41 protein-coding genes, 1 tRNA gene, 1 pseudogene and 1 riboswitch (1 of these 44 running past the window's edge) are annotated in these 57,671 nt (G+C 76.7%); of the genes and pseudogenes, 30 read left to right on the top strand and 13 right to left on the bottom strand.

Features of this window, described 5'->3' with window-relative positions; genetic code table 11:
- Positions 1 to 116: the beginning of a hydrolytic protein gene (locus GTY84_RS11175; protein ID WP_161226014.1), read on the bottom strand. Its footprint begins 1,279 nt before the window's first position; 116 of the gene's 1,395 nt are visible here — the first part of the coding sequence; its start codon is at positions 114 to 116; its stop codon lies beyond the left edge, outside the window.
- 246 nt (positions 117 to 362) lie between these two features.
- Between GTY84_RS11175 and GTY84_RS11170 the strand changes: the two genes are divergently transcribed.
- The 18 genes from GTY84_RS11170 (at position 363) to GTY84_RS11095 (ending at position 24,340) form a co-directional block, all read left to right on the top strand.
- The gene (locus GTY84_RS11170) at positions 363 to 1,154 is read left to right on the top strand and encodes a LuxR C-terminal-related transcriptional regulator (RefSeq protein ID WP_345943402.1); all 792 of its coding nucleotides are present in this window, start codon (positions 363 to 365) and stop codon (positions 1,152 to 1,154) included.
- A 147-nt stretch (positions 1,155 to 1,301) separates the two neighbouring features.
- Positions 1,302 to 4,580 carry a DUF11 domain-containing protein gene (locus GTY84_RS11165; protein ID WP_161226013.1) on the top strand — a complete coding sequence of 1,093 codons (3,279 nt, stop codon included), beginning with the start codon at positions 1,302 to 1,304 and terminating at the stop codon, positions 4,578 to 4,580.
- Positions 4,577 to 5,323 carry a DUF4255 domain-containing protein gene (locus GTY84_RS11160; RefSeq protein WP_161226012.1) on the top strand — a complete coding sequence of 249 codons (747 nt, stop codon included), beginning with the start codon at positions 4,577 to 4,579 and terminating at the stop codon, positions 5,321 to 5,323. The genes GTY84_RS11165 and GTY84_RS11160 overlap by 4 nt, the downstream gene beginning before the upstream one ends.
- Positions 5,324 to 5,613: 290 nt before the next feature.
- Positions 5,614 to 7,653, top strand: a complete 2,040-nt coding sequence (locus GTY84_RS11155; protein ID WP_161226035.1) for an ATP-binding protein — start codon at positions 5,614 to 5,616, stop codon at positions 7,651 to 7,653.
- Between the two features lie 423 nt (positions 7,654 to 8,076).
- Entirely contained in the window at positions 8,077 to 9,636 is a 1,560-nt protein-coding gene (locus GTY84_RS11150) for a phage tail sheath family protein (protein WP_161226011.1), read from the top strand.
- Between the two features lie 33 nt (positions 9,637 to 9,669).
- A complete protein-coding gene (locus tag GTY84_RS11145) occupies positions 9,670 to 10,110 on the top strand; it encodes a phage tail protein (RefSeq protein ID WP_161226010.1) in 441 nt (146 codons plus the stop codon).
- Positions 10,107 to 10,625 carry a zinc-ribbon domain-containing protein gene (locus GTY84_RS11140; protein ID WP_161226009.1) on the top strand — a complete coding sequence of 173 codons (519 nt, stop codon included), beginning with the start codon at positions 10,107 to 10,109 and terminating at the stop codon, positions 10,623 to 10,625. The genes GTY84_RS11145 and GTY84_RS11140 overlap by 4 nt, the downstream gene beginning before the upstream one ends.
- The gene (locus GTY84_RS32940; RefSeq protein ID WP_265292015.1) at positions 10,622 to 10,780 is read left to right on the top strand and encodes a DUF6760 family protein; all 159 of its coding nucleotides are present in this window, start codon (positions 10,622 to 10,624) and stop codon (positions 10,778 to 10,780) included. The genes GTY84_RS11140 and GTY84_RS32940 overlap by 4 nt, the downstream gene beginning before the upstream one ends.
- A gap of 3,645 nt (positions 10,781 to 14,425) precedes the next feature.
- Positions 14,426 to 14,671, top strand: a complete 246-nt coding sequence (locus tag GTY84_RS32935; RefSeq protein ID WP_202550864.1) for a hypothetical protein — start codon at positions 14,426 to 14,428, stop codon at positions 14,669 to 14,671.
- A gap of 234 nt (positions 14,672 to 14,905) precedes the next feature.
- Positions 14,906 to 15,331, top strand: a complete 426-nt coding sequence (locus tag GTY84_RS11135) for a phage tail protein (RefSeq protein WP_161226008.1) — start codon at positions 14,906 to 14,908, stop codon at positions 15,329 to 15,331.
- A 98-nt stretch (positions 15,332 to 15,429) separates the two neighbouring features.
- The gene (locus tag GTY84_RS11130; RefSeq protein WP_161226007.1) at positions 15,430 to 16,152 is read left to right on the top strand and encodes a LysM peptidoglycan-binding domain-containing protein; all 723 of its coding nucleotides are present in this window, start codon (positions 15,430 to 15,432) and stop codon (positions 16,150 to 16,152) included.
- Positions 16,149 to 17,975 (top strand): VgrG-related protein, encoded by a 1,827-nt coding sequence (locus tag GTY84_RS11125; protein WP_161226006.1) that lies wholly within the window; start codon positions 16,149 to 16,151, stop codon positions 17,973 to 17,975. The genes GTY84_RS11130 and GTY84_RS11125 overlap by 4 nt, the downstream gene beginning before the upstream one ends.
- A 310-nt stretch (positions 17,976 to 18,285) precedes the next feature.
- Positions 18,286 to 18,603, top strand: coding sequence for a PAAR domain-containing protein (locus GTY84_RS11120; RefSeq protein ID WP_161226005.1), 318 nt, complete (start codon positions 18,286 to 18,288; stop codon positions 18,601 to 18,603).
- Complete coding sequence (locus tag GTY84_RS11115; RefSeq protein ID WP_161226004.1) at positions 18,603 to 19,022, top strand: GPW/gp25 family protein; 420 nt, start codon at positions 18,603 to 18,605, stop codon at positions 19,020 to 19,022. The genes GTY84_RS11120 and GTY84_RS11115 overlap by 1 nt, the downstream gene beginning before the upstream one ends.
- On the top strand, positions 19,022 to 20,980 hold the full coding sequence (locus tag GTY84_RS11110) for a putative baseplate assembly protein (RefSeq protein ID WP_161226003.1): 1,959 nt from the start codon (positions 19,022 to 19,024) through the stop codon (positions 20,978 to 20,980). The genes GTY84_RS11115 and GTY84_RS11110 overlap by 1 nt, the downstream gene beginning before the upstream one ends.
- The gene (locus GTY84_RS11105) at positions 20,977 to 21,552 is read left to right on the top strand and encodes a phage tail protein (protein WP_161226002.1); all 576 of its coding nucleotides are present in this window, start codon (positions 20,977 to 20,979) and stop codon (positions 21,550 to 21,552) included. The genes GTY84_RS11110 and GTY84_RS11105 overlap by 4 nt, the downstream gene beginning before the upstream one ends.
- A 1,516-nt stretch (positions 21,553 to 23,068) precedes the next feature.
- The gene (locus GTY84_RS11100; protein WP_345943401.1) at positions 23,069 to 23,788 is read left to right on the top strand and encodes a zinc ribbon domain-containing protein; all 720 of its coding nucleotides are present in this window, start codon (positions 23,069 to 23,071) and stop codon (positions 23,786 to 23,788) included.
- Positions 23,789 to 23,965: 177 nt separating this feature from the next.
- A complete protein-coding gene (locus GTY84_RS11095; RefSeq protein WP_161226000.1) occupies positions 23,966 to 24,340 on the top strand; it encodes a hypothetical protein in 375 nt (124 codons plus the stop codon).
- 125 nt (positions 24,341 to 24,465) lie between these two features.
- On the opposite strand, the gene GTY84_RS33665 is transcribed toward GTY84_RS11095, so the two are convergent.
- Genes GTY84_RS33665 through GTY84_RS32925 form a run of 3 tightly spaced genes read right to left on the bottom strand, consistent with a single transcriptional unit; the run spans position 24,466 to position 27,424 of the window.
- Entirely contained in the window at positions 24,466 to 26,499 is a 2,034-nt protein-coding gene (locus GTY84_RS33665) for a M48 family metallopeptidase (RefSeq protein WP_345943400.1), read from the bottom strand.
- On the bottom strand, positions 26,496 to 27,206 hold the full coding sequence (locus GTY84_RS32930) for a sigma-70 family RNA polymerase sigma factor (protein WP_345943399.1): 711 nt from the start codon (positions 27,204 to 27,206) through the stop codon (positions 26,496 to 26,498). The genes GTY84_RS33665 and GTY84_RS32930 overlap by 4 nt, the downstream gene beginning before the upstream one ends.
- Positions 27,203 to 27,424 (bottom strand): hypothetical protein, encoded by a 222-nt coding sequence (locus GTY84_RS32925; RefSeq protein ID WP_202550863.1) that lies wholly within the window; start codon positions 27,422 to 27,424, stop codon positions 27,203 to 27,205. The genes GTY84_RS32930 and GTY84_RS32925 overlap by 4 nt, the downstream gene beginning before the upstream one ends.
- Before the next feature lie 347 nt (positions 27,425 to 27,771).
- Here GTY84_RS32925 and GTY84_RS11080 point away from each other — a divergent pair, with 347 nt between their 5' ends.
- Positions 27,772 to 29,028, top strand: a complete 1,257-nt coding sequence (locus tag GTY84_RS11080) for a hypothetical protein (RefSeq protein ID WP_202550862.1) — start codon at positions 27,772 to 27,774, stop codon at positions 29,026 to 29,028.
- A 722-nt stretch (positions 29,029 to 29,750) separates the two neighbouring features.
- Positions 29,751 to 30,284 carry a hypothetical protein gene (locus GTY84_RS11075; RefSeq protein ID WP_161225998.1) on the top strand — a complete coding sequence of 178 codons (534 nt, stop codon included), beginning with the start codon at positions 29,751 to 29,753 and terminating at the stop codon, positions 30,282 to 30,284.
- A 95-nt stretch (positions 30,285 to 30,379) separates the two neighbouring features.
- Here GTY84_RS11075 and GTY84_RS34895 read toward each other — a convergent pair whose 3' ends face one another.
- Positions 30,380 to 32,611 carry a tetratricopeptide repeat protein gene (locus GTY84_RS34895; RefSeq protein WP_345943398.1) on the bottom strand — a complete coding sequence of 744 codons (2,232 nt, stop codon included), beginning with the start codon at positions 32,609 to 32,611 and terminating at the stop codon, positions 30,380 to 30,382.
- Positions 32,612 to 33,570: 959 nt separating this feature from the next.
- Between GTY84_RS34895 and GTY84_RS11065 the strand changes: the two genes are divergently transcribed.
- The 6 genes and pseudogenes from GTY84_RS11065 (at position 33,571) to GTY84_RS11045 (ending at position 41,534) form a co-directional block, all read left to right on the top strand.
- Positions 33,571 to 36,636, top strand: a complete 3,066-nt coding sequence (locus tag GTY84_RS11065; RefSeq protein ID WP_161225997.1) for a tetratricopeptide repeat protein — start codon at positions 33,571 to 33,573, stop codon at positions 36,634 to 36,636.
- A 463-nt stretch (positions 36,637 to 37,099) separates the two neighbouring features.
- A complete protein-coding gene (locus GTY84_RS11060) occupies positions 37,100 to 37,504 on the top strand; it encodes a hypothetical protein (protein ID WP_161225996.1) in 405 nt (134 codons plus the stop codon).
- A 246-nt stretch (positions 37,505 to 37,750) separates the two neighbouring features.
- Positions 37,751 to 38,536 (top strand): alpha/beta fold hydrolase, encoded by a 786-nt coding sequence (locus GTY84_RS11055; protein WP_237532184.1) that lies wholly within the window; start codon positions 37,751 to 37,753, stop codon positions 38,534 to 38,536.
- 1,184 nt (positions 38,537 to 39,720) lie between these two features.
- Positions 39,721 to 40,350 (top strand): annotated as a pseudogene (locus GTY84_RS34890) (TrmH family RNA methyltransferase); the annotation flags it as partial.
- 124 nt (positions 40,351 to 40,474) lie between these two features.
- Positions 40,475 to 40,615, top strand: a complete 141-nt coding sequence (locus tag GTY84_RS34575; protein ID WP_272919180.1) for a TrmH family RNA methyltransferase — start codon at positions 40,475 to 40,477, stop codon at positions 40,613 to 40,615.
- Between the two features lie 109 nt (positions 40,616 to 40,724).
- Positions 40,725 to 41,534 (top strand): TrmH family RNA methyltransferase, encoded by an 810-nt coding sequence (locus tag GTY84_RS11045; RefSeq protein ID WP_161225995.1) that lies wholly within the window; start codon positions 40,725 to 40,727, stop codon positions 41,532 to 41,534.
- Between the two features lie 350 nt (positions 41,535 to 41,884).
- Here the strand turns inward: GTY84_RS11045 and GTY84_RS11040 are convergent, their stop codons facing one another.
- From GTY84_RS11040 to GTY84_RS11020, 5 genes are all read right to left on the bottom strand, one after another.
- Positions 41,885 to 44,935, bottom strand: coding sequence for an FG-GAP-like repeat-containing protein (locus tag GTY84_RS11040; RefSeq protein WP_161225994.1), 3,051 nt, complete (start codon positions 44,933 to 44,935; stop codon positions 41,885 to 41,887).
- Positions 44,936 to 45,249: 314 nt separating this feature from the next.
- Entirely contained in the window at positions 45,250 to 46,038 is a 789-nt protein-coding gene (locus GTY84_RS11035; protein WP_161225993.1) for an ABC transporter ATP-binding protein, read from the bottom strand.
- On the bottom strand, positions 46,035 to 47,054 hold the full coding sequence (locus GTY84_RS11030) for an iron ABC transporter permease (protein WP_161226031.1): 1,020 nt from the start codon (positions 47,052 to 47,054) through the stop codon (positions 46,035 to 46,037). Before GTY84_RS11030 ends, GTY84_RS11035 begins: the two co-directional genes overlap by 4 nt.
- A gap of 413 nt (positions 47,055 to 47,467) precedes the next feature.
- Complete coding sequence (locus tag GTY84_RS11025; protein WP_161225992.1) at positions 47,468 to 48,511, bottom strand: ABC transporter substrate-binding protein; 1,044 nt, start codon at positions 48,509 to 48,511, stop codon at positions 47,468 to 47,470.
- 50 nt (positions 48,512 to 48,561) lie between these two features.
- Positions 48,562 to 48,671: riboswitch (cobalamin riboswitch) on the bottom strand.
- Between the two features lie 762 nt (positions 48,672 to 49,433).
- Positions 49,434 to 49,595: a hypothetical protein gene (locus GTY84_RS11020; RefSeq protein ID WP_161225991.1), complete on the bottom strand. Its 162-nt coding sequence runs from the start codon at positions 49,593 to 49,595 to the stop codon at positions 49,434 to 49,436.
- A gap of 213 nt (positions 49,596 to 49,808) precedes the next feature.
- Here GTY84_RS11020 and GTY84_RS11015 point away from each other — a divergent pair, with 213 nt between their 5' ends.
- Positions 49,809 to 52,163, top strand: coding sequence for a hypothetical protein (locus GTY84_RS11015; RefSeq protein WP_161225990.1), 2,355 nt, complete (start codon positions 49,809 to 49,811; stop codon positions 52,161 to 52,163).
- Between the two features lie 122 nt (positions 52,164 to 52,285).
- Entirely contained in the window at positions 52,286 to 53,620 is a 1,335-nt protein-coding gene (locus GTY84_RS33650; RefSeq protein WP_161225989.1) for a DUF4241 domain-containing protein, read from the top strand.
- A 240-nt stretch (positions 53,621 to 53,860) separates the two neighbouring features.
- Here the strand turns inward: GTY84_RS33650 and GTY84_RS11005 are convergent.
- Positions 53,861 to 53,934: transfer RNA gene (locus GTY84_RS11005), tRNA-Gly, on the bottom strand.
- Between the two features lie 533 nt (positions 53,935 to 54,467).
- Here GTY84_RS11005 and dcd point away from each other — a divergent pair.
- Both dcd and GTY84_RS10995 read left to right on the top strand, forming a co-directional pair.
- On the top strand, positions 54,468 to 55,043 hold the full coding sequence (dcd, locus tag GTY84_RS11000) for a dCTP deaminase (RefSeq protein WP_161225988.1): 576 nt from the start codon (positions 54,468 to 54,470) through the stop codon (positions 55,041 to 55,043).
- A 30-nt stretch (positions 55,044 to 55,073) separates the two neighbouring features.
- Positions 55,074 to 55,571 carry a phosphoribosyltransferase gene (locus GTY84_RS10995; protein ID WP_161225987.1) on the top strand — a complete coding sequence of 166 codons (498 nt, stop codon included), beginning with the start codon at positions 55,074 to 55,076 and terminating at the stop codon, positions 55,569 to 55,571.
- A gap of 312 nt (positions 55,572 to 55,883) precedes the next feature.
- On the opposite strand, the gene GTY84_RS10990 is transcribed toward GTY84_RS10995, so the two are convergent.
- Entirely contained in the window at positions 55,884 to 56,969 is a 1,086-nt protein-coding gene (locus GTY84_RS10990; protein ID WP_161225986.1) for a Yip1 family protein, read from the bottom strand.
- 266 nt (positions 56,970 to 57,235) lie between these two features.
- A partial coding sequence (locus tag GTY84_RS10985; protein WP_161225985.1) for a (Fe-S)-binding protein occupies positions 57,236 to 57,671 on the bottom strand: 436 nt, incomplete at its 5' end.

The raw sequence follows: 57,671 nt of genomic DNA, 5'->3' as shown, positions 1-57,671 counted from the left end.
TCGCTGTCGTTGCGGACGGTCACGCTGGTCGCGGCGGTGCCGCCCGGGGCCACGGTCACCGCCGGGAGGTCGAGACCTGGAGCACCGGGGCCGGAAGAGGCTGCAGAAGGCGTCACACGGCCACGGTAGGGGGGTGCCCGAGGGCTCGACGAGGAGCGCGAGGGCAACACCGGGGCAGGCATGATGCCCGGGAAGCGACGGAGGCGCCCGCACCGGAGCGGGGGCCGGACAGAGCCGTCCCCAGTGGATGCGGCGCGCACGGGGGGGCCGTGCCGTTCCCGCGTCACCCACGGAAACCACAGGACAGGTAACACATGCCACGCTCTCAGAGCTTTCCGGGCTCTCAGGACGCCGCTCCGGCCGTGTCCGCCGCCGTTCCCCACGTCACCGTTCCCCACGTTCCGGTCCAGGCCGGCTCCGCACCCCGGACAGGCGGTTCCGCGCCGGCCGGCCAGGACCGCGCCCGCGCGGAGCACCACCGCGCCGACCGCCCCCGTGCCGACCGCTCCCGCTCCGAACACCCCCGCGCCGACCGGCCGGAACGGGTGACCGTCGCGGTGTACGCCGCCGACCCGGTGCTGCGGGTCGGCGTCGTCCAGCAGTTACGGTCCCGCCCCGAGGTCGACCTGCTCGCCGACGCCGACGCCGAGCGCGCCCACGCCTCCCTCGTCGTGGTGGACGGCGTGGACGACGACGTCGCCGCCCTGCTCGACCAGTTGCGGTACAACACCGCCACCCGCACCGGCCTGGTGGTCGGCACCCTCGGCCCCGGCGCGCTGCAGCGCGTCATCGAGTGCGGGGTGGTGGCGGTGCTGCGCCGCGCCGAGGCCGACCAGGACCGGCTGCTCCACCTGGTGCTGGCGATGGCCAACGGCGAGGGCGTCCTCCCCGGCGACCTGCTCGGCAAGCTCCTCACCCATGTCGGCGGGCTCCAGCGCTCGGCGCTCGACCCGCGCGGACTGTCCCTGCTCACCAGCCGCGAGGCGGACATGCTGCGCCTGGTGTCGGAGGGCATGGACACCGCCGAGATCGCCCGCACGACCGCGTACTCCGAACGGACCGTCAAGAACGTGCTCCACGAGGTGATGACCCGGCTGCAACTGCGCAACCGGGCCCATGCCGTGGGCTACGCGCTGCGCAACGGGCTGATCTGACGGCCCCCCGGGAAGCGGGCACTGCCCGAACGCACACCGCGCGCTTCCCCGGACACGGCCCCCGGTGCCCTGCCGCCCCCGCACCCGGGCGGGCAGGGTGGCCGGGGGCACCCTCCGGTGCCGCACCGGACAGCGAGGGGAACTGTGATGGGAACCGCTGGCCCTGGCGGGCGGCGCCGCCCGGGCGGGTTCGGCGCCGCACTGCTGCTCCTGGTCCCGCTGCTCGGGGTGTCGGCGTCCGGGCAGAGCAGTGCCGGTCCCGGGCCCGCGCCGGGTGCCGCCGCGGTGGCCGCCCCGGACATCCGCATCGCCTTCGCCGGCACCCGGCACCGCAGCCTCGGCCGGGTCGCCGACGACACCCGCAGCGATCCGTTCTTCGGCGGGGGACCGGCCCACTTCGACACCCAGCCGTCCGCCCTCGGCGACACCCTGGTCTTCACCAGCCGCCGCGACGAGCGGACCGCCCAGGTCTATCTGCGCGCCCCCGACGGCTCCGTCCGCCGCCTCACCAGCGGCCGTACCGCCGCGCACCCCCGGCTGACGCCCGACGGCGCGGCCGTGGTCTTCGACTCGGACGAACCCGGCGGGCCCGGCGGCGGCCGCCAGCGCGACCTCTGGCTGGTGCGCACCGACGGCACCGGGCTGACCCGGCTCACCGACACCCCCGGTGACGAGGAGCACCCCACCGTCTCCCCCGACGGGGGCCGCCTCGCGTACTCCGGGGACGACGGAACGTACGCCGGGCGGCAGATCCTGGTCCGCCCGCTGGCCGGGGGCGCGGCCGTGCGGGTCAGCGACCCGGCGGCCGGCGCGGCCACCGAGCCGGTCTGGAACCCCGTCGACGACCCCGCGCACCGCGGCCTGATCGCCTACACCGCCACCGCTCCCGGGCAGCGGACCTCCCGGCTGCGGGTGACCGACGGGACCACCGACCAGCCGCTGCTCGCGGGCGCGCAGGCCGGCTGGGACACCCACGGGGCGGCCTGGATGCCCGACGGGAACCAGTTGCTGTTCCTCAGCCCCGACCGGACCTGCGACTGCGAGGGCGACTGGAGGCACGTGTTCCGGACGACCGCGCACTCCGCGGACACCCCGGAGGTGGTGCTCAGCGAGGACCGCGAGATCACCTCCCCCACCTGGCTCGGCCCCCTCTACGGCGGCGGCACCGTCGTCGAGCGGACCACGGCCGCCGGTCCCGACGGCCCGCACGTGGCGACCCTCCAGGACGTCCGGGGCGACGGCTCCGACCCCCGCGACCTGGGGCTGACCATCCTCACCGAGGACCCGGCCGCCGACACCAACCTCGACCCGCGGAAGAACCCGCTGTTCCTGCCCGCGCCCGGCTACGACCCCTGGCACGAGCGGCAGAGCTACACCCCCGACGGGCGCCGGATCGTGGTGACCCGCTTCGAGACCGTCGACGGCAAGCGGGTCGAGCGGATCTGGCTGGTGGACGCCGACGGCGCCAATCCGGCCCCCGTGCCGCTCGCCGGGCGCGGCCCCGAGGACTGGGACACCGACCCCGCGTTCTCCCCGGACGGCAGGTTCCTCGCCTTCACCCGGACCTCGCCCGGCCGCTCCGACGACACCGCGGGACCCCGCCGGGTGCTGGTGGCGGACGCCGCCACCGGGGAGCTGCTCGGGGAGGTCGTCCCCCCGGCCGGACAGTTCGCCGGGGACGACGCCCAGCCCGCCTGGTCTCCCGACGGCACGGTGCTCGCCTTCACCCGGCGGCAGGTGATCAACGGGAACGGCGGCAACAAGCACATCTGGACCGCGCCGGTGGACGACCTGACCCGGCAGCGCGACCTGAGCGCCGCCGTCTGCCCGGGGGAGTGCGAGGTCATCGACGACAGCCCGGCGTTCTCCCCGGACGGCCGCGGCATCGCCTTCAACCGCAAGAACGGCGCCGGGCTGTTCGACGAGCGCAACGGCATCCTGCTGGTCTCCCCGGAGGGCGACGGCTGCCGGGTCCTGCTGCCCGTCGCGGCCCGCGGCACCGACGACGGCTGCCGCCGCGAACTGCCCGAGGCCACCGGGCCCTACCAGCCCCGGGACGCGGCCTGGACGGCCGACGGCACCGGACTGGTGATCAGCGCCCGGCCCGAGCCGGAGCCCAACTCCCCCGAGGACCTGAAGCTGCTGGACATCGAGTCCGGCGCGCTGACCCGGATCACCAGCGGGCTGCCGGGACGGCAGAAGGAGCCGAGCGTCCAGCAGTGGGTGGACCTCGCGGTCCGTGCCCCCGCCACCACCGGCGAGGTCATCGTCGGGGAGACCACCACGGTCCGCGTCGAGATCGTCAACCAGGGCCCGGCCGCCTCGCCCGGCACCCGGCTGACCGTCGCCCCGCCGCCCGGGGCCCGCGTCACCGGGCTGACCCCGCCGGACGGCGTCTGCGACCCGGAGTCCCTCCAGTGCGACGTGGGCGTGGTGCCGCCGGGCGCGGCCGTGCCGGTGGACGTGACCCTGACGGGGGTCACCCCGGGGGACGCGCCCGTCGACTGGTCGGTCACCGGCGCGGTGCTCGACCCCCGGCCGGAGGACAACGCCGGGCGGACGGTGGTGCCCGTACGGGAGGCTCCGGAGCCCACCCCGACGCCGACGGACACCCCGACGCCGACCGACACCCCGACTCCGACCGACACCCCGACCCCGACCCCCGAGCCCACCCCGACGCCCACCCCGACGTCCTCGGTCCCGGTGCCGCCCGCGCCGCCCGCGCCGCCCGCGCCCCCCGTGCCCCCCGTGCCCGTGCCGCCACCGCCGCCCGCGCCCCGGGCCGGACCGGGCGTGCGCGTCACGGCCCAGCCGAACCCCGGCTACGTCGGCGGACGCGTCGTGGTCACCTACACCGTGCGCAACGGGCGCGACGCGCTCGCCACCGGGCTCCGGCTGCGCATCGGCCTGCCCCCGGGCGTGCCCGGCAACGGGCCGCCGCCCGGCTGCGACGCCTCCTGGGTGTGCGCCCTGCCCGACCTGCGGCCCGGCGGGAGCGCCGTGCTGACGGTGGTGCTCAGTCCCCGCAGGGCGTTCACCGGCGAGGCCACCGCGGTCCTCACCACCACCGGCACGGACGCCGACCCGCGCGACAACACCGCCCGGCAGCGGCTGCGCGTCCTCCAGCCGCGCATCGTGGCCGTGCCCGCCATCGGCAAGCCCGGCTTCGTCACCTCGGTGCGCGGGCGGGACTTCCCGCCGGGGGTGCCGGTCCGGTTCGCCTGGAAGCCGGGGATCACCGCGGCGGCGGCGCCCACCGTGCCGCTGGCCGACGGGACCTTCATCGGCCAGCTCCTGATCCTGGCCAAGGACCGGACGGGGCCGCGGACCATCACCGCCCGGGGCCCCGGGTTCTCACCGGTGACCACGGACTTCCTGGTGGTCAGCGGCACCGTCCAGCCGCCGGACGAGGTGAACCGCCGGTGATCCACGAGGTGGACGAGGCGCTGCGGCGCCTGCTCACGGAGTCCGGCCTGGAGGCCTCCGGCGTCGATGTCGTCTTCGACGCCCCCACCCGGGACTGGGCGGCGCGCCGCACCGCCCCCACGGTCTGCGTCTTCCTCTACGACCTGCGCGAGGACGCGGTCCGGCGCGGCAGCGGCACCGAGGAGGTGTACGACGAGGAGGGGCACCTCGTGGCGCGGCGCTCCCCGCCGCGCTGGTTCCACCTGACGTACCTGGTCACGGCGTGGGCGGGCCGCCCGCAGGACGAGCACCGGCTGCTGTCCCAGGTGCTCGCCGGCCTCGCCGCCGCCGACACCCTGCCCGCCCGGCTGCTCACCGGCTCCCTCGCGGAGCTGGGTCTGACCGTGGCGCTGGACACCGCCGGGACCGGGCTGGACGCGCCGGAGGCCGCCGACGTGTGGTCGGCGCTCGGCGGTGAGCTGAAGGCGTCGCTCGGCGTGCGGGTGCGGGCACCGCTCGCGGGCGTCACCCGGGCCGTCGCGCCGCCGGTCACCGAGGGACTGGTGGTCCGCTCCGCCCAGCGCGTCGACGGCTCCGCCCAGCGCGTCGACGGCTCCGCCCGGGACGGCGAGGGCGGCGGCACGGCACCGGGGCGGCGGCTGCGCTACACGGAGACCGGTGACCCGGGCGCGGAGGGCTTCGCCGCCCCCAGGGACCGGGGCCCCGCCCCCGCCCGCCGTCGCCGGGGGGAGCGCCGGCCGTGACGCACATCGTGCTGCCGGGGGGCCGCGCGCGGGACCGCGCGGAGGACCGGGACGCCCGCTCCGGTACGGAGGGCACCGCCGGCGCCCCGGACACCGACGGTGCCGCGGGTGCCCCGGACGTCCCGTTCCCGCCGGGGTCCGTCGCTGACGGCGCGGCCGGTGTCCCGGGCACGGCCGGTGCCCCGGACCCTCCGTCCCCGCCGGGGGCCGTCGCTGACGGCGCCGCCGTCGGTGGGGATGCTGACGGCGCCGCCGTCGGCGGTCCCGGGGCCGCGTACCTCTGGGAGCGGCTGGCGGCCGTCGAGGAGCGGGTGCGGCAGGCGGTGGCCGCGCGGCGCGCCGCCGACCCCGACCCCGACGACCCCTACCGGGGCCAGTACCTCTCGCCTGCCGCCGTGGCCCGGCTGCTGGACGAGCCGGGCGGGCTCGGCCTGCCCGCCCACGACGCCCCGCACCCGCCGCCCGGTTCCGTGCTCGGCGTCCTCGCCCGGCGGTTCGGCCTCGCCCCGCTCGACCTGGACCTGCTGCTGGTCGCCCTCGCGCCCGACCTGGACGCCCGCTTCGAGCGCCTCTACGGCTACCTCCACGACGACCTGACGCGCCGCCGCCCCACCACCGGGCTGGCCCTGGAACTGTGCGGGCTCTCCGGGGTCTCGCCCGCCCGGTTCCGGCTCGCCCCCGGGTCGCCGCTGGTCGCGGGCGGTCTGCTGGAGGTCGCCGACCCCGGGCTGCCGCCGCTGTCCCGGGTGCTGCGGGTCCCCGACCGGGTCACCGCGCACCTGCTGGGCGACGCCCGGCCCGACGCCCGGCTCGCCGGGGTGCTCGCCGACGTGCCCGGGGACCCCACCGCCGACCCGGCCGCGGCCCGCCGGGTGGCCGACGCGGCCGGCGCGGGCGCCGGGCTGGTCCGGTTGCGCGGCCTGGGCGGCGACGCGGCGGGCCTGGCCGTCGCCGCCCTGCGCGCCGCCGGGCCGCCCCCGCTGGTGCTGGACGCGGCGGCGCTCTCCCGGCGCTCCGCCGACCTGCCGGACCTGGCCCGGGTCGTGGCGCTGGAGGCGCGGCTGACCGGCGCCGGGGTCGTCCTCGGACCGCTGGAGGCGCTGCCCGAGCCGCCCGCCGAACGCGCCCGCGCCCTGGGGACGCTGTGCGCCGCGCTGCGCGGGCGCCCCCTGGTGGTGCACGGGGGCGACGGCTGGGACCCGGCGTGGGCGGCCGACACCCCCGTCGTGCTCTCCGTGCCGGCGCCCGCCCCCGAGCGGCAGGCCGAGCGCTGGCGGCATGCCCTGGAGCGGGCCGCCGACGGCCTCGCGCCCGGTGGTGCCGGGGAGGCGGCCGGTGACGCCGGTGCGCTCGCCCGTGCCGTCGCCGCGCACCGGCTGGACGGGGGCCAGGTGCGCCGCGCCGCCGACGCGGCCGTCCGTACCGCCGCCCTCGCGGGCCGCCCGGTCACCCCGGAGGACCTGCGCACCGCCGTGCGGGCGCAGAACGGCGCCGGGCTCGACCGGCTCGCCCGCCGGGTGGAGCCGGGCGTCGGCTGGGACGACCTGGTCCTGCCCCCGGCGACCCACCGGCGGCTGCGCGAACTGGCGCTGCGGGCCCGCCACCGCGAGCGGGTCCTCGGGCAGTGGGGGATGCGGCCCGGCGGCGGGCGGGGGCGCGGGGTGATCGCCCTGTTCGCGGGCGGATCGGGCACCGGGAAGACCATGTCGGCCGAGGTCGTCGCGGCGGACCTGGGCATGGACCTGTACGTCGTCGACCTGTCCACGGTGGTCGACAAGTACGTGGGGGAGACCGAGAAGAACCTGGAGCGGATCTTCACCGAGGCGTCGGCGGTCAACGCGGTGCTCCTCTTCGACGAGGCCGACGCGATCTTCGGCAAGCGCGCGGAGGTCAAGGACGCGCACGACCGGCACGCCAACATCGAGTCGGCGTACCTGCTCCAGCGGATGGAGTCGTTCGACGGGATCGCGGTGCTGACCACCAATCTGCGGGCCAACCTGGACGAGGCGTTCACCCGCCGGCTGGACGTGGTGGCCGACTTCCCGGTGCCCGACCCGGACCAGCGGCGCGCGCTGTGGGACCGCTGCCTGGGCGACCGGCTGCCCCGGGGCGGAGACCTCGACCTCGACTTCTGCGCGACCCGCTTCGAACTCGCCGGCGGCTCCATCCGGGCCTGCGCCCTCACCGCCGCCTATCTGGCGGCCGAGTCCGGAGCGCCGCTCACCATGCGGGAACTGATGGCGGCGGTCGCGCAGGAGTACCGCAAGCTGGGCCGCCTGGTCCTGGAGACGGAGTTCGGCCCCTACCTGGCGGACGCGACGGGGGCGTGACACGGCCGCGACGGGCCGCGCGCGGGCGTTCCGCCGACCGTCCCGCCCGGCCGTCCCGATGCCCGCCGTGCCCCCGCCCCGCGGCGCCCGCGGTCCCCGTCCGAAGGCGCGTCCCTCCCGCGGATCACGCCGCGTTCCGCCCGTCGCCCCCGTCCGCGGGGGCACCCTCCCCGCGCATCACGCGGCACCACGCCCCGCTCCGCCCGCCGGACTCCGGCTCCCCGTCCGGGAGGCGTCCAGGTCCGTGCGGACAGCGCGGGGGCAGCACCGGGGGGCGGCCGGGCGGTCGGCACCGGCAGGGAGGGGCAGCGGTCTTGCCCCCGGCCGGGGCCGACGGCCCCTGGTCCGCTCCCCGCCCGCCCCGCAGACTCGGCCTGGGCACAGGTGACCCGCCAGACCCCGCCAGGACGCTAAGGAGCGCGCATGCCGACGTACCTCACCCCGGGCGTGTACGTGGAGGAGGTGCAGTCCGGTGCCCGCCCGATCGAGGGGGTCGGCACCGCCGTCGCCGCGTTCGTCGGGTTCGCCGGGAGCGGCCCGTTCCACACGCCGACGCTGGTCACCGGCTGGGACCAGTACACCCGGCTGTTCGGGGGCTTCACCGAGGGCACCTATCTGGCCCACGCGGTCTACGGCTACTTCGCCAACGGCGGCGGAGCCGCCTACGTCGTGCGCGTCGGCGGCTCCGCAGGGGACCCCTCCGCGCCCGCGGCCGGCGCCGGCTCCCCGGCGCTCGGCGGGGCGGCCGAGCCGGTGGAACTGGGCGGGTTCCTCTTCACCGCCCGGCCCGGTGTCACCGGCGTCTCCGTGGAGATCGCGGACGCGACCGGCGAGAACCCGCCCGAGGACCGCTTCCGGGTCCTGGTCCACCGGGGCGACCGGGTCGCGGAGACGTACGAGGTCTCCACCCGCAAGAACGTCAAGAGCTACCTCGTCACCCAGCTCCGCGCCTCCAAGCTGGTGGAGGCGGCGGAGCGCCAGGGCGCCGTCCCGTCCCGGCCCGCCGGGCAGACCGTGGCGCTGCCCGACGCCCCGGCCTCGCCCGCCGCGCCCCGCACCGGGGAGCCGGCCCGCCTCGACCCGGCCGAGTACGTCGGGGACGCGGCGGCCCGCACCGGCTTCGCGGGGCTGGAGACCATCGACGAGATCACCATGGTCGCGGTGCCCGATCTGATGAGCGCCCACCAGCGCGGCGACATCGACGCCGAGGGGGTGCGCACCGTGCAGCTCGCCGTGATCTCGCACTGCGAGCAGATGGGCGACCGGGTCGCCGTCCTCGACACCCCGCCCGGCCTCTCCGCCCAGCAGGTCCGCGCCTGGCGCAACGACGAGGCCGGCTACGACTCCCGGTACGCCAGCCTCTACTACCCGTGGGTGCGGGTCTTCGACCCGGCCGCCGGGCACAACACCACCGTCCCGCCGAGCGGCCACGTCGCCGGGGTCTGGGCGCGCAGCGACGCCGAGCGCGGGGTCCACAAGGCGCCCGCCAACGAGGTGATCCGCGGTGCCGTCGACCTGGAGACCCGGCTCAGCAAGGGCGAGCAGGACCTGCTCAACCCGATCGGCGTCAACTGCGTGCGCGCCTTCCCGGGCCGGGGCATCCGGATCTGGGGCGCCCGCACCCTCTCCTCCGACCCGGCCTGGCGCTATCTGAATGTGCGCCGCCTCTTCAACTACCTGGAGGAGTCCATCCTCCTGGGCACCCAGTGGGTGGTCTTCGAGCCGAACGACGACCGGCTCTGGTCGAGCATCCGGCGCAACGTCACGGCCTTCCTCACCGAGGAGTGGCGGCGGGGCGCACTGTTCGGCCGCACCGCCGAGGAGGCGTTCTACGTCAAGTGCGACCGCGACAACAACCCGCAGGAGTCCATCGACCAGGGCCGGGTCGTCTGCGAGATCGGCGTCTCGCCGGTCAAGCCCGCGGAGTTCGTGGTGTTCCGGCTGGCCCAGTTCTCCGACAGCACCAGCCTCATCGACGAGTGACCCGCGGGTCGCAGGGAAAGGTGACAGACAGTCATGGCAACGGGCGACGCGCTTTCCACCCATGTCTTCGGCGTGCAGCTCGGCGGCTATCTCGTCGAGTCGGTCCAGGAGATCAGCGGACTGACGGTCGAGGAGGAGGTCGTCGAGGTCAAGCAGGTCAGCGCCGAGGGCAAGCAGATCATCCGCAAGCAGCCCGGGGCGCGGCAGGCCGGTGAGATCACCATCACCCGCGGGCTCGACCAGAGCAGCGAGTTCACCAAGTGGATCAAGGAGACCCTGAACAACGGGGCCGTGAACTCCGCGCGGCAGAACCTGACCATCGAGATCAAGGACTCCGAGGGCAACACCGTCCGCCGCATCCAGCTCATGCAGGGCTGGGCCTCGCGGTGGGAGGGCCCCTCGCTGCGGGCCGGCGAGTCGTCCCCGGCCACCGAGTCCGTCACGATCGTGTTCGAGGAGATCATCGTCGAATGAGACGGCGCACGGTGACCGCGGGCAACGTGGAGGAGATCCTCCGGGCCACGGACCCCGCCCGGACGGCGGAGCCGGCCGCCCCCGCATCCCCCGCACCCCCTCCGGCCGCGTCCTCCCCGGCCGCCGGGCACCGGGAGGAGCACGGGCTGCGCACGGAGTTCGAGTTCGAGCTGCCGCGCGGATACGTGGACGAGGCGGGCACGGTGCACCGCCACGGCTCGATGCGGCTGGCCACGGCCCGCGACGAGCTGCGGCCCCAGATCGACCTGCGGGTCAAGGAGAACCCGGCGTACCTCAGCGTGGTGCTGCTCAGCCAGGTGATCACCCGGATCGGCACCGTCACCGATGTGCACGCCGGGGTGGTGGAGCGGATGTACGCCACCGATGTGGCGTTCCTCCAGGACTTCTACCGGCGCGTCAACAGCGAGGGCCACACCCGCGCGGCGGTCACCTGCCCGCACTGCTCGGGCGGTTTCGAGGTCGACCTCTCGGGTGGGCGCCTGGGGGAATCGTGACGTACGCCCTTCCCCGGCTCCGGGAGGAGATCGCGTACATCGCCTATCACTTCCACTGGCCCCGTGAGGAGATCCTCGGCCTGACCCATGGCGAGCGCCGCCAGTGGGTGGACGAGATCGCCCGGATCAACACCCGTGTGAACGAAGGCGGTTAGCACATGGCATGGCGGGAGATGTGGCGCCGCCGGTCCTCCCGGGGGGCGGTGGCCGGTCCGGCGGCACCGTCCGCCGGGACGGCCGGGGCGGACGGCTCCCCGCGGACCGGTCCGCCGACGCCGCCGGATCCGTCCAGCGGCGGGGGCTCCTCCACCGTGCCCGGGGACTGGGACGGCGGCTGGCGCGCCACCGCCCCGCCGGTGCTGACCGTGGCCCGCGCCCCGCTCGGCGTCAGCGACGGCCTCGCCTTCCGCGCGCGCCTGGCCGCCTGGCAGAACCCCGCCTTCGACACCGGCCTCGGCCATGCCCTGCTGCCCACGGCGCCCACCGGACTGGTCCAAGGCGTCACCCGCCCGCCGTCCCCGCGGGCCGCCCGCGACGACGGGGGACCGCTGCTGCTCCGCGCGCTGCGGCCGGAGAACGACGGCGGGCCGGGCGCGGAGGACCTTGGCCCGGGGGAGGGCGCGCCGTCCTCGGACGGGCGGGCCGCGCGGGCGCCGGGCAGGGCGCGGGGAGCGGCGGTTTCACGTGAAACACCGGTGACGCCGGACGGGCCCTCCGTGTCGGCCCCGGAGCGGGCGCCCCGCCCGCCGGTGACCCGGGGCGGGCCGGGCGGCACGGGACCCTCGGGGACCGCGTCCGGAACCTCACCGGCGCCGGGCACACCGGCGGGCGGGCCGGGCGGATCCGGGACCCCGTCGGGCCCTTCCGGGGCCGGGCGGTCCGGCGGCGGGTCCGCCGGGGCCACGCCCACCACCGCCAGGGCGCCCCGGCGCGGCGGTACGCCGCCGGGGCCGGGCGCGGGGCGCAGGGAGGCGTCCCCCGGCGCGGAGGGCGGCACGGGAACGGGGAGTCCGGGCGGTGCGCCCGGTCCCGGTGCGCCGGGCGTCCCGCGGGGCGCGCGCGGTACGGCTCCGTCGGCCGGCGGGCACGGTGAGCGGGTCGGGCCGGGGGCGCCGGGGGCCTCCGGCGGCTCGGGTGGCCCGGCTGGTCCCGGGGTGCCCGGGGTGCCCGGGGGCTCGGGCGGCGGGAGCGGTTCGGCTCGTGCCGGTGCCGGTGCCGGTGCCGGTGCCGGTGCCGGTGCGGGTGTTGCGGGCGCGGGTGCGTCCGGGGGCGGTGGTGGTGCGTCCGGACCGGATGGGGCGGACGGGCCGGGCGGGCGTACGGCGCCGGGTGGCACCGCGGGGCCGGAGGGTGTCCGTGGTGCGGGGGAGCCCGGCCGGGGCCCGGCGGAGCGCGGTCTCGTCTCCGGCGGTGCTCCCCTCACCCGGTCCCCGTTGTCCCCTTCCACCTCCTCGCCCCCCGCCGTGCAGCGGTCCGCGCTGCCCGGTGCCGGAGCGGCCCTGGCACCCGACGGGGCCGGGCGGGCCCTCGCGGGGTCCTTGGAACTCCCGGTGGTCCGGGCGGTGCGGGTGGTGCCGGGGTCGGAGTCGGGACCGCCCGCACCGGGCACGGCCGACCCTGCCGTGCGCGCCGCCGGGCCGGGGGCGTCCGGGCCGGGTTCCACCGGGGGCGGTGCGCGCGCCGCCGGGAGCGGTGCGGCCGTTCCGGTCCGTCCCGTGGGGCCCCCGACGACGGTCGCCCGGCGCCCGGCGGCACCCGTACGCCGTCTTCCCGCACTGCGCCCCGCCCCCGCTCCGGCACCCGGTGGTGCTGCGGCGCCCGGGGCGACGGCGTCCGCCGCCCGGCCGGGGGCGGGCGGTGCGCCGGTGCCCTCCCGGGACGGCGCCCCGCTCGGCGGCCGGGAGCCCCTCGGTACGCCGTTGGGCGGGCCGTCGGCCCCGGCCGCCGCGCACTCCGCCGCCGCGCACTCCGCCGCCGCGCACTCCGCGTCTTCCGCGCCCGGAGGGCCCGTCGGCCCCGGGGCCGCTCCGGCGCTGCCCGTCGTACGGCCCGCCGCGGAGGGTGCGCGGGGTCCTTCCGGCGATGCCCCGGGAACGACCGGCGGGGGTACGGGCCCCGGCGCGTCCGGGGGCGGGACGGCTGCGGGCGCGTCCGGCGGCAGGGCTCCGGCGGCGGGGAGCGGTGGTCCTGCGGCCGCCCCGGTCCACGGGACGGGGGCCTCCGCCCACGGGAAGGGAACCTCTGCCCACGGGACGGGGGCCTCCGCTCGCGAGGCGGGGGCCTCCGTGCCGGGGGAGGCGCCGACCACCGCCGTGCGGAACCTGGACGGTGACAGCCCGGCGCCCTCCGGAGGCACCCCCGTGCGGAGCCGCGCGGGGCTCGGCGCGCCGCTGGGGGAACTGCCGCCCACGGCGGCGCCCCTGCGGGACGGCCCCGGTGTGCCAACGGCTCCCCCCGGTCCGGCGCTGCCCGTCCTGCGGTCCCGTTCCGACGGCGCGCGGGGTCCTGCCGGTGGTTTCCCGGGCGCGTCCGACAGGGTCCCGGGCGGCTCGGGGACCGCTGCGGATGGTCCGGGCCCCGGTGCCGGAGCGAGGGCGCGCGGAGGGCTGGGCGCGCCGCTGCCCGCGCTTCCGCCCGGCGCGGAGCCCGCCGGTCCCCATGGCTCCTCCCACGGCTCCCACGGCTCCCGTGCGGGCGCCGGTCCCGCCGACCGGCGTGCGGCGGGGGCCGGAGCGGGGGGCGGCCGGGCCCCCGACGGCCCCCCGCCCCGCCCGTCCGCGACCGCCTCCGGCGTGTCCGGCGGGCCCTCGATCCAGCGCGCCCCGGCCGTGGGCGCCGTGCGGCCCACGGTGGGGGAGGCGCCGCTGCTGGGCAGCGGCCCGGGAGCCGAGGCGGCCCGTACCCCCACCGCCCCCACCGTTCCCACCGCTCCCGGGGCCGAGGCATCCGGGTCCGTGCTGCACCCCGGGGCTCCCGGCACCCCCCTGGTGTCGGCGCGTCCCGCGCCCACGGCCACCGCGCCCGGCGCCACCCCCGGCGGAGCCACCGCGCCCACGGCGGCGGAGCCCCCGCCCCGCACGGCTCCCTCGGCCTCCGCGCCCCGCTACGGAGCCCTCGCGCGACCCGCCGCCGGGCCGACGGGCACTCCGTCCCCGGGAGGCGGCGGTCAACGGCCCCGTACGGCGGCGCGTCCCGTCGTCGTCGCGCGGGCGGTGCGCGGAGGCGTTCCCGCCCCGCGCGCCCTCGCGTCGCCGGCCCTGTCGCTGCTCGCCGCCCGGCCGCTGACCCTCAACACCCGGCCCGTGGAAGGGGCGGTGCCCGCCGCCGCACCGCGTCCGTCCGGCCGTCCGGTGGTGGCGGCGCGCTGGCCGGGCGCGTTTGATCCCGTGGGCCGGGCGGCGTCCGCGCACGGCCCGGTCGGCTCGGGCCCCGGACCCGGCACGGTCCCGCCGCCCTCCGCCCACGGCATCGTGCCGCGCCCGCCGGCCGTGAGCGCGCCGGGCCCGCGGAGTGCGGCCGCGCCGCGCCCCGGCACGGGTACGCCGCCGCCCGCGGCGACGCTCCCGCCCGTGCAGCGGGCCGCCGCCCCGGGGCACCACCGGGCGCACGGCCCGGCCCCCGGCGCGGTCCCCGTCGTCCGGCCCGCGGCCCCGGCGGCGCCGCCCCCGGCACCGGCGCGGACGCTGCCGGTCGGTGTGGCCCAGGCGTCCCCGCCCCCGGCACCCGTCCGGCCCGTCCCCGCTCGGCCCCCGGCACCCGCCCGGCCCCCGGCACCGGCCGGGGCGGCGGCGCGGACGCCCGTGCAGCGGGACGTCACCGGCGTACCGGCCAGGGCGGCCCCCGCGCCCCCTCCGGCCCCCGCCCCCGCTCCGGCCCCCGCGCCGCCGCACGGCTCCGCCGGGGCCGGTCCGGACTCGCCGCAGGACCCCGGTCTCGACCTGGACGACCTGGCGCGTCGTCTGCTCGATCCGGTGGCCCGCCTGCTCCGGACCGAACTGCGGCGCGGCCGGGACCGCACGGGCCGCCCGCACGACGGCCGCCGCTGACGGCGCCGCCGACACCGACGGGCGCACGGGCCCGGCCCCCCGGGGCCCGGCACCGCACGACCGCGACACGCTCGGCAGCCCGACCGCGACACGCTCGGCAGCCCGACCGCGACACGCACGACCGCCCGACCGCGACACCGCAGGGCGGCAGCACCGCACGGAACGGCAGCGCAGGACGACCAACGGCACGGCGACGGCGCCGCGCGACGGGGAACGGAGAACGGGGAACGGCCCATGACGGACAGCATCTTCGCGACGAGCGTGTTCTTCCGGCTCGCGATCGGCGGCAATGACCTGGGCGCCTTCCACACCTGCTCCGGCATGGGAGCCGAGGTCGAGATGGAGAGCTATGCCGAGGGCGGCAACAACGGGTTCACCTGGCAGCTCCCCGGCCGGGTGACGTGGTCCAACATCACGCTCACCCGGCCGGTCACCGCCGACACCGCGAAGATCGGCCGCTGGCTGGACGAGACGCTGCGGCGGGTGGAGCCCAAGGACGGCGAGATCGTGGCGCTCCGCCCGGACCTGACGCGGATCATCGGCTGGCAGGTGTTCGGGATCGTCCCGGTGCGCTGGCAGGGGCCGTCCTTCGACCCCGCCGACTCCAGGGCGGCGGTGGAGACGCTGGAGATCGCCCACGAGGGCCTCCGCCCCTCCTGACCGGCGCCGCCGCGCGCCCCGGCGCCCGTGCCGACCGCCTCCCCGGAACCTCCGACCCGATCCGACCCGATCCGACCCGACCGAAAGGAGTCCCCGCCATGTCCCCAGCGGTCCGCGCCAGCCGGGCCCGGGCTCAGCTCACCCTTCAGGAGCCCCCCGCCTCGGTCGGCGCGAAGCCCGGCGGGACCATCGCGCGGCTGGACCTCCAGTTCAACCCCTCCACCCTCCAACTGCGCAAGACCACCGAGTGGCGCCGCTCCCCGTCCCGGATGGCGGGCCAGTCGGCGCTGCCCGAGTTCGTCGGCAGCGGTCCGCGCGAGCTGAGCCTGGAGGTGTTCCTCGACGCCACCGCCACCCACGACGACGCCGTGGAGCAGGCGGTGGAGAAGCTGATGAAGGCGTGTGTGCCGACCCCGGCCAGCCTGGGCCGCAAGAAGCCGGCCAGCCCGTGGGTGCGGTTCGAGTGGGGCACCGCCCGGACCACCGCCTTCGACGGGGTGCTCTCCAGCCTCTCGGTCACCTACACCCTGTTCGACGTGGACGGGAAGCCGCTGCGGGCCACCTGCGCGCTGTCCATCGAGGAGGCCAGCGTCGACCCGCGCGGCCAGAACCCCACCTCCGGCGCGCGCACCGCCCGCAGCACGCACACCGTGGTGGCCGGCGACAGCCTGGCGCTGCTGGCCTGGCGGGAGTACGGCGACGCGACGGTCTGGCGGGTGATCGCGGAGGCCAACGGAATCGACGACCCGATGGCGCTCGTGCCCGGCACCGAACTGGTGGTGCCGGCGCTGCGGGACGAAGCGGGCGAGGAGGAACGGTGAGCGGGACGGAGACGACGGGCGGGCGGTCGTTCGCGGCGGACCCGGTCGTGGAGGCGCCCGGTGAACTGCCCCCGGTCTGGGCGGCGCAGCTCGTGCACTGCGTGGTGGACGAGAACGTGGGCCTGCCCGACGCGGCGGTGCTCACCTTCCGCGATCCCGACCACGAGTTCCTGCGGGCGACCGGGGTCACCATCGGCGTCCCGCTGCGGGTCTCCGTGGTGACGGCGTCCGGCCAGGGGCGGGAGCGGCTGTTCAGCGGCGAGGTGACGGCCCTGGAGCTGGACCGGGACCGCACGGGCTCCTTCACGGTGGTGCGCGCCCTGTCCAAGGCGCACCGCCTCCAGCGCGGCCGCAAGGTGGTGGCCTTCCGGAACATGACGGCGGCGGCCATCGTCCGCAAGGTAGCGGCCGGGGCCGGGCTGTCCTGCGGCAAGGTGCAGGCCGCTCCGGTCACCTACCGGCAGCTCTCGCAGGCCAACGTCTCCGACTGGGACTTTCTCCAGCACCTCGCGGGGGAGAGCGGCGCCCAGGTGCGCGTGGACGACCAGGGGGTGCTCCAGTTCACCCGGCCGCGCCCGGCCTCGGGGGCGCCCGCGCCGTCCACGCCGGCGAACCGGGATCCGATGGTGCTGGAGTACGGGCGGAACCTGCTGGCGCTGCGGGCCTCGCTGTCGGCGTCGGACGGCGCCTCGCAGGTGGAGGTGCGCGGCTGGGACGTCACCACCAAGCGGCCGCTGGTCTCCCGGCAGCGCTCGGTGGACAGCGAGACGGCGGTGCCGGGGCTGGGCCCGGCGGTGTCCGCCCGGTTCGGCGCGGCGGCGAAGATGACGGTGGCCGACACCCCGTACGGCACGCAGGCCGAGACCGCCGCGGTCGCGGACGCGGTGGCCGCCCGGGTCAGCGCGGGCTTCGCCGAACTGGAGGCCGTGGTGGAGGGCAACCCGCGGCTGCGGGCGGGGGAACCGGTCGCGCTCGGCAACGTCGGGCAGGCGTTCTCCGGCCGCTACACGACGACGGCGGTGCAGCACGTCCTGGAGCCGCACGGCGGCTACCGCACGACGGTCTGGGTCAGTGCCAGCCCGGACCGCTCGCTGACGGGACTGGTCGGCGGTGCCGCGGCCGGGCCGGACCGGGGGCCCCGGATGCCGGGCCTGGCGATCGGCGTGGTGACCGACGTCCGCGAACCCGGCCGCACCGAGCGCGGCGCGGTGCGGCTGCGGTTCCCGTGGCTCGACGACACGTACACCACGGACTGGGTGCGCACCGTGCAGTGGGGCGGCAAGGGCGGCGGGGGCGTGGTCAGCCCGGAGGTCAACGACGAGGTCCTGGTCGGCTTCGAACAGGGGCTCCTGGACAGCCCGTACGTCATCGGCGGGCTCTACAACGGCGTCGACGGGCCCTCCCCGCACGACGTGCCGCTGGTCGACTCCACCAGCGGCAGGATCAACCGCCGCTCCGTGGTGTCCCGTTCGGGCCACCGGGTGGAGCTGCTGGACGCCCCCGCGCCGGGGCCGTCCGGGCTGCGGCTGATGACCGGCGACGAACGCCTCGAGGTGCGCCTGGACGACCGGCGGGACCGGATCGAGCTGACGGTGTACGCCGGGCGGGGCCGGGCGCTGACCTCGGTCCTGCTCGACAAGGACGGCATCACGCTGGACGCGGGGCGCGGCGGGGTGACCGTGCGGGGCGCCCGGGTGGACCTCGACGCCACCGGCGCGGTCACGGTCGGCGGCCGGTCGGTGAAGGTCTCCGGCACGTCGGACGTCACCGTGGACGGCGGCCTGCTGGGCGTCCTCAAGGCCCGCCTCGTCCGGATCAACTGAGGCGGCCCCGTGCCCGTGCCCGCCGCCCCCGCGCCCGTCGCCCCCGTGTTCACCTTGCCCGCGTCCACGGCCTCCGCGCCCGCCGTGTCCGAGCCCGCCGTACCCGGCCCGGAGCCCGCCGTTCCCGTCGCTCCCCCTCCGCCGTCCGCGCGCGGCGGCACCGGTGGCGCGTGGGCCGGGCGCCTTCTCCCCGTCCCGCCGGTTCCGGGGCGGACCGCGCCGCCGGGCCCGGCCGCGACCGCGACCGTGTCCTCGATCCGTGACCGTGCTCCGGACCCCCGGGTCCGGGACCTCCCGCTAGGAGTGCCGCATGCCAGCCGCAGCCCGTACCGGTGACCCCACCAGTCACGGCGGTCTGATCACCACCCCGCCGCCCGGTGCCGCCGCGGCCGTGGCGACGGTGCTGATCGGCGGTCTGCCCGCCGCCGTCGTGGGCAGCCTGCACGTCTGCCCGCTCCCCCCGCACGCCGCCCTCGGCCCCGCCGACGTGGTGCTGCCCTCCCCGGCCGCCGCCGTCGGGGGCGCGGTGCTCGTGGGCGGGCTCCCGGCCGCGCGGGCCGGTGACCGCACCGCCTGCGGGGCCACCATCCTGACCGGCGCCCAGAGTGTGCGGATCGGGGGCCTGTGATGAGCGAGCGGTTCGTCGGCCGCGGCTGGGCCTTCCCGCTGCGCGTCGGCCCGACCGGCGGCATCGCGCTGGTCGAACGGGACCGGGAGATCGAGGAGGCCATCCGCCTCGTCCTCGGCACCGCGCCCGGCGAGCGCCCCATGCGCCCCGACTTCGGCTGCGGCATCCACGACTACGTCTTCGCGCCGGGCGACGGCGCCACCGCCGGACGCGTCGCCCGCCAGGTGCGCTCCGCGCTGGAGCGGTGGGAACCGCGCATCGCCGTGGACGACGTGGTGGTCGCCTTCGACGCCGTCGAGGCCGGCACCCTCTACATCGACGTCCACTACACCGTGCGCTCCACCAACGACCCCCGCAACCTTGTCTTCCCCTTCTACACGATCCCCTCCGAGGGCACCGGGGAACGGGGCGCCGGCTGATGGCCCTCCCCTCCCCCAACCTGGACGACCGCCGCTTCCAGCAACTCGTCGACGAGGCCAAGCGGTATGTGCAGCAGCGCGCCCCGGAGTGGACCGACCACAACGTCTCCGACCCGGGCGTCACCCTGATCGAGACCTTCGCCCACCTCGTCGACCAGCTCCTCTACCGGCTGAACCGGGTCCCGGACAAGAACTACACCGCCTTCCTCGACCTGCTCGGCATCCGCCTGTTCCCCCCGGCCGCCGCCGGGGCCGAGATCGACTTCTGGCTCTCGGCGCCCCAGCCCGACACCGTGGTGCTGCCGCCGGGCACCGAGGTCACCACCGCGGGCGGCGAGAGCGACGACGCCGTCGTCTTCGCCACCACCGGCGAACTGCGCATCGTGCCCAGCGAACTGGTCCGGCTGGTGACCGCGCCCCGCTCCGGCGAGCAGACCGACCGGACCGGACTGCTCGACGAGGGCCGCGACGTGCGGTGCTTCCAGGCCGCCCCGGAGCCCGGCGACGCCCTGCTGTTCGGCCTGCCGGTGGCGGTGCCGCGCTGCGTCGTCGCCGTCCGCCTGGACAGCCGCGTCGAGGGCGTCGGCGTCGACCCGCGCCAGCCCCCGCTGGTGTGGGAGGCGTGGGACGGCGGCGGCTGGCGGGCCTGCGAGACCGGCACCGACACCACCGGCGGCCTCAACCGGCCCGGCGAGATCATCGTCCACGTGCCCGCCGGGCACACCGCGTCGGTGATCGGCGGCGCCCGGGCGGGCTGGCTGCGCTGCCGGGTCACCGAGCCCGAACCGGGCCAGCCCTTCTACTCCGAGTCCCCGACGGTCCGGGAGGCCGCCGTGTTCACCGTCGGCGGCACCATGTCCGCCGAGCACGCCGAGACCGTCACCGACGTGCCGCTCGGCACCTCGGAGGGGGTCGCCGGGCAGACGTTCCGGCTCGACCGGCCGCCCGTGCTGCTGGACGGCGAACCGCCGCTGGTCGAGGTCTCCTCGGCCGACGGCTGGGAACGCTGGGAGGTGGTGGAGCACTTCGGCCGCTCCGCCCCCGGCGACCGGCACGTCCGCGTCGACGCCACCACCGGCGAGTTCGCCTTCCCGCCGGTGCTGCGCGAACCGGACGGCACCCTGCGCCACCTGGGCGCCGTCCCCGCCAAGGGCGCCCGGATCCGCGTCGCCCGCTACCGCACCGGCGGCGGCCCGGCCGGCAACGTGGCCCGGGGCGCCGTCTCCGTGCTGCGCAGCTCCGTCCCGTACATCGCCCGGGTCACCAACCGGGAGGCCGCGCGCGGGGGCGTCGCCGGGGAGACCGTCGCCAACGCCAAGCTGCGGGCGCCGGACGCGCTGCGCATGCAGGAGCGGGCGGTGACCGCCGAGGACCACGAGACCATCGCCCGCCAGGCCGCGCCCTCGGTGCGCCGGGTGCGCTGCCTCCCGGCGGGCGGCGCGGGCGCGGTGCGGGTGCTGGTGGTGCCGGACGCGGCGCCCGACGAGGGCGACCGGCTCCGCTTCGAGCAGCTCATCCCCTCCGAGCAGGTGCTCCGCGCGATCACCGGGAGCCTCGACGAACGGCGGCTGATCGGCACCCGGCTCGTCGTGGAGCCGCCGGTCTACCAGGGTGTCACCGTGGTGGCCCGGCTGGTGGCCGCGCCCGGCGACACCGACCGGGTGCGCGAGGCCGCGCTCGGCGCGCTCTTCGCCCACCTCGACCCGCTGCGCGGCGGCCCCGACGGCACCGGCTGGCCGTTCGGGCGCCCCGTGCAGTACGGGGAGGTCTTCGGGGTGCTCCAGCGCGCGGCGGGCAACGCCCTGGTGGAGGACGTCCGGCTGTTCCCCGCCGACCCCGTCACCGGCCGGCGCGGCGCCCCCGTCGACCGGATCGACCTGGGCGCGGGCGCCCTGGTTTTCTCCTACCAGCACCAGGTCGTGGTCACCGCCGCCGCCGGACCGGAGGAGCGGGGATGAGCCGCGCCGCCGTGCCGGGGCTGCCGAGCCGCCACCCCATCGGCGAGGCGCTGCCCGCCCTGTACGCCGAGGACGGCCTGGCGCAGCGGTTCACCGCCGGGCTGGACACGGTCCTCGCCCCGGTCTTCGCGACCCTCGACAACCTGCCCGCCTACCTCGACCCGCGTCTCGCCCCGGCCGACTTCCTGGTCTGGCTGGCGTCCTGGGTGGGCGCCGACGACGATCCCGGCCGCCCCCTGGCGGTGCGCCGGGAGGCGGTCGGCCGCGCGGTGGAACTGCACCGGTGGCGCGGCACCCGGCGCGGACTGGTCGAGGCGCTGCGGCTCTCCCTCGGCGTGGACGCCGACGTCACCGGGGACGGGGGCGCGCTCTGGTCGGGCACGGCGGGCGCGGAGCCGCCGCCCGAGCCGGACGCGCCGCCGCTGGTCCGGGTCTGGCCGGGCCCGGGTACCGCGCCGGGGACCGCGGTGGACGCCGACCGCGTCCACCGGATCGTCCGGGCGATGTGCCCGGTGCACACCGACTGCCGGGTGGAGATCCTTTCCGGGCCGCCCGCCGACGAAGGGAGGTGACGCCATGCGCGCCTGTCCCGCGTGCGGGGCGTCCAACGGCCCCGGGGACGACTTCTGCGGCAACTGCGGCGCGTACCTGGGCTGGTCGGACAGCCCGCCGCCGCGCCACGGGGGGCCGGAGCCGTCGGCGCCGGACGCCGGGCCCGGCAGGGGCGCGCCGCCGGGCGGGTCTGCGGACGGTGCGGTGGGCGCACCGGTACCCGCGCCGGACCGGGCGCCGGGCACGGGGGAGGGCGGCCCCTCGGGTACGGGGGAGGGCGGCCCGCCGGGTGCGGACGCGGGCGCGGGTGGACTGCCGGGCCGGGGCGGGAGGAACGGGCCGTCGGCGTCCGGCCCGGCGCCGACGGCGGCCCCGGCCGGGCGGCCGGGTACGACTCCCGCCGCGCCTGCGGCTTCGCCCGCCGTGCCCGCGGCTTCGCCGGACGGGGCGGCGGGGGCGGCGGGTCCCGGCCGGGGTTCGGGTGGGCATCCCGACGCGGGTCAGGACACGATGCCGGGGCCGGACGCGGGGCCGGACGCGGGGCCGGGCGCGGACGCCGGGCCGGGGCGGGACGAGGACGTGGCCCCGGGGCCCCACGGGGTGCGCGGTCCGTCCGCCTGGCCGCCTGCTGGTCCGGCCGCCGGGGCCTCCGCCCTCGCGGTCCCCGATCCGATTTCGGTTCCCGCCCCTGAACCGGCCCCGGGGCCGGGGGAGTCCACCGGGGAGTCCCAGGAGGCGCCTCCGGTCCGGTCCCCCGGTCCGTCCTCAGGTCCGGTGACCGCTCCGGGCGGTCCCGCGTCCCTTCCCGGTGCCGCCTCCGGTACCGGTGCGGCCGTCGCGGGCGGCGCTCCGCCGGGGGCCGTCCCCGGGACCCGGCCGGGGCCCGCGCCGGTTCCGGACGGGAACGGCGACCGCACGGGGAGCGCCACCGGTGACGGGGACGCGGGCGGCACCGGCGAGGAGGACGGGGACGCGAGCGGGACCGGTGGCGGGGACGGGGACGCCGTGCCCCCGTCCCGTATCCCCCGGCCGTCCACCGCGCCGCCGTCCACCCCGCAGTCCACCCCGCCGTCCCGCGGCGCGTCGCTGCGCGCCCGGCTGGCGGGGCGGGTCCGCCACCGGGGCGGCTCCGGACACCCCGGCAACGGCCCCGGCTCGGGCTCCGACCATCCCCGCCCCGCCTCGGGCGACTTGGGCTCCGCCACCGGCCACCCCGCCGCCGACCCCGGACGTCCCGAGCCCCGCCCCGGGCGCACGGACCCCGGCCTCGGGACCCGGGCCGCCGGCACGGGCCCGGACGCCGCCCCCGCGCCCACCGCCTCCCCACCCCCCGCGCGCCGCCCCGCCCCGGAGGCGCCCTCCGTCCCGCGGAGCGGTTCCGTCCCCGGGACGGCGGGCGCCCCGGACAGTCCCGGCCCCCGTTCCCCGTCCGCCCCCGCGCCGTCGCCGCCGTCCGCGCCCGCGCGGTCCGCGCCGGAGCCCGTGATGCCGGTGCGGCCGGCGAAGCCCGTGGCGGCCCGGCCGACCGTGCGCCCCGTGCCCGTACCGGACGAGGTGACCGGGCCGCCGTGCCCCTCCTGCGGGACGCCCAACCCGGTGGGCCGCCGGTTCTGCCGCCGCTGCGCGACCCCGCTGAACCAGGCCGCGAAGCCCGCCCCGCTGCCCTGGTGGCGGACCGTGTGGCCGTTCCGCCGCCGGGTGCGGGCGAGTTCGGGCCGGGGGGTGCGGCTGCTGGTGGTCCTGGCCCTCGTCGCGGGCCTCGCCGTGGCCGGTGTGCTGCTGGTCCCGGCCGGACGCGCGCTGTACGAGGACGTGCGGGACAAGACGAGCAAGCCCAGGGCCATCACCCCCGTGTCCGTCGAGGCCAGCGAGGAGCTGCCCGGGTACCCGGCGGCCAACACCATGGACGGGCTGAGCAACCGCTACTGGGGGGTGTCCGGGCCGGGCGCGGAGGTGACGTACACCTTCGGCAAGCCGTTCCGGCTGTTCGAGCTGTCCGTCTTCAACGGCCCCTCCAAGAAGGCGCAGGAGTACGCGCGCCAGGGACGGGCGCTGGAGCTGAAGCTGGAGATCACCCGGGGCGACGGGGGGACGGAACACCGGCGGATCACCCTCAGCGACAAGCCGGGCGCGCAGTACTTCCCCATGGGGATCAGCGACGTGCGGACGGTGCGCCTGGTCCTGGGCTCGCCCGTCGGCCTGGGCGGCGGCCGGCATCTGGCGCTGGCGGAGGTGGAGTTCTTCGAACGCGGCTGACGGGGCGGCCCCCGCGCCGGGTGCCGCCCGCCCTCCCCGTCGCCCCGGCTCCCGTCCGCCCCGTCCGTCCCCGACCGCGGCGTGGGCCGCCGGGAACCCCGCTCCGGGCCGGGCCCCGGCGGATTTCGCGCCACGGGGGGCGGTGCGGGCGCGCGGGGCTGAATAAGCTCTGCTGTCATGTCGAACCCTGATGAGCTGCTCGTCGCCATCTCCGCCGCGGTGGAGTCCGGACGAAGCAATCAGATGTCACTGACCGTGGTCGTCGGCGGGGCCGTCATCACCGGTCGGCTCGCCCCGGAGGCCGTGTGGCGGAAGCGGGTGGCGGAGGTCCTCAAGGACTCGGACCACCTCGGGCCCTTCTCCGACGTCTTCGAACAGGGCCCGGACGAGGCAGGCCCCGGCCGCCCCCGCACCCCCGCACACCTGCACTTCCACCTCGCCCGCATCCTCCAGGGCAGCGTCGGCATCCCGGAGACGGGCGGCATGTACCGGGTCGCGATCGAGGACGTCAGCGCCTGGACCGTGGGCGACCTCCGCTACTTCGACCAGTGAGACCCCCGCCCCCGCCGGACGGTCCCTCCGGCGGGGGCGGAAGCGGGCGCGGAGCGCCGCACGGCCGCTCCGCGCCGAGCCCTGCCCCGCGCCGTCCGCGCCGTGCCGCCGCCGGGCACGGCCGCTCAGCGCTCGGGGGCCGGGGCCAGGGAGAGGACGGGGGCCGGGGCGAAGGACAGGGACGGGGCCGGGGCGCCGTAGGAGAGGCCCGGCCGGGGCACGGTACCGGAGCCGGGCGTCACGGGCTGCCCGGCGGGCGGCTCCGGGCCGGAGGACCACGATCCGTAGGGGTCCTGCGACCCGTAGGGGTCCCGCGGGACGTAGGGGGACGGCCGGTAGACCGGCGGGCCGGTCCCGGACGGGTCGTCCGCGCCGACCAGGGAGACCGCCCAGACCACCCCCACCGCGGCCAGGGCGCACATGGTGATCCTGGCGACCGTCCGCTGCCGTCCCAGCTCCTCGACGACCGGGTTCGGCGCGGCCGGGGCCCGCCGCGGGCCCTTCCGGCCGCCCGGTGCCACCGCCAGGCCCACCGGCGCCCCGACGTCCACCCCGATCCCCGCCAGTTCGCGCCGCAGCGCGCCCGCTCCCGCGCGGTCCCGGACCGCGCCCCGGACCAGGTCCTCCAGGCGGCCCCGGGGGAGGAGCGGGGAGTCCAGCAGGGGGCCCTGGGCCCAGCCGAGGACCCAGCGCCCCCGCCCGGCGCCGGTCAGGGCCTGCCCGGCCAGGGCGTACAGCGTCTCGGCGAGGCGGCCCCCGGGCCGGGCCCCGCCGGGGAGCTGACGCGCCAGCCTGTTCCGCTCCCCCCGTTCCAGCAGGCCGAGGACGGTTCCGAGGGTGGGCTCCGGGAGGCCCCCGCGCCCGCCGACCCCGCCGACCTCACCGGTCCCGCCGTTCCCGTCGGCCCCGCCCATCCCGTTGACCGGCCCGGTCCCGGCGGTCCCCCCGGTCGGTCCCGCCGACCCGGCCTCCCCGGCGCGGGCCGCCGCCTCCAGCAGCAGCCGGGCGCGTCCGACGGCCAGCGCCTCGGCGGCGACGCCGCCCCACGCCGCCAGCGGCAGCGTGGTTCCGGGACCGCCCGCCCTCCTCAGCAGCTCGCGCTGCACCCGCAGCGCCGGTCCGGGGCCGGTGAGCAGCGGCCCCGGCACGACGGCCGGCCGGGCCGGGCCGGGCGGCCGGGACTCGATCAGCGCCAGCCGCCGGGCCAGCGGCGGATGGGAGTCCAGCGGCGACCGCTCCGGTTCCGCCGGCCGCGCGCGCAGTTGGGCCGCCTGCTGCCGGATCAGGGGGTGGTCCAGCATCGCGCCGAACGCCTCGAACACGTTCTCGGGGGCGTATCCGAGGCGCTGCACCGGCCGCAGGTACTCCTCGACGAACCCGGTCCACAGGACGCCGAGCGCGTACACGGAGCGCAGCGCCCCGGCGGTCGCCGCCGCTCCGGCCTCCGCGACCGCCCCGGCGTCCGCCTCCAGCTCCTGGCGCCGCCGCACGGCGAGCGACAGCCGCAGGTAGACCCAGGCGTAGGCGCCGATCACCGCCTGGAAGAAGCGGGCGTAGCCGATCCGCGACTGGTCCGCGCGGGCGGTCATCCGCAGCCGGAACAGCGTGGAGCGCAGCGACGCCGCGCCCCGGTGGGTGACCGCGCCGAAACGGGTGTGGCGGCCCGCGTAGTGGCCCAGTTCGTGGCAGAGCACCGCCCGCAGCTCCAGCGGTTCCAGCCGCAGCAGGGGCACCCCGAGGTACAGGGTGCGCCGCCCGACGGCGAAGCCGAGCATCCGCGCCTCCTCCGACACGGACGCGTTGGCCTCGGGCGTCAGGTAGATCCGGCTGGGCGGCCGGGTCCGCAGCCGTCCGGCCAGCTCCTCGGTGAGCGCCCACAGCGCGGGCGCCTCGGCGCGGCGCAGCGGGACGGCGCCGGGCGGATGGTCCTCGGCGCGGCTCACCGTGGCGATCCCGTGGACGAGGGCGAGGACCGCCGGGAGGCTGCCGCCGACCACGAGAGCCCAGGAGCTGGACCGCGCCGGTGCCTCGACGATCAGCCACAGCGCTCCCACGACCAGTGCCGTGTCGGCCGCGAGCAGTCCGAACGCCACCACGTAGAACCCGGCGAGCAGTCCCACCGCGAGCAGCCCGCGCCACCAGCCCACGACGGCGGTCACGACCCCTCCGGCAGCCGCCGGGCCAGCGCCGCCCGCGCCCGCCGGGTCCGCTCCGGGTCGGCGAGCAGGGCGGCGCGCAGCCAGTCCTCGGTGCCGCGCAGGGCCGCGGTGACCGGGTCGTCGTCCGGCGGGCCGGACAGGGGACGCAGCCGGCCCGGGGCGAGGGGCTCGGGGGCGCCGAGGAACGCGTCGCGGCCGGGGCCGGCCTCGTCGGCGGTCACGTCCAGTGCCTCCCTCAGCGTGCCGCGGGCCTTGGACACGTTGGCGGCGACGCCGCCCCGGGTCATGCGCAGGGCCTCGGCGATCTCCGCCTGGGACCAGCCGTGCAGGCAGTACAGGACCATGGTGATCCGCTGCCGGGGCGGCAGGGCGGCGAGCAGCCGCAGCACCTCGCGGGCCTCCGCGCTCTGCTCCGGGCCCGCGAGGACCGGCACCGGCAGGTCCGGCAGCCGCTCCCGGCCCCGGCGCCGCTTGCGGGCGGTCTTCCACAGCCGCTGGACGGCGGCCCGGTACACCCACGCCTCGGGCAGCTCGTAGCCGCCGACCCGCTCCCAGACCCGGTAGGCCTCGACGAAGGACTCCTGGAGCGCGTCCTCGGCGTCCTCGCGGCTGCCGGACAGCATGATCAGCCGGGCCAGCAGGCCGCCGTGCGAGGCGGCGAAGAACGTCTCGAAGTCCCGCGGCCGCACGGCCGGCCCGGCGGTCACCGGGACTCCGTCCCGGGACCGGCCGTCCGCGCGGTCACCGTGCCGCCGCCGTCGGCGCGGGTGACCTCGACGACGGCGCCGGGGCCCGCCGCCCGCACCAGGGTCGCCAGCGCGTGCGCCCGGGCCCGCTCCCGCACCGGCCAGCTCCACAGCGCCGCCAGCGCGTACACCAGCCGGGCGCCCACGACCACCACGGCCACCACCACAGGCTCGACCATTTCCGTGTCCCTCCTCGGGCTCACCACATTGACACCCGGATACAGCCATGGACAGCCAAGTGGTTTACCTCTGCCCGGAATTGATACCGGCCTGGCCGTGCCCGGCCCCCGGAGGCGGGGCGTCCGCCCGGCGCCGCCGGGGGCGCCGGGAGAGCGGGGACCGGACGGCCGGGGCGCGGTGCGCGCCCTCCCGCGCGCCGGGCGTCCGCTCCCCGGTCCGGCCGGTCCCGCGCGGTCCGCCCCACGCGTCCGGGGGTGCGGGGCAAGGGAGTTGCAAGGGCCGTGCAAGGAATCCGGCGCGGCCCGGGGGCAGTCCTGCTGCTGTCCGTTGTACGCCGACACGAGCGATGGGGGATCGCGTGTCCGTCCGAACGACGAAATCCGCACTGATCGAGCAGGGCCACTGGCTGACCGTGCGGGACTGCAAGCGGGTCCTGGTGGTCGTGCACACGGTGACCTTCGCCCAACGGCTGCGGGAGGTCTTCGAGTTGCTGGAGACCGACCTGCGCGTCCAACTGGTCTTCACGGTCGCCCCGCACGCCTTCGGGGGCGGCACCACCGAGTATCTGAGGAGCCTGGGCATCATCACGGTGCCCTGGGAGGAGGCCCTGCGGGCCGAGTTCGACCTCGCCCTCGCGGCGGGCTCGCGCGGGGTGCACGAGCTGCGGGCGCCGGTCGTCCGCATCTCGCACGGGGCGGGGCAGATCAAGCTGCTCACCGACGTCGGCACGCTCTCCCCGGGGGAGCGGCGGGTGCCGGGCATGCTCAGCCGCCAGCACCTCCTGCACGAGGGGCGGCTGGTCCCGGCCGCGATCGTCTACGCCCACGACCGGGACCTGGAGGAACTGGCCCTGTCCTGCCCGGAGGCGCTGCCGGTGGCCCATGTGCTGGGCGACCCCTGCGTCGACCGGATCGTCGCCGGGCGTCCGGCCCGCGAGGAGTACCGCCGTGCCCTGGGCATCGAGGACGGGCAGCGGCTCGTGGCCGTCACGTCCACCTGGGGTCCGGCGTCCACGTTCGGCCGGCTCGACTCCCTGCTGCCGCAATTGCTCGGCGGGCTGCCCGGCGATGGCTACCGGGTGGCGATGCTGCTGCACCCCAACGTCTTCGCCGGGCACGGCGTCCGCCAGGTGCACGGCTGGCTGTCCGCCTGCCGGGAGAGGGGGATCGCGGTCGTCCCGCCGGAGGCCGACTGGCAGTCCGTGCTGATCGCGGCCGACTGGATCATCGGCGACCACGGCTCGCTGACCGCGTACGGGACGCTCACGGGCGCGGCCGTGCTGCTGACGGCCGGGCCGCGCCGGGAGGTGTCCGACCGCTCCCCGGCCGCCCTGCTCTCCGCCGCGGCCCCGGTGCTCTCCCCGGCGCGTCCGCTGGCCGAGCAACTGGAGTACGCGGCACGGCTGCACCGCCCCGGGGGCTACGACCACGTCGCGGCCTCGCTGTCGTCGGTGCCGGGCCAGTTCCACCGGCGGATGCGGTCCGTCCTCTACCGCCTGCTGGGCCTGGGCGAGCCCGCCCATCCGTCGCCCGTCGCCCCGCCCCCGCCGCCGCCCGCCCTGGCGCGGTGGCAGCGCGCGGCGGGTGCCGGGAGCACCCGGTGACCCCCCGCACGGCGCCCCCGGGCCCGTCTGCGGCGTGGACCACGGTGTGCCTGCCCGCGGCGGAGCACGGGGGGACGGAGCCCGGGGACGACCGGGGCGGCCCGTGCGGCGGGGGCGGGCTCCCGCACGGCGGGAAGGGACCCGCGTGCGGCGCCCCGTACGGGGGGTGGGACCACATCCCCCACGGGGAGCAGGGGACCTCCGGCGCCCAGTACGGGGGCCGGGCCGACGGCCCGAACCAGCGGCCGGGCGGCGGCCCGCGCGAGGACCGGGGCACCGGCCCGTGCGCGGGGCCGGACGGCGGTGCGCACGGCCTCCGGGACAGCCTCCGGGACGGCGGGAGGTCCGGCGCGCGCGGCGGACCGGACGCCGGGTCCCGCGAGGGCCCGAGGGGTGACGCGCACGGCCTCCGGGACGGCTTCCTGCGGGGTGGCCGGCGGGGTGGTGTGTGCCGGGGGCCGGGCGGTGAGGCGTGCGGGTTCCCGGAGGGCTGCCGGTGCGGTGACCCGGGTGAGGTGCTTGGCTGCGGTCTGCGCGAGGGGCCGGGCGGCGGCCTCCCGGACCTCCGGGACCGCTGCCCGTGCGGTGGCCCGGGTGAGGGGCCGGGAGGTCGTCCGCGCGGCCGTCGGGGCCGTTGCCGGTGCGATGGGTCCCGTGGCGGACCGCCCGGGTTCCGGGGCTGCCACCGGGGCGGCGGTGCCCGGCCGCGCGGTGGACGGGGGATGTGCCCGTGCCCGGACCGCCGCGGCGGCGGCCGTCGCGCGGGCGGATCGGAGCTGCTGCTCGTCTGGCGGTCGGACGCGGCCCTCGGGCCCGCCCTGCTCCGCTCCCGACGGCTGCCCCCGCCCGGGGCGCGGCCGGCGCCCCCGCACCCCCTGCCCTGCCCGTACGGGCACGGCGCGCCGCCCTGCGACGAGCACCTGTGGGTGGACGCGCACGGCCCCCGGGCGGCGGAGCTCGCGGTCCACGCCGACGTCCTCGTGAGCCGCGTACCGCTGCCGCCCGGGGCGGCCCGGCGGCTGGTGCGCGAACTGCTCACCGGGCACCCCGGATGCCTCGCCGCCGCCGTCCCCGACACGGCCGGGGGGTGCGCCGCCGGGGTGCGGGCCCCGGGCGGCGCCCTGGCGGCCCCGGTGCGGCTGGAGCGGTACGGGCCGGTGCCACCGCAGGCGGTCGCGTCGGTGCTGCACGCCTGGACCGTGTCCGGGCGCCCGCCCGGCGCGCTGCGGTCCGTTTCGGCGGTGCACCGCCGCTGAGCCGGAGTGCAAGGGGCGGGGCCGCTGCGGGACGGCCGTGCCGGGTGCCCGGGACGGCCGTCCCGGGCACCCGGGGGTGGGGCGGACGCGGTGGCTCACCCCCGCCGCGGCCGTCCGTCCAGCCGCCCCGCCTCCTCCGGGCTCAGCCGCCGCAGCAGGTCCCGGGCGGCGCCGAAGCACCGCTCCGCCTCCGCGAGGTCGCCCCGTGCCTCGGCCGCCCCGCCGAGCCACTCCAGGCAGCGTGCCTCCCAGTGCTCGGAGCGGGCCTCCCCGGACCGGAAGCGGCCGAGCGAGTCCTCCAGCAGCCGCACCCCCTCGGCCGGTCGCCCCGCGCGGTCCAGGACGTGGCCGAGGAGGGCCCGGACCCGGGCCGCCTCGTACGTCTCGCCCAGTTCCTCCAGTTCGCCCGCCGCCCGCCCCAACTGGTCGGCGGCGGTGGGGAGGTCGCCCGCGGCGACCGCCGTCTCGCCCAGCCGCCGCCGGGTGAGCGCGGCGCCCCGCCGGTAGCCGATCGACTCCCTGAGCCGCAGGGCCTCCTCGAACCGGGCCCGCGCCTCCTCCAGCCGTCCGTCCAGCAGACCGACGTGGCCCAGCCCGCTCAGCGCCTGCGCCTGCTGGCGCGGGTCGCCGTCGGCCGCGGCGAGGTCCAGCGCCCGCCGGTACCAGTCGGTGGCCTCCGCGTACCGGGCGGCGTCGCGCAGACCGATCGCGCCGGAGGTGAGCATGCGGCCCTCGCCCTCCCGCGACCCGGCGCGGCGGGCGGCGTCCAGGCCCAGCCGGTGCGCCTCGATCCAGGGCTCGGTCGGCCGCAGCCGCAGGAAGAGCGGCCACATGAGGTCCGCCAGGCGCCAGCACTCGCTGTCCATGCCGTTCCGGGAGGTGAGGCGCACCGCGCCCAGCAGGCCGTTGCGGTGGGTGTCCAGCCAGGCGAGGGCCTGTTCGGGGCCGTCGAGCGGGGTCGGGGCGGGCAGGTCCGGGGGGAGGTCGTGGCCCGGCAGCCGGTGGCTGGGGGTGAGCAGGCGCTCCGCCGACGCCGTCGTGGCCAGGCACCAGCCGACGAAGCGGCGCAGCGTCTCCTCCCGCCGGGCGGGCGTCTCCCGCTCCTCGCCCAGTCGGCGTGCGTGCGGGCGGACGAGGTCGTGGAACCGGTAGGTGCCGGGGCCGGTCTCCTCCAGGAGGCTGGCCTCCACCAGGGCGTGCACGGCGTGGTCGGCGGACTGCCCCGCGTCGCGCGGGTCCGCGCCGCCGTCGTCGCGCGGCCCCGGCGGGCCGTCCGGGCGCGGGCCGTCGCCGCCGAGGGCGGTGAGCAGTGCCAGGTCGTGGCGGTCGGCGGGCAGCAGCCCCATCCGCCGGTACAGGGTGCGGCTCTCCTCCGGGAGGGCGTCGTACGAGAGGTCGAGGGCCGTGCCCATCACGGCCTCTCCGTCGACGCGCAGCGCGTCCACGGCGCCCCGGCCCCGGGAGAGGCGGTCGGCGAGGGCGGAGACGGAGTGGTGCGGGCGCAGGGCGAGCTGGGCGGAGGCCAGGGCCACGGCGAGCGGCAGCCGGCCGCAGAGCCGGACGACCTCGCGGGCGGCGGTCGGCTCCCGCGCCACCCGCGGGCCGCCGCCGACGGCGAGGAGTTCCACGGCGGACTCGGGGGAGAGCCCGGCCAGCCGGTGGGCGGCGGCGCCGTCGGCCTGGAGTCCGGTCAGGCTCCGTCTGCTGGTGACCAGGGTGAGCCCGGACGGGGCGCCGAGCAGCAGCGGGCGTACCTGGGCGGCGGTGAAGGCGTTGTCCAGCAGGACCGCCAGTCGCAGTTCGGCGGTGAGGGAGCGCCACAGCGCGCTGCGCCGGCCCGTCCCGGGGGGAACGGCGGAGACCCCCAGCGCGATCAGGAAGGACTCCAGGACGGCGGACGCGGGGACCGGCCCGTCCTCCCCGTCGCCGGGCTGGCCGCCGAGGTCGGCGTAGAGCTGGCCGTCGGGGAAGCGGTCGGCCCGGCCGTGCAGCCAGTGGGTGGCGAAGGTGGTCTTGCCGACGCCCGGGAGCCCGCTGATCACCAGCACCTGCGGCGCGTGCGCCGGATGCCGGTCGCGCAGGGTGTCCAGGGCCCGCCGGTCGGCCTCCCGGCCGAGGAACCGCACGGGCAGCGGCGGCAGTTGGCGGGGTACGGGGGGACTCCGCCGGGCGGCGGGCGCGGGGGCCGCGGTGTGGAAGTGGATGCCGCCGTGGACGTCCCGGGCCTGGACGCTGGGGCCGTGGAGCGTGGCGTCCCCGTCGATGGAGTTGGTGACGGCTCCCGGCGGGGGCGGCGTGGGCCGGGGCGGGGGCGGCGCCGATGACACGGACGGGGGCTGAGCAGCGGGGGCGTTCGTGGGAGGTACGGGGATGCCGTCGGACGGTAGGGGGCCTCTGCCGGGCGGCAGACCGCCACTGTCCGGGGGAATGCGGACGCCGCCGGGGGGCGGATCGATGCCGTCGGGAGGCAGGGCACCCACACCGGGCCGTAAGGGGCCTCGGCTTGGCGGAAGATCATCACCGCTCGGGGGTAAGTGGACGCCGCTGTGCGGTGGATCGCCGCCGTCGGGAGGCAAGGTGCCTCCGCCGGGCGCTAGATGACCACCGCTCGGGGGTAAGTGGAAGCCGCCGTGCGGTGGATCGCCTCCGCCGGGCGGCAAGGGACCCGCACCGGTCGGCAGATCGTCCCCTCCGGTGCCCGAGTGGCCACCGCGGGACGGCGCTTCGCCCCCGCGCAGCGCTGGGTGTCCGTCCCCGACGGGCACGTGGCCGCCGCCGTGGGGCGCGGTCGGGCCGGAGGGTGCCGTGGGCGGGGGGACGAGGACCCCGGGCGCGTGGCGGTGGGCCCACGCGGTCAGCGCCTCCCGGGTGGGGGCGTCCCGCCCGGCCAGGGCGTGGAGCCGCCGGGCCAGTTCGCGCGCGGTGGCCGCCGCGTCCCGTCCGCCCGCGGGGTGGAGGGGGCCGAGCCGGGCCACCGCCGGGTCCGCCCGGGCCGCGACACCGGCCACCACCGCCAGATCGCGCCACGCGGGGGGTGCCGGGGCGGTGCCGTCGCCGGCGAGGGCCGACAGCAGGGCCTCCAGTCCGTCCGAGGAGAAAGTGCCCATGTACGCGACTCCCTTCCATCGTCGGGATGTCCCTCCCCGCCCCCGGCCGGGCACGAACGCATGCGGTTACTAATCGGTCAATTTTGATCCGATGGTGACGCAAGGTGTTCGAGGATGTGGGAATCGTGACACTCTTGAACACTTGACAATCGCAGACCCTTCCGGCGGGGAGGACGCTGGTGGAGTTCGAGATCAGGCTTTCGGGACCGGTGGAGCTCCGCGCGGCGGGCCGCCGCGGTGATCTCCGTTCGACGAAGACGCGGGTGGCGCTGGCCGCCCTCGCCTGGGACGCGGGCCGCACGGTGAGCGTGGACACCCTGATCCACCGGATCTGGGACGACCATCCGCCGGGCAAGGCCCGGCAGGCCCTGCACGTCCACATCTCGCGGCTGCGGAGCGCGCTGGCGGTGGCCGGGGAGGAGGCGCCCGCGATCGTCAGCCGCCGCAACTCGTACTCCCTGGAGGCCGATCCGGACCGGGTCGACCTGCGCCACTACACCACCTGCGTGGAGCGGGCCCGGTCCCTCCGCGGCGGCGGGCAGGCGCGGGCCGCCCAGCGCCTGCTGGACCGGGCGGACGGCCTCTGGCGCGGCGAACCGCTCGCGGGGATCGGCGGCGCCTGGGCCGAGCACCTGCGCGCCGTCCTGGGCGAGACCGCCCTGGTGGCCGCGATGACCCGGGCCGAACTGCTCCTCGACGAGGGCCGGTTCATCGAGGCGGTGCCCGTCCTGCTGCCGGCGGCCGAGGCGCACCCGGTCGACGAGGCGCTCGCCGAACGGCTCGCCGTCGCCCTCTACGGCAGCCGCCGCACGGCCGAGGCGACCCGGCTGCTCCAGCGGACCCGGCAGCGCGTCGTCCGCGACATCGGGCTCGACGCCGGGCGCGGACTGCACCGGGTGCACCAGGGAATCCTGGCCGGCGTCCCCCCGGCCGACCTGCTGCCGCGCACCGCCGCCCCGGCCGAGCGGGAGGCTCCGCCGGGGCCCGCGCGGGTGGCGCCGGACAACCTGCCGCGCGACGTCCCCTGGTCCGGGCGGCGCGAGGAGCTGCGGCGGCTGACCGCCGCCCTCTGCGAGGGTCCGGCCACCTCGGACGTGGTCACCGTCGAGGTGATCCACGGCATGGGCGGCGTCGGCAAGACCGCCCTCGCCGTCCACCTCGCCCACCGGCTGCGCGGCAGGTTCCCGGACGGCTGCGTCTTCCTCCACCTGGGCGGCGGCTCCACCGACCGGGCCCGCCCCGCCCCGGAGCGCCTCCTCGCCGACCTGCTGCGGCTGCTCGGCGTGGGCGCCGACCAGCTCCCCGGCGACCTCGACGGACTGGTCGCCCTCTGGCGCTCGATGGCGCGCGACCGGCGCATGCTGGTGATCCTGGACGACGCGACCTCCTCCGCCCAGATCCGCCCCCTGCTCCCGGGGGCCTCCCCGACGGCGGTCGTCGTGACCAGCCGCCGCAGGCTGCCCGGACTGCCCGGAGTGCGCCCGCTCTCGCTCGACGTGCTGCCCCCCGACGACGCGGCGGCCCTCTTCGCGCGACGGCTGGGCGCCGAGCGCGGCGCCGACCCCGCCGATGTGGCGGAGATCGTCCGCGTCTGCGGCCATCTGCCGCTCGCCGTGGAGATCGCCGCGAGCCGGCTGCTCACCCACGCCTCGTGGGGCACGGCCGACCTGCTGCGCCGCCTCGGAGGCGGGCGGCTCGCCCAACTGCGCGACATCGAGCGGACGCTGACCCGCGTCTTCGAGGTCTCCTACGAGGCGCTCGACGCCGAGCAGCGGCTGGCGTTCCGGCGCATCGGACTGCACCGGGGCGTGGAGTTCGGCGCCGGGGCGATCGCCGCGCTCACCGGATTCTCCCTGGAGAAGGCCGAACGGATAGCCGAGGAACTCCTCGCGCACCATCTGCTGTCCGAACCCGTTCCGCACCGGTACACGATTCACGATCTCCTGCGCGACTACGCGCGTTCACTCGTGGAAGCCGGAACAGCCGATTCCCCGGACGAGGTCCGAAGGTCCGTGCAACGGCTGGCGTTCCACTACGTCCACATCGCGGACCGCGCCGACCGGCTCGCCTATCCGTTCCGGTCGCGCACGGATGTCGGTTGGGGCGATCTTCCCTCCGGGGCGGACCCGGACATCACGGACGCGCGTTCGGCGGAGGGCCGGCTGCTGACGGAGTCGGCCAATCTCCTGGACGCGCTGGACTGGTTCGTCCACCACGGCACGGAAAGCCAACTGGCGCTGGCGGTGCATGTCCTGGCGGGATTCCTGGACATGGAGGGGCATCTCGCCGCCGCCGAGCCGTTGCTCCGCCGCGCCGTCTCGCACTGGATCACCGCAGGTGACGGCGGGGCCAGGGTGCGGGCCCTGCTGGACCTCTGCGCGGTCTGCATCCACGGCTCGCGTTTCGAGGACGCGATCACCGTCGCGCGCGAGGCGCTGGACATCGCCCGGTCGCTGCGGGAGCGGGAACTGGAGAGCGAGTGCATTCACCAGCTTTCGATCTCCCTGTGGCAGACGGGGCAGTACACTCTGGCGCGGTCCCTCCAGAAGGAGTCGCTGAATTCCCTTCTGCGAAGGGGGAGTCGGCTCCGTGTCGCCCGTTGCCGGAATCTGCTGGGGATCATCCACCTGCATTTGGCGGAGAATTCCGAAGCGCTCTCGTATTTCAACGCGGCCCTTGCCGACTTCACGGCCCTGGGTGATGAGCGGGGTAAGTACAGCGCGCTCAACAACAGGGCCGAGGTGTACCGGAAGTCGGGGCGCTGGGAAGCGGCGGAATCGGCCTATCGGCAGGCGATTCTGGTGGCGGACACTCTGGGCAACCCGAGGGACAAGGCCACGCTCCAGATGAATCTCGCGGCCGTCACGGACGAGCTGGGCAGGTCGGGGGAGGCCCTGGCGCTCTACGAGCAGGTGCTGCCCGTGCTCCGGGCCGTCCACGACCAGCGTGCCGAGGCCATCGCGCTCACCAGGACGGGCCGCGCGCTCCGCCTGGTCGGGCGCACGCACGAGGCGTTGCACCGCCACCATGCCGCACTGGAGATCACCCGTGCCATCCACGCGACGGGCGAAGAGATCGACATCCTCTACGACCTGGCCCTGGCCGAGTGGGACGCGGGACACGTCGGCAGGGCCATGGCGTGCCTGGAGTCCAGCCTGGAACTGAGCCGGGGGGTCGGCGCGAGCGCCGAGGAGGACCGCGCCGCACGGGTTCTGGCCCAACTCCGGGGTAGTGCCACGGCGTAGTCCTTCCAGGAGTGCCGTGCCGGGAGCCGGGGCGTGCGGTTGCCGTCGCCCCGGCTCAATGCTGCCCGAGTGCCGGTGAGTTGAATTGCTGCACTTGCATGAGCCATAGTCGGTGCTCCAGGCCGGCTCGTGTCGGAGCCCTGGTCTATGTGCCCATGCCTGCGCTCGGACGAGCTACTTGCGGGCTTCAACGAAAAGACTGAACAGTGCCAAGTCTCCCTGTTGTGCGGAAAATCATCGGCCTGATCGTGTTCACCTGCATTGCCTACACAAACAAAAACTTTGATACAGGTCTCCTGGTGGTATAGCCGAGCCGCCGCCCGGTACCGTCCGCCCCCAGCGGCCCGGTGCCGGGTTCCCCCGCGTGGATGTGGCCGGTCGGGGGCCTGCCCGGGACCGGGCGGGTCTGGGAGCATGGCGATCCGATCCGTTCGAATCCGCTGGGCGACTGGGGGGCACAGACGTGGATCCGATCTCGGCGAGCGTTCTCGTGGCGGCGGCGACCGGCGCGGGGGGTGAGGCGGGGCGCAGGCTCTGGGAGGCCCTGAGCGGGCTGGTGCGCCGGACATCCGGGGACGACCCCGCCGGATCGCCGCTCCCGGCGCCGGGTGAGGACGAGCTCGACGCCCTGGCCAGGAGTCCCGAGGACGAGGAGCGTGCCCGGCTGCTCGGCGAGGCCCTTCGGCAACGCGCCGCCCAGGACCCGGGGTTCCGCGCGCGGCTCGTCCACTGGGAGCAGCGGGCGCAGGTGCTGAACACCGGCTCGGGCGACGTCAGGAACGTCATCGGGGGCGGCACCCAGCAGGGCCCGGTCGTGCAGGGTCGTGACTTCTCCGGGATCACCTTCAACGGCCCGGACGGGCGGTAGCGGCCCCGCCCGCACCGGCACCCCCACACACCCCGCACCCACGCACCCCGCACCCGGGGCCACGGCGAGTGCGCGCACCGGGCAGGGCCCGCACCGCCGCCCGGCCGGGAGGGATGAGAGCATCGGGCGACACCCGACGGGAGCGTCCGTCCGGCCGCGCCGGGGGCCGTCCGGCCGCGCCGGGGGCCGTCCCGCCGTCCGTCCGTACCGCCCGCTCGTCCCCGACCGCCCTTCCGAGGAGCGCACTTGACGGACTCCCTGGCCGCACGACCGCCCGCGCCCGCGGACGCCGACGGGTCCGCCGCCCGGCGCTGGCTGCGCCGCTGGCATCCCGGCCCCTCGCCCCGCGTCTCCCTGGTCGCGCTCGCCCACGCGGGAGGTTCCGCCACCGCCTGGCACCCGCTGTCCCAGGCCCTGGCGCCCGACGTCGAGACCCTGTCCGTGCAGTACCCCGGGCGGCTGGACCGCATCGGGGAGCGGTCCGTCGCGGACATCCCGGCCCTCGCGGACCACGTGGTCGCCGCGCTGGCGGACGTGACCGGCCCGTTGGCCCTGATCGGGCACAGCATGGGCTCCACCGTCGCCTTCGAGGCCGCCCGGCGGCTGGAGGCGGCCGGAAGACCGCCGGTGGCGCTGATCGTCTCCGCCCGGACCGCGCCGTCGGCCGGGCCGTTCCGGCACCTGGAGCGGGACGACGAGGCGCTCATCGAGGAGTTGAGGGTGCTCGGCGGCAGCGAGGTGCTGCTGGAGAACAGGGAACTGCTGAGGCTCGCGCTGCCGCCGCTGCGCAGCGACTTCGCCGCGCTGGCGGCCTACCGCTACGAGCCCGGCCCTCCGCTGGCCTGCCCGGTCACCGCCCTGGTGGGCGACCGTGACCCGCGCGTCGGCCCCGGCGAGATGCGCGACTGGGCGGACCACACCGACGCGGGGTTCGCCCTGCACGTCCTGCCCGGCGGCCACTTCTACCTCCAGGACCAACTGGACGCGGTGGTACGGCTGGTGCGCGAGTCCCTGGCCGCGCACCTGGACTGACCGGGGTTCCGGCGTCCCCCCGGACCCGGTCCCGCTGGTGCGGCGGGCGGCGTGGCCCGGTTCCGCCGGCCCGGTTCCGCCGGCGCGACGGCCGGACGGCCCGACTCCGGTGGCGCGACGGCTCGGACCCGGTTGCGCGACAGCCCGGCAACTCGGCAGCGTGGCCCGGGTGCCGGGTGCCGGGTGCCGGGTGCCGGGTGCCGGTTGGCCCGACGGCCGGGCCCGTCGGCCCGAAGGCACGGTTCCGCGGACCGTGGCCGGTCCGGCCGATGGACGGTGCACGGCTCCGTCCTCCCCGACCGCGCGCCCGGTGCCGTCCCGCCGACCGTGCGTCCCGCCGGGCCCGGCACGACCACCGCCGCCGGGCGCTCCCCCGGCCTCACCGCACCGCACCGGCGGCCGTGCCGCGTCGCACCGGCGGCTCCCGCCCGACGCGGCCCCAACGCGACGGGCCCCAACGCGACGGGCCCCAACGCGACGGGCTCCGCGCGACGAGCCCCGTGTGACAGGCCGCGCGAAGCGGTGTCCTCGGCCGGGCCGGACCCCCGAGGCGCCCCGTCCCGCCGGGGACCTCCAGGGACACCCCTCCCGGGACAGGAGGGACCTCCACGGACACCCCTCCCCGGACAGGAGGGACCTTCACCGACTCCCCTCCCGGGACGGAAGGAACCTCCACCGACTCCCCTCCCGTTCCGCACCCCGGCCATCTCCTACTCCACCCCGGCCTGCCTCACCCCTCCCCACTCCGACCCGGTCCGGCGGAAAGGACCGGCTTCCTTTCCCGTCCATTGCGGCGTTCCGGAAATTCGAATTCCAGTGTCCAGAAGATTTCAGCCCGGAAGGAATGGTCCCGCGCCGCCCCTGCTCGCCGCCCCGGAGAATGCGCACCATTCCCCGCCGGAAATCGCCATCTCTCCCCGGGCGTGGAATTCTCCGGTAGGACGAACGCAACTGCCGGGCCCCCTTCCGTCTCGGCCGGACGAGGCTCCGGACCCCGTGACCGGTGCCGGGTCGAGGGAGGTGAACCACTTCCCACGTGGGACGATGTACCCGGAGGTCGGGCCCCTGCGGACGCGCTCCGGCGACGGCCCCCGCCCGCCCCCGGCGTCCGCTCCCCGTTTCGGGCCGCCCGGAAACGGGACCCGATTCACGGTCCCCTTCCCGAGGAGGCCGGGCGCCGGGAAATGTCGATTACTCGCCGGGAAGCTCCTGTATCATTGGGGCGTCACTTTGCGTCGCGGAACAGCAGCCCGAACGGGAACGAAATGGCCGACCTGATCACCAGCACGGGGAATCCCGTGGTCAAGCGAATGCGGCAGTTGTCGGAGCGCAAGCACCGGCGGCGCGAGGGCGCGTTCGTCGTGGAGGGCGTCCAGCCGGTGTGGCAGGCCGTCGAGGCGGGGGCCGGGATCGAGGTGCTGGTGGTCGCCCCGGAGCTGCTGCGCTACGAGCCGGCCCTGCGCATGGTGCGGGAGCGGGAGGAGCGGGGCGTCCGGGTGGTCCGGGTCGGCGCCGGTCTCTTCACCCGACTCTCGGAGCGGGACGGCCCCTCCGGGCTCGCCGCCATCGTGCGCGGGAGGCTGCGGGAGCTGGACGAGATCACGGTGCGTCCGGACAGCCGGATGGTGGTGCTGTACGAGGTCGCGAACCCGGGGAACCTGGGCACCATCGTCCGTACCGCCGACGCCACCGACACCGCCGCCGTCATCCTGATCGGAAGGGCCACCGACCCCTTCGACCCGGCCGCCGTGAAGGCCAGCATGGGCGCGCTGTTCAACGTTCCGGTGGCCCACGCGGCGACGGCGGACGAGTTCTTCTCCTGGGCCGCGGACCGAGGCGTCACCGTGGCCACCACCTCGGCGGCGGCCGAGAGCAACTTCTGGAACCATCGGGTACCCGACCCCGCTCGCCATCCTGCTCGGCGCCGAGGGGCCGGGATTGCCCCCGGAGGTGCTGGAGCGGGGCGACATCCGGCTCCACATCCCCATGGTGGGCACCGCGGAGTCCCTCAACCTCGCCGTCTCGGCCGGGGTGCTGCTCTACGAGGCGTGGCGCGGCGCGGGCGGCCCGCAGGGCTGAGCGCGGCCCCGTGCGGGTCCCGGGGGCGGTCCCGGCGTCCGGTTGAATGACCCCGCCGTTTGAATGACACCGCCGTGCGGCCCGCGCGGACAGTGAGTGAGAGGTCCCGATGAACATCCAGCCGATCGGTGTGCACCACCCGAAGATCAAGCACGTGCAGTCCGTCCAGAACAACTCCGCGCCCAACCCGCAGAAGCTGTTCGTCGCCGAGGGGCTCTGGGCGCACAACCTGCTGCTGGCCAACGACACCTATGTCGACACCTTCTTCTGGTGCCCCGAGGCGGCGTACGGGGACGAGGCGCGCAAGCGGGCCGAGGAGATCGCCGCGCGGGCCCGTGTCTCCTACGAGGTGTCGCTGAAGACCTTCACCCGGATCTCGGAGCGGGACAAGCCCGACGGGCTGCTGTCCCTCGCGCGGCTGCCGCAGTGGGACCCGGAGGCGATCCGGTTCGGGAAGTCGGCCCTGGTCATGGTGGCCGACGGCATGGAGATCCCGGGGAACCTCGGGACGCTGATCCGCACCCTGGACGCGTGCCGGGCGGACTGCCTGGTGCTGACCAACCGCCGTACCCGGCTCACCCACCCCAAGGTGTTCCGGGCGAGCCAGGGCATGGTCCTCACCCTGCCGATCGTCGAGTTCGACTCCCCTGAGGAGGCGGTCGACTGGCTGAAGCGCAAGCGCTTCGACGTCTACCTCGCCGACACGGAGAACGCCCGGAGCTACCGCTCCTACCCCTACGAGGACCGCCGTACCGCCTTCGTCCTCGGCGCCGAGCGCTACGGGATCCCCAAGGCCTGGTACGACGCAGGGTTCAAGCGGGTCTTCATCCCCATGATGGGCTCGGCCGACTCGCTGAACGTGTCGATCTCGGCCGCCGTCATGCTGTTCGAGGCGCGGGCGCAGAAGGAGGGCTGGTAACCCCGGCGACCGCCCCGGCCCCCTCTCCCTGCCCCCGGCCGCCCTGCCCCGTCCCCGATCGCCCCGTCCGTCCCCCGATCGTCCCGCCTCCGTCCCCTCGCCTCCGTTCCGGCTCCCCGCCTCTGGCGCGGCCTGTGACGCCCCCGGCGCCCGGCCCGTCGGTCGCCTGCCGCCTGCCGCCTGTCACCTGCCGTCCGCCTCCCCGCCGGACTCCCACCATCCCCGCCCGCCCGGCGGGACCGCCGCACGGCGAACGGGCCCGGACCCTCCGGAAGGAGGACCGGACCCGTGCTCCAGGACCGTTGGCCGGGGGAGGGCGGCAGGGCGCCGCACCGTCCCCCGGCTTACCGTCAGAACAGCCCCTTGTACCCTTTCCAGCCCGTGGCGATCTTCGTGCGGCCGCCGAAGGACCCCTTGCCGTTGCCGTTGTTGCGCCAGAGGACTCCGGAGGTGTCGCGGCAGACGATGTCCGCCCTGCCGTCACCCGTGATGTCGCCCACGCCCACGACCGCGTTGTACGAGGCCCCCCACGCGGAGAAGACCTTCACCCGGGCCTTGAACGTGCCCTTTCCGGTGCCGTCGTGGCGCCACAGGGTGTTCGACGCGTCCTGCACCAGCAGGTCGCCGTGGCCGTCGCCGGTGAGGTCGCCGGCGCCCACGATCTTCTTGTGGCCCTTCCACTTGGAGGCGACCTTGACCCGGGCGGAGAGCTTGCCCGCGCTCGTCCCCCTGAAGAGGTAGAGGTCACCGGTGGAGCCCTGGCGGGCGAGCAGGTCGGGCCGGCCGTCGCCGGTGATGTCGCCGGGCGAGGTCAGCAGGTCGTACTGGTTCCAGCCGCCGCCCAGCGAGGTGTACGGGGTGGAGGGGGTCACCGCCGCCCCGCACGCGGGCCGGTAGCCGCGCAGGGTGCCGCCCGCGAACCTGACGAGCACGTCGTTGCAGCGGTCGCCGTTCAGGTCGCCGAAGGGCACCGCCTTCACCGTGGCCGGCCACCCGGAGCCGGACCGCTTCCCGGTGAACGTGCCCCTGCCCGTGCCGTACTGGTACGTCAGCCCGCCCGTGCCGTTCAGCGTCAGCACCTCGCCGAAGCCGTCCGAGCCGACGAAGTCGCGGTGGGCCGGGGCGGCGCCGGTGACCTTGAGGGTGCCCGACCTCGTCAGGGCCGCGCCCCGGCCGTCGGCCGGGGTGACGGTCAGCTTCCAGGTGTGGGCGCCGTTGGGGACCAGCCGCCCGGCGGTGTTCCGGCCGTTCCAGGACGGGGTCACCACACCGCGCGCCGGACCGCCGGTGAGGGTGCGCACGGTCCTCCCGGACCGGTCGGCGACCACCAGCCTCCAGGAGGCCGCGGGCTTGTTCAGCCACCACTTCGGGCTCCACGGCGCGGTCCCGCCCCGGACGTCCGCCGAGGCGGCGACCACCGCGTCGCGCTGGACGAGGGCGGAGACGGGGACCCCGCCGGGGGTCAGGCGCACGGAGCCGTCGTCGCGGAGCTGGGCGATCACCCCGGTGTAGGGGTCGACCTCCCAGTCGGAGCCCTCGGCCTTCGCCACGACGCGCGTCACGGGGGTGGCGCCGCGGACGTCCACCACCCTCACGTTCCCGCCGTCGGACGTCGCGACGAAGCCGTCGCCGAGCCGGGCGGCGACCCGTCGGCCGCCGGGCTGGAAGACCACGTTGCGGCGGGTGACGGTGTCGTAGACGCCCTGGCCCTCGTTGTTGATCGCGCAGGCCCAGAGCACCCAGCGGCCCACGGCCCGGACGTCGTCGAGCAGGCAGCCGCGTCCCAGGTACACCGACGGGCCCGGCCGCCCGGTCAGCACGTCGACGGAGTCGACGCCGCCCCCGGCCCGCAGCCACAGCGTGGTGCCCCAGAGCGCCGCCACGGACCCGGTCGTCGTGTACACGGTGCGCCCGGTGTCGAGGTCGACGACCCGGGTCTCCGCCGTGCCGGTGGAGGCGTTGGCGCGGCCGGTCAGCGCGGCGAACCGGCCGCTGGCGGCGGTGGCCGTCAGATACGTGCGGGAGCCGTCGATCCGGGTGCCGGGCATCTTCTGGGAGGCCCCGAGGAGCCGGGGCTGCGCGGCGGCGTCCACCCCGTGTCCGGAGACGACCGTCCGGCCGTCGCCGGTGTCGAGCAGGACCGGCCCCCGCGCCGGGTAGTTCTCCAGCGGGACCCGGCCGCGGTCGGCGCGCGCCCCCGTCGCGGCGGACCCGGCCGCCCCGGTGTCCCGGGTGTGCAGGTACGTCCAGTCGCCGACCGGGTCGTTCTCCACCGTGGTCAGCCGGCCCTGGGCGAGGGTGAACCGGGAGACGGCGCGGACGGTGCGGCGGGGGTGCGCCCCGGCGATCCGGCGCACCGTCACCCCGCCGCCCCGGGCGGCCTCGACGAGATGCACGCCCCAGTGCTCCGTGTCGGCACCGCCCGCCACCAGGAGCCCGCCGGCGGGGGTCGCCACGGCCCGCCGCGACGTCCTGTCCAGCAGGGTGCGCGGCGCGGAGCCGTCCAGGGGGACGGCCTCGACGCGGGAGACCGCGCGGTCGGTGGAGTTCCGGCCCAGCTCCGGGACGTTGCGGGAGACGACGACCGAGCCGCCGACCAGGCCCAGCACCTGAGTGACGTCACCGCCGGGCACGGTCCGCACGGGCGCGGCCGGGTCGGAGCGGGAGGCGGCGTACAGAGTGCCGTCGTAGAACCACACCAGATGGGTGGGGGCGAGCGCGACGAGGTGGTACCAGCTCGGCACCTGGTACGGCAGGCGGACGACGCGGCCCCGGTCGGCGTCGAGCCAGCCGGTGACCTGGCTGCCGCCCGCCTCGTAGCGCACCACCTGGCCGTGCGCGTCGGCCGCGCCGATGGCGGGCCACAGGGTGGCGCCGGCCGGTACGCCCTCCACCGCGCGGTCGGCGACGGAGCCGTCGTCGCGCGCGTCCAGCAGGTGCCAGGAGCGGCCCGTGCCGGGCGTCCCGGACGTGGTGACGACGGTCGATCCGAGCGTGCTGAAGTAGGAGTGCCCGTCCGGGAGTCCGACGACGGCGACCTCGCCGGAGACCATGTCGCGCAGGGTCACGGTCCGGGCGTCGGGGTCGTGGTGGGCGACCACGTCCGAGCCCGCCCCGGTGGCCGGGTCGGCGTACCCGTCCCCACCCGCCGGGTCGACGACCGTGTCGGCGCCGTCGTAGGTCGTCCACAGCCTGCCGCGCCCCGGCTCGTGGCGCAGGAACCCGGTGGGCCCCGCGCTGAGCAGGTCCGTGGCGGGGACCATGGCCGTGGCGGCGGGGACGATCGCGTCACCGGCGGCGGCCGCGTGGGCGGAGTCCGCCGGGAGGGTGCCGAGGCCGAGGGCGAGCGTGAGGGAGACAGCGGTGGCGGTGGCGCCTCGTAGAAGGGCACGTCTGCCCATGCGGGGACCTCTCCGGGACGGTGGGTGGAGCCGTGGAGGACCGCGCGCACACCGTCGGGCGGCGGGCCGCGGAGCGGCGGCACCGCGCGGGACGTACCGGCACCCCCCCCAGGCGAGTGGCCGGATCCTAGCACCCCGCACCCCTCTGACCTGCGGCTGGTGCGCCGGGGCGGGCCGTCGGGAGGCCGGAACGGATGCCCGCGGGGGCGGTGCGGAAGGGGCGCGGGCGCGGGGGTTGGCGCGGCGTGGGTGGGGCCGGGACAGGGGGTGCCCCGCCCCGCCGGGCGCCGCCCCGCCCGGCCCCCGCCCGGCCGTCAGCCGTCCCCCGCCTCCTCCGGGAGGAACGTCACCTGCGGGGCCCCCGTCCGGGGGTGGACGGCGACCTCCGCCCCGACCCCGTACACCTCGGCCAGCAGCCGGGGGGTGAGCACCTCGGCGGGCGGGCCGGAGGCGGTGATCGCGCCCCCGGACAGCACGTAGAGGCGGTCGCAGTAGTACGCGGCCAGGTTGAGGTCGTGCAGCGCCAGCAGCACCGTCGCGGGCAGCCGGCGCAGCGCGCCCAGGACGGACAACTGGTGCCGGATGTCGAGGTGGTTGGTGGGTTCGTCGAGGACGAGGAGGGCGGGCCGCTGGGCGAGGGCGCGGGCGATGAGGACGCGCTGGCGTTCGCCGCCGGAGAGCCGGTCGAAGGGCCGGTCGGCCAGGTGGAGGGCGTCCACGGCGGTGAGCGCGGAGCGGACGAACGCGGCGTCCTCGGGGGTGTCGCCGTCGAGCAGCCGTTTGTGCGGGGTCCGGCCCATCGCGACGACCTCGCGGACGGCGAGGTCGAAGTCGGCGGCCGGTTCCTGCACCACCGCCGCGACGGTCCGGGCCAGCCGCCGCACCGGCAGCGACCAGGCGTCCTCCCCGTCGACCAGGACCCGGCCGGAGCCGGGCCGCAGCACCCGGTAGACGGTGCGCAGCAGGCTGGACTTGCCGCTGCCGTTGGGACCCACCAGGCCGATGGTCTCGCCCGGCCGGGCGGTCAGGCTGACGTCCCGCACCAGGGCGCGCGCCCCGGCGGTCAGGGTGACGCCGTCGAGGGAGAGCCGGGCCGCGGTCATGCCGCCCCCCGGCCGGTGCCGCGCCGGGCGTCCCTGCGCATCAGCCACAGGAAGAACGGACCCCCGCACAACGCCGTGAGCACCCCGACGGGGATCTCCAGCGGGGCGGCGACGGTGCGCGCCGCGATGTCCGCCCAGACGAGGAAGACCGCCCCGCCGAGCGCCGCCGTCGGCAGCACCCGGCGGTGGTCGCCGCCGACGAACAGCCGCACGATGTGCGGCATCATCAGGCCGACGAACCCGATCGGCCCCGTCGCTGCCACCAGGACGCCGGTGACCAGGGAGAGCAGGACGAACATCCGGGCGCGGAACCGGCCCACGTCCAGCCCCATGGTGGTGGCCGCCTCCTCCCCGGCCAGCAGCAGGTTCAGCCGCCGGGCCTGTGTCATGAGCACCCCGAGCCCGAGCAGCAGGGCCGCGCAGGGCAGCCACAGGGTGTCCCAGGCGACCCCGCCGAGCCCGCCCAGGGTCCAGGCGAGGACGGCACGGGCCTCGTTGCCCCGGTCGGTGGTGAGCAGCAGCAGGTTGAGGACGGCGGTGAGTATCGCGGCGACGGCCACCCCGGACAGCACCAGCCGGGCGGAGGTGATCCGCCCGCCGGTGCGCGCGGTGGCGTAGACGAGGGCCAGGGCGGCGAGCGCGCCGAGGAACGCGGCCAGCGGCAGGGAGACCGGGCCGAACAGGGTGACCCCGAAGACGATCACGGTGACCGCGCCGAGGGAGGCGCCCGAGGAGACGCCCAGCAGATAGGGCTCGGCGAGCGGGTTGCGCACCAGGGCCTGGAGCGCGGTGCCGACCACCGCGAGCCCGGCGCCGGTCACCGCGCCGAGCAGCACCCGGGGGGCCCGGACGTCCAGCACGATGGTCTCCCGCGCCCGTGGCCAGTCCGGCTCGGCCCAGGGGGCGCCGAGCGCGTGCGCCACGATGCCCCACACCTGGCCCGGCGGCACCCGCACGGAGCCGATCGCCAGGCCCGCAGTGAGGGAGACGAGGAGCAGGGCGCCGAGCACGAGCAGGGTGACGGCCGGGGCGGTGCGACGCGCGGCGGGCCCGGCGGTGTCCGGGGCGGTTCCGGTGCCGGTGTCCGGTGCGGTTCCGGTGCCGGGGGCCTGGGTGGGTCCGGTGCCGGGGTTCTCGGCGGTCTCGGTGCCGGTGGGCCCGGCGGCGTCCTGGGTGGTTCCGGTGCCGGGGGCCTGGGTGGGTCCGGTGCCGGGGTCCTTGGCGGTCTCGGTGCCGGTGGGCCCCGGTTGGGGGCCGACGGGCCGCGGTGGGGGACCGGCGGGGTTCCGCCCGGTGGGGTCCGGGTCCGGTTCCGCGCGGTCGGGAGCCGGGGCGGCGCGGGCCGGGTCCGGCCCGGTGGGATCCGCGTTGCGCCCCGGGGTCCGCCGCCGTCCTCCCCCCGGGGCGCGGGCCCCGGGGGCGGCGCGGGTCACCGGAAGCTCTCGGGGTGCAGCCCGCGGGCCAGGTCCTCGACCGCGTGCGCCGAGCGGATGCCGACCAGGGTGGCGGTCAGCGGCAGGACGACGAACCGCTTGTCCCGGATCGCGGGCACGTCGGCGAGCGCGGGCTGGGAGAGCAGGAACTTCTTCTTCCGCTCGACGCTCCCGGCGCCGTCGTCGGCGTAGTCGTAGATGGCGATGACCTCGGGGGCGCGCGCCACGACCTGTTCCCAGGAGACGTCGCCGAAGACGTCGTCGAGGTCGGCGAAGACGTTCCGGCCGCCGGCCAGCCGGATCAGCTCGGTGCCCAGGCTCCGGCCGCCCGCGGTGAAGGCGGTCTTGTCGCCGCTGTCGTACACGAAGACGGACACCTCGGGCTCGCCGCGGACGGCGGTGACGGCCCCCTCGACGCGGTCCTCCAGGTCGGCGACCAGCTTCCCGGCCCGGTCCGGGACGCCGAAGACGGTGCCGATGGTGCGGATCTCGTCGTAGGTGTCCCGCATCGTCACCCGCTTCCCGCCGCAGTACTCGCGGTTGAGGTGGGTGTTGATCCCGGCGTCGGCGAAGGCCTTGCGGGACCGGCCCTGGCTCTCGTCGAAGGCGCTGGCGTAACCGCCGTAGACGAGGTCGGGGTCGGCCTCCAGCACGGTCTCGAACGACGGCTCCCGCGGGGCCAGTTCCGGGACGGCCGCGTACTCCTCGGCCAGCTCGGGCAGGACGGCGGAGTCGGGGAAGGCCGTGCCGACCATGCGGTCCGCCAGGCCGAGGGAGAGCAGCAGCTCCGCCGGGTGCTGATGGATGGTGACCACCCGGGACGGCGGCCGGTCGTAGGTGGTGCGCACACCGCAGTTGTCGACGGTGACGGGGAACCCGGCGGCGGGCCGGGCCTCGGGCTTCCCGTCGCCGTCGGCCGGTCCGCAGCCGGCGAGCAGGGCGACGGCCGCGGTGAGGGCGGCGGCCGCGGCACGCGGCCGGCGGCGCCGACGGGCGGGGGTGGGAGAGGACAGGGGGGCATGGGGCATGCCGTCGTACACGTAGAGCCTCCTGGGGAGTCCGCGCTCCTCGGAATGGGCCCGCGACGGACCAGTGTCCTGACTTCCGGGTCGACCCCCCTCCGCACACGACAGCGTGCGGAGCGGACGCGCTCCCCGGTCACAGTGGCGGGACCGTGCCGGACTCGCACCGGCTTCCTGTCTCCCGTCGCGGCGATGACCTGGCGATAGTACGTTTCCCGCGTCCCGCGCCGACAGGGTGGTCGGGCCGGGGACCGCCGACCGCGCGCGGGAGCGGTCCGGTGCGGGGCCCGGGGCGGGTGCGCCGGGGCCGTGGCCGGCCCGGCCGGGGAGCGGGCGCCGGGCCCGGCCCGGGAGCGGTGCGGGACCGGCCGTTGGGCTCGGGGTGGGGTGCGGGTCCGGAGCCGGGACGCGCGCGCGGGGCTGCCGGGGCGCGAGTGCGCGGGGGCGGCCGGTCCCGTGTCGGCCCACGGGCGGGCGCCCGGCGCCGCGGCTCCGCGTTTCCGACGGCGGCCGGGCCCGCGCCGGTACCGGTCCGGTGACGACCTGGGCCCGCGCGGGCCCGGACCCACCGTGCCCCGGGGCCCCGCAGGGTCCCGCACCCGGTGACGAGCGGGCCCGGTGAGGGCCTGGTCCCACGGTGCCTCAGGTGCCGGGCGATTCCGGAGCCGTGATGCCTCGGCCGCCGTGACGCCCCGGCGGTGATGCCCCGGGTGCCGGGTCGCTCCGGCCGCCGCGCGGTTTTGGCGGCGGCCTGCTCCCGCGTGCCGGGCGGCGGGCGGACCGGCCCCTGGTCCCGCGTGCCGGGCGGCGGCCCGGAACCCCGGGGCGGCGGCCCGGAACCCCGGGTGTCGGGCGGCGCACCCGGGTCCGGCCTCCGGGTGCCGGGTTGCGACCCGTGCCCCGGCCCGGCACCCGGCCCGGCACCCGGTCCCGGCCCGGGCTACCCGCTGTGGTCCTCCCACCAGGCCCGCAGCCAGGTGACCGCCGTGGCGCCGAGCGCCCCGGTGGCACCCAGGAGCGCCTTCTGGCAGAGCCGCCGCCAGAGGGGCGGCGGGGCCGGTGGCGGGGGCTGTTCCCGCACCGGGGCACCGTGATCGTTCATCTGCGCGTTCCTCCCGCGTGTGTCGGAGTTCTCCGTGGGCCGGCCCGGACCCCAGCGTGCCGGGCGCGGGCGCCGCCGGGAACGCCCTCCGCGTTGACACCCGAGGTCGGCAGCGGCGCGACCGTTGCCGTTCACGGATGGCAACGGAAGCTCGCCACCGGAAGGCCCAACGGGCGTGATACTGGGGCCTGTTGAGGGGACGGTGGGTGGAACATGGGCACACGGGACGCGGTGGGCGCGGCGCGCTTGGCACCGCTCGGGGAGGACCTCGTACCGGAGAAGCGGGCCTTCGTCGAGGACCTGCGGATGATCTTCCTCAGGCTCGGGGTGAGCGTCCGGCGGTACGCCGCGCGGCGGCACGTGGACCCCAGCACCCTGACCCGCTACCTGAAGGGCGACCGCCTCCCGGGGTGGGACTTCGTCGCCACCCTCGTCGCCGACCTCCGGGAGGAGGGGATGGCCCTCACGCCCGAGGCCGAGCGGCGGGTGCGGGAACTGCACCGCGAGGCGCTGCGGTCCAACAGGCCGGCCGGGAAGCGGCAGAAGCTGGAGGACCAGCTCGCCCTGGCCGACGAGGAGGCCCGGCGGAAGCAGGCGCACGCCCAGGCCCTGGAGGAGGCGCTGCACGACCGCGTGCGGCGGCTGTCCGCGGCGGAGGCCCGCAGCCGCGCCCTCGCCGTCGAACTCGACCGGCGGACACAGGCGCACCGGGCCGAGATCGACGTGTGGCAGGGCGAGTACGAGGAACTGGGCCGAGAGTGCCAGGACCTCCGGCAGGAGATCACCTATCTGGAGGAGGTGCTGGCCGTCACCCGCGCCGAACTGATCGCCGCGGAGAACCAGTGCTGCGTCCTGGAATCGCAGCTGGAGACCGTGCAGGAGCTCTGGGAGGAGGCGGCGGTCGTCCCGTCGCTGATGGCGGCGCTGGAGGCCACCGACCGCACCGCCTCGGTGCCGGAACTGGTCAGCGTGGTCGGCGACCTGGAGTCGCGGACCCAGCGCGCCATGGCCAGCGAACTGGTCACCTCCGTCAGCAGGACCCGGCCGGTCCAGGAGGTCGGCGCCCTGCTCGCCGGACTGGACGGGGCGGGACTGGGGGCGCACGCCCAGGCGGCGCTGCCCGTCCTGGTGCTCACCCGCCCGGTCGACGAGCTCGGCCGACTCGCGGCGGAACTGGAACGCTCCCGGCTGCGCGACCTCGGCGCCCGGCTGCTGCAGGCGTCGGTCCGGCTGCACACCCCGCGCGACACCGCCGCGTTCGTGGCCGCCCTGCACCGCGAACACCTTCCCGAGCACGTCGCCGTGGTGCTCGGCGCGTTCCTCGCCACGCGCGAGGTGGCCCAGGTGCTGGAGGCGGTGGAGCTGGTGCTGGCCGGGCCGGGGGCCGCCGTGCTGCCGCTGGCCCTGCGCGCGGCGGCGGCCGAACGCCCGGTGTCGGACATCGTGGAGATCGGCCGCGGCCTCGGCGAGAACGGCCGGCACGGCCTCACCCATGTCCTCCAGGCGGAGACCGTCTCCGTACGCCCGGCCACCGATGTCACGGAGCTGATCGACACGCTCTCGTCCCGGGGGCTGCTGCGGGACGCCGACTTCGTGTTCGACAACGCCCAGTCGTGCAGCAGCGGCCATCTGGTGGCCCTCGTCTCCGCCTTACGCGTGGTGCGCAACCACACGGCCGCCGCGGCGGTGCTCGAACGCGCCGCGCTGACCCGCGCCCCCGCCGACGTGGCCACCCTGATCAACGACCTGCACGCGACCGGCAACGGCGTGCTCGCGTGCGACGTGCTGGTCGTCTCGGCCGCCGCCCGGACCCGGGACGACTTCCTCGCGCTGCTGCGCGCCCTCGACGGGAGGCACCACGAGGTCGGCTGGGTGCTGGGACACGCGGCCGGGACGACCGGCCCCGGGGACGCGGCGCTCCTGTTCCGGACGCTGAACGACGTGGCGCTGCCCGAGCGCGCGGAGACGGTGCTGGCCTTCACCCTGGAGAACCGGCCCACCGGCCACGCCGGGCAGTTCCTCGCCATCCTGCACCAGGGCGGCGCCCCCGAACTCACGGCGGACGCGCTGCTGGTGCGCGCCCGCGCGATGCCGACGGCGATGGTCGCCCGGCTGGTCCTGGCGCTCGCCTCGGCGTACCTCCCGGAGCAGCTCGACGCGGTGCTCCGCGGGGGCGGGGCGGAGCGGGACGGCGGCGAGATCGCCATCCTGCTCCGCCAGATGGCCCTGGCGGACAGCCCGTTCGCCCCTCTGCGGGACCTCGTCTTCGACCGCCTGACGGAGGTGTGCCTCTCCCTGCTGCCGGCCGAGACCGTGGCCGGCCACGTCCTCGCCCTGGAGGAGGCCAGCCTCGACGCCCACGCGGCGACCCTCGTCCAGCGCGCGGGGGCCCGGTACCGGGGCGCGTTCACCTCGGAGCTGAAGCGGCTGCGCACGAAGGACGAGCAGAAGGTGTTCTCCCGCCGCTTCTGGCTGCCCGAACGCCCCGGGGACCCCCGCCCCGGAACCCCCCGCGGCTCCCTGCCCCGCCGCCGGGGCCGGCCCCGCCACCGCCGCCCGGGCCACTGACGCCGCACCGCCACGCGGCCGACCGGCACCGCCTGCCGGCCCCGCCCGCCGGGATGAGCCGTGCTCCCGTTGTCGGACGTGCTGGTTAACGTGTCACCACCGTTGGAGCCGGAGGGGGATTCATGCGTGCACGGATCGATGTCGTCTACTGCGCGGGCTGGGATCCGCAGGCGCGGATGCCCGTGGGGACGATGACCGAGGACCGGGCGCGCGAGCGCGACCGGGCAGGAGAGCCGTACGCGGTGCTGCTCGGCGGTGGGGGCCGGCGGCGGGCGCTGCTTCAGGTGAGCTGGAGGGACCACTACCTCGGAGTGTTCCTCTTCGACGAACAGGAACGACGCGTCCGCGCCTATGACTACCGGGAGTTGGCGGCGGGCCTGCTGCACCTGCGCCGTTATGAGGAGTGGCGCCACCTGTCCCCGGCCGAGCCGGAGTTCGAGGGGAAGGGCTGGCATTTCACCCTCACCCCCAGAACCGTCGGCGAGTACGCGAGCGCCGAACTGCGCCTCGGCGGCTGCCTGGAAATGCGGCCGAACCTTCCGGAACGGCACCGGACTCTGCTCCGTGCGCGGTTCGGCGACTGGACGGCGTATGCCGACGGTCGGATGCTGGGATTCGCGGCCGATGACGCCCTGTCCCTCATGCCCGCCGCCCATGAGGAACGGCCCGAATCCCCGGCCGGAGCGTGGTCCGTCCCGAGAGGGGCCCGCCCTCGGCACCTGGAGGCCCTGTTCACCCCGGGCAGCCGCTTCGCCGACGATGAATGCGGCGTGGCGACCGTCACCGCTTCCAAGACGGCCGGTGTCCTGCGGCTGCCCACCGGCTCGGTCATAGCGGCGGACCCCGGCACTCTGCGCGAGGGCGACGAACCCTTCACCGTGCCGGTGCCGCCCGGCGAGTATCCCGTGGTGCTCGCCACCATGACGTGGGACGACACGGGGTGGGGGGAGACCACCGCCGCCATGCTGCGTGTTCTCGACAGGCCCACCGTGAGCTGGGAACTCGCCGTCCGGCCCGGCCAGGACACACGATTGCTGGGCGAGCGTGAGTTCTACGGCTTCGGAGTGGACAGCGGCACGGGCTCGTTCCTGGACGCGGCGGGACGTGGTGCCCTGATCGAACTGTGCAAGGAGGGCGTCGAACTGGGGGAGACGACCGATCCCGGCACGGGAGCCAACCTGGTCGCCTATCCCAGTGGCATGGGCGACGGCTCGTACCCGGTCTGGATCGGGCGTACGGAGGAAGGAGAGGTGACCTGCATGGTGGCCGACATGCTCATTCTCCGCGACGCCCAGCCCCTGCCGCCGACGGCGCCCGACCCCACCGCCTTCCTGTCCCCGGTCCCGGAGAGTGATGATCCCCGGCCCCGGCCCGGCAACGTGGGGGAGGCATCGGATTTCATCTCTGCGATCATCGCAGAAATGGTCGAGTTCAAGGAGATCCGCATGCGGGGATAGCGAGCGGCGGCACTCCCGCACCGGTGCCCTCAGGCTCGCCGGCACCGCCTCCGCTCGGCCTGAAGGGCCCCGGAGCGGGGTTGGTCGCCGCGGTCCTGCGCGTCGCGCATCCCCCGGCGCGACCCGACCGCGTCGGGCCGGTTTGCGTCCCGGGCCCTCCTCGCCGCGGTCGCGGTGGGCACCCGTCCACCGGTCTGGAAAACAAGAGAACCCCCAGGCAGCCGACCTGGGGGTTACGCATGGAGCGGGTGACGAGAATCGAACTCGCGCTCTCAGCTTGGGAAGCTGATGTTCTACCATTAAACTACACCCGCGTTGCACTGCGGAGCCGGTCGAGCCGGTGTCCGGATGCTCGCTCACTGTACCCCATCGCAGGCCCCCGGCGTTTCGCCCCGTGGGGCCTGAAGGCGTTTCAGGGGGTGATCCGGCTGCGCCGGGGGCGGCTCGGGGCGTACCGTGGGGCCGCGTCCGGCAGGTGCCCGCGAGGGCGGAGTGCCGCCTGGAGCGCAGTCTCTTTCATCCCGTAATGTGGCTTTCGTCGTCAGGGTAGTCCAGCCAGACGCGGCTCTTGGGGAAGGGACTTGAAGGACTTGATGGAGCGCACCCTCGTCCGCTGTGCCGATGGGCACGTGTTCACCGCCAGCTCGTTCCCGATGCAGCAGGCCGATCGACTCGGCCCCGGTCGGCTCGTCCGATGTCCGCGGTGTGCGCGGCTGCGGAGTGCCGTGCCGGTGGGAGCGCGCAAGCGGTAGCGCACGCGCGCAGGCGCGGGCATGTCCCACGGGACCCGGCGCGTGGGGTGGCGGCTGGTTGTCGCCGCTCCGCGCGCTTTGCGTATCCTCGGTGCGTGCTTCTCTCAGACAAGGACATCCGGGCCGAGATCGACGCCGGGCGGGTCCGTATCGATCCCTTCGACGACTCCATGGTGCAGCCGTCGAGCATCGACGTGCGCCTCGACCGCTACTTCCGGGTGTTCGAGAACCACCGGTATCCGCACATCGACCCCTCGGTCGAGCAGGTGGACCTCACCCGGCTCGTGGAGCCGGAGGGGGACGAGCCCTTCATCCTCCACCCCGGTGAGTTCGTGCTGGCCAGTACGTTCGAGGTGATCACGCTGCCCGACGACCTCGCCTCGCGGCTGGAGGGGAAGAGCTCCCTCGGCCGCCTCGGGCTCGTCACGCACTCCACCGCCGGCTTCATCGACCCCGGCTTCTCCGGGCACGTGACGCTTGAGCTGAGCAACCTCGCGACCCTGCCCATCAAGCTGTGGCCGGGCATGAAGATCGGGCAGCTCTGCCTGTTCCGGCTGACCTCGCCGGCCGAGCACCCCTACGGCAGCGAGCGGTACGGATCGCGGTACCAGGGGCAGCGGGGGCCGACCGCCTCCCGCTCCTTCCTCAACTTCCACCGGACCCAGGTGTGAGCAGGGCACGCGGATGAGTGGGGCACACGGATGAGCGGGACACGGGAGAACCTGACCTACGAGCAGTTCGGCACCGCCGTCCGCGAGCTCGCGCAGGCGGTCGCCGACGACGGCTACGAACCCGATGTCGTCCTCTCCATCGCGCGCGGCGGCGTCTTCGTGGCCGGCGGGCTGGCGTACGCGCTGGACTGCAAGAACATCCATCTGGTCAACGTGGAGTTCTACACCGGGGTCGGCACCACGCTGGAGATGCCGGTCATGCTCGCGCCGGTGCCGAACGTCATCGACTTCTCCGACAAGAAGGTCCTCATCACCGACGACGTCGCCGACACCGGCAAGACGCTCAAGCTGGTGCGGGACTTCTGCCTGGACACGGTCGCCGAGGTGCGCAGCGCGGTGATCTACGAGAAGTCCCACTCGCTCGTCCGCTGTGAGTACGTCTGGAAGCGCACCGACGACTGGATCAACTTCCCGTGGAGCGTCCTCCCGCCCGTGGTGCGGCGCGGCGGCCAGGTGCTCGACGCCTGAGGAGACGGCGCCGACGGGGCGGACGGTACGTCGGCGGGGCGGACGGTACGTCGGCGGGGCGGGGCGGCCACCTCGGCACGTCCGCCCCGCCCCGGTACCTCCGCCTCGACGGGCCCGCCTCGGCCCGCCCTCATGGCAACCCGCCCGCCGGTACGCCTGCCCCGGTACGCCCGCCCCGGCACCGGGGACGGCCCCACGGTGACGACCCACACGGACACGGACAGGGACACGGCAAGGGCCCCCGGCGCGCGGCGCCGGGGGCCCTTGCCGTGTCCCTGTCCGGTGGCCTCCGCCCCCGCTGGGCCCCACGGCTCAGAACGTGCCGAGCTTCACGATCGACAGCAGCGCGACGAGCTGGATCGCGGACGCGCCCAGCGCCCTCGGCCACGGCAGGTCGTGGGAGCGGCCGACCATCAGGGTGAGCAGCGCACCGCCCGCGATCCAGGTTGCCCAGCCGAGCAACTGCACGAAGGGCGCGTCGCCCCCGGCGAACATCGCGACGACCAGGCGCGGCGCGTCCGTGATGGACATGATCAGCATGGAGAGGCCGACCGTCGGCTGCCAGGCCCCGTCGCCGCCGAGCTGGCGGGCCAGGGTGTGGGTGACCACGCCGAGCACGAAGGCGCTCAGCACCAGCGCGACGGCGGTGATCAGGACGATCGGGACGGCGTTGGAGAGGGTGGCGTTGATCGCCTCCTCGCGGGCCCCGTCGAAGCCGAAGACCGCCAGCAGGCCGTAGAGGAAGGTGACGACGAGGGCGGGGACCCACATCGTGTAGTCCCGCATCCTCAGGAAGGTCTGGTTCGGGGCGACGACGATGCCCTTGAGCAGTTCCTTCCAGCGCAGCGGGGGGCCGGACGGACCGGGCGGCGGGGCCGCCGCGCCCGCGCGGTAGGTCTCGCCCTGGCTGTAGGGGTCCTCCCCGAGCGCGAACGCCTGCGTGTGGCCGGGGTTGTTGGCCGCGTAGGGGTCGTACGGGGGCTGGGGCGCGGGGGCCCCGTACCCGCCGTGCGGACCCTGCGGACGGTGCCCGCCGTGCGGTCCCTGCGGGCCCGGGGGGTAGCCGCCGTCACCGAAGTACTCCGGCTCCCCGTGCCCCCCCGCGTGGCCCCCTGCATGCCCCCCGGCGTGCCCCTGCGGCCAGGGTGAACCGCCGGGGGCGCCGCCCCCGTACGGCTGCTGGGGGTACGGGGGCCTGGGCGCGGCGGGGCCGCCGTACGACGGTCCCTGCGGCGCCTGCTGCCCGTACGGAGGATGTTGCGGTCGCGCGTGAGGAGCGCCGTCGTCCCGGCCGCGTCCGTTCCTGAATCCAGCCACGCCCTCGAACGTACCCGTTCCCGCCGCACCGCGTACCGGAGCCCTCGGCCCCGGCCGGGCTTTGCGGCCGAGCTGTGACATCCCTTACGGGCCTTCCCGGAGGCGGCCCGGGCGCCCGACCGCGCGTCCCCTAGGGGGTGGGGGAGCACGCCGACCGGGAGGGGGATAGCGGAACCCTCGCCCCCGTGCGGCCGGGCGTCCCCGGCCCCGTGCCCCGGGCATCCCCGGCGCCGTTCCGGCGGGCACCCCGGCCCCCGTGGGCGGCGCCCGGGGACGGCGGCGCCCCCGGGTCGGGGGACCCGGGGGCGCCGGTCGTCGGTGCCGGGCGGAGTGCCGGGCGCGGGCGGCTACTTCGCCGGCTCGGGCTCCGGCGCGTTCTCCGTCTCCGCTTCGCCTGCGGGGTCGGTGGGGGTTCTGACGGATTCCAGGAGGAGTTGGGCGACGTCGACGACCTGGATGGATTCCTTCGCTTTGCCGTCGTTCTTCTTGCCGTTGACGGAGTCGGTGAGCATGACGAGGCAGAAGGGGCAGGCGGTGGAGACGATGTCGGGGTTGAGGGAGAGGGCTTCGTCGACGCGTTCGTCGTTGACGCGTTTGCCGATCCGCTCCTCCATCCACATGCGGGCGCCGCCGGCGCCGCAGCAGAAGCCGCGTTCCTTGTGGCGGTGCATTTCCTCGTTGCGGATGCCGGGGACGGCGGCGATGATCTCGCGTGGCGGGGTGTAGATCTTGTTGTGGCGGCCGAGGTAGCAGGGGTCGTGGTAGGTGATGATGCCCTCGACC

This window comes from Streptomyces sp. SID8352 (assembly GCF_009862265.1).
Classification (GTDB): Bacteria; Actinomycetota; Actinomycetes; order Streptomycetales; family Streptomycetaceae; genus Streptomyces.
This window is presented reverse-complemented; position numbering and strand designations above follow the sequence as displayed.

What these genes read in the sequence shown, in the direction of transcription:
- GTY84_RS11165 (WP_161226013.1), top strand. Translation starts at nt 1,302, where the DNA reads ATGGGAACCGCTGGCCCTGGCGGGCGGCGCCGCCCGGGCGGGTTCGGC.
- GTY84_RS11150 (WP_161226011.1), top strand. Translation starts at nt 8,077, where the DNA reads ATGCCGACGTACCTCACCCCGGGCGTGTACGTGGAGGAGGTGCAGTCC.
- GTY84_RS11145 (WP_161226010.1), top strand. Translation starts at nt 9,670, where the DNA reads ATGGCAACGGGCGACGCGCTTTCCACCCATGTCTTCGGCGTGCAGCTC.
- GTY84_RS11140 (WP_161226009.1), top strand. Translation starts at nt 10,107, where the DNA reads ATGAGACGGCGCACGGTGACCGCGGGCAACGTGGAGGAGATCCTCCGG.
- GTY84_RS11135 (WP_161226008.1), top strand. Translation starts at nt 14,906, where the DNA reads ATGACGGACAGCATCTTCGCGACGAGCGTGTTCTTCCGGCTCGCGATC.
- GTY84_RS11130 (WP_161226007.1), top strand. Translation starts at nt 15,430, where the DNA reads ATGTCCCCAGCGGTCCGCGCCAGCCGGGCCCGGGCTCAGCTCACCCTT.
- GTY84_RS11120 (WP_161226005.1), top strand. Translation starts at nt 18,286, where the DNA reads ATGCCAGCCGCAGCCCGTACCGGTGACCCCACCAGTCACGGCGGTCTG.
- GTY84_RS11115 (WP_161226004.1), top strand. Translation starts at nt 18,603, where the DNA reads ATGAGCGAGCGGTTCGTCGGCCGCGGCTGGGCCTTCCCGCTGCGCGTC.
- GTY84_RS11110 (WP_161226003.1), top strand. Translation starts at nt 19,022, where the DNA reads ATGGCCCTCCCCTCCCCCAACCTGGACGACCGCCGCTTCCAGCAACTC.
- GTY84_RS11105 (WP_161226002.1), top strand. Translation starts at nt 20,977, where the DNA reads ATGAGCCGCGCCGCCGTGCCGGGGCTGCCGAGCCGCCACCCCATCGGC.
- GTY84_RS11095 (WP_161226000.1), top strand. Translation starts at nt 23,966, where the DNA reads ATGTCGAACCCTGATGAGCTGCTCGTCGCCATCTCCGCCGCGGTGGAG.
- GTY84_RS32925 (WP_202550863.1), bottom strand. Translation starts at nt 27,424, where the DNA reads ATGGTCGAGCCTGTGGTGGTGGCCGTGGTGGTCGTGGGCGCCCGGCTG.
- GTY84_RS11080 (WP_202550862.1), top strand. Translation starts at nt 27,772, where the DNA reads ATGGGGGATCGCGTGTCCGTCCGAACGACGAAATCCGCACTGATCGAG.
- GTY84_RS11075 (WP_161225998.1), top strand. Translation starts at nt 29,751, where the DNA reads ATGTGCCCGTGCCCGGACCGCCGCGGCGGCGGCCGTCGCGCGGGCGGA.
- GTY84_RS11045 (WP_161225995.1), top strand. Translation starts at nt 40,725, where the DNA reads ATGAACATCCAGCCGATCGGTGTGCACCACCCGAAGATCAAGCACGTG.
- GTY84_RS11040 (WP_161225994.1), bottom strand. Translation starts at nt 44,935, where the DNA reads ATGGGCAGACGTGCCCTTCTACGAGGCGCCACCGCCACCGCTGTCTCC.
- GTY84_RS11035 (WP_161225993.1), bottom strand. Translation starts at nt 46,038, where the DNA reads ATGACCGCGGCCCGGCTCTCCCTCGACGGCGTCACCCTGACCGCCGGG.
- GTY84_RS11020 (WP_161225991.1), bottom strand. Translation starts at nt 49,595, where the DNA reads ATGAACGATCACGGTGCCCCGGTGCGGGAACAGCCCCCGCCACCGGCC.
- GTY84_RS11015 (WP_161225990.1), top strand. Translation starts at nt 49,809, where the DNA reads ATGGGCACACGGGACGCGGTGGGCGCGGCGCGCTTGGCACCGCTCGGG.
- GTY84_RS33650 (WP_161225989.1), top strand. Translation starts at nt 52,286, where the DNA reads ATGCGTGCACGGATCGATGTCGTCTACTGCGCGGGCTGGGATCCGCAG.
- GTY84_RS10995 (WP_161225987.1), top strand. Translation starts at nt 55,074, where the DNA reads ATGAGCGGGACACGGGAGAACCTGACCTACGAGCAGTTCGGCACCGCC.
- GTY84_RS10990 (WP_161225986.1), bottom strand. Translation starts at nt 56,969, where the DNA reads ATGTCACAGCTCGGCCGCAAAGCCCGGCCGGGGCCGAGGGCTCCGGTA.